We start from the raw sequence: 57,671 nt of genomic DNA, 5'->3' as shown, positions 1-57,671 counted from the left end.
CGATCCCCACTTGACTTGCTTCTTTACAGATTTCTTCAATCGTTTCAGCGGGTGTGTTCATCACAGCGACCATTTTCCCAATACCTGCTGGCGCCGCACTTGCCATATACCGACCGCGCTTTTGCACCAATGCGACTGCTGTCTGGAAATCAAGCGCACCACTAGCGACTAAGGCTGTATATTCGCCTAAACTCAAGCCAGCAACAGCATCTGCTTTGATTCCTTGCGCATCCAAAAGTCGCCAAAAAGCCGTACTTACCGTTAAGATGGCAGGCTGCGTATATTCCGTCTGGTTTAAACGTTCGTTTTCAGTAAAGCATAGCTCGGCCATATCATATCCTAGAATGGTGCTGGCTTGTTCAAACGTCTCACGAACGATTGCTTCTTGGTGATAGAGCTCTTCTCCCATATGGGGGTACTGTGCGCCTTGACCGCTAAATAAAAAGGCTGTCTTCATCTTGCACTCCTTCATTACTTTGATCGTTGTCGTTGGAGAACATGGCTTCTTGCAGTTCGTCTATGAATCAGCAAAAACACGTTCTTAAAAAGGAAAGGCTAGGCTGTCTGCCTAGCCTTTGTTTTATGCTTGTTGTTTTTCTACATATTTAACTAGATCTTCAACGGTTGTGATACCATCTTCTGTTTCGATCTTCACATCGAATTCATCTTCGATCTCGTTAATGATTTGGAAAAGATCCAAGCTGTCTGCTTCTAAATCTTCTTGGATGTTTGTGTTCAATTTGATTTCTTCTTTTTCTTTTCCTAATTCTTCTGCTACGATTTCTTGAATTTTTTCGAATACCATGTGTATATTCCTCCAATGTGTTTTTCAATAGTAATTTTGTTTCGTGAACAAGTTATAAGGTGGCTAACATAGTTCCCCATGTCAATCCGCCGCCAAAACCTGAGAACACCACTTTTTGACCACTGCCAAGTGACAGTGTACCTCGTTTGATTTCTTCATCTAGCAATAACGGAATCGAGGCTGCCGAAGTATTGCCATAATCTTGCATATTTTGCAAAAATTTCTCACGGGGCTGCTTCAGCTTGCGAGCAACTTTGTCTAAAATACGTGAATTTGCTTGGTGAAGCAAAAAATAATCGATTGCTTCATCTTGTGTCAGATCATTGATCGAGGCGACCACATCACGCGTCGCAAAATCAAAGATTTCTCGTCCAATCATTTGCATACAAGCACTATACGCCGGAGCGTTTTGTGAAAAAGGATTCTCATTCGTTCGAAAACCAGATGTTAAGGACATGCCTCGCGTCCCATCTGCTTTTAAAGACTCTTTGAGCAAATGCTGCTCTGAAGATGCTTCCAGCAATAGACCGCCGGCACCATCTCCGAATAAAACAGCCGTCGAACGGTCGTTCCAATCCAAGACTTTTGAAAGTACTTCTCCACCGATGACCACTCCTTTTTTAGCGCCCGTTCGAATCAGTTTTTCAGCCATAGACAATGCATACACGAAACCAGCACATGCTGCACTGATATCAAAAGCAAAGGCATTGACTGCCCCAATCGCCCCTTGGACTTGGCAAGCAACCGCCGGTGTATTGAAATCCGGTGTGATCGTCGCTACCAAGATAAAATCTAGACTTTCTGCTGAAAGCTGAGCATCTTGCAAGAGCGTTTGAGCGACGCGAATACAAAGGTCTGAAGTGTTTTCGCCAACAGCGACTCTTCTTCGTTTGATTCCCGTGCGAGAATGGATCCATTCATCTGAAGTATCCATCAAATTTGATAGATCATCATTTGTTACGATTTTTTCTGGAACATAACTTGCAGTCGCGGTAATTTTTCCAAACATATTCATCCATTATTCTCACTTATAATCTTGTAAAAAGTCATGCAGATTTTTCAGTGCTTTCAACAGTGCCTGTTCCTCTTCAGGAGACATCTGACTCAAGACACCCTTCACCATCTCACGATGAAAATGCTGATGAACACGATAAAGGAGTTTTCCTTTTTTCGTCAAACCTAGTTTGACGACTCGCCGATCATCTTCACTGCGAATCCGTTCTACATATTCTTTTTTCACCAAACGATTGATCGCGATGGTCAAAGTCCCAACAGTGATCGAAAGCTCTTTGGCAACTTCAGTCGTGGTCTTTTTTTTGTACATCCCGATGGCTTCGATGGTATGCATTTCGGTAATTGAAAGGTCTTTGAATTGAGATTTTTTCAATTCAGATTCTTCAATCACTAAGATGTCATTAAAGACGCTGACTAAGTAGTCATTAACTGTTTCTAAATTGGGTTCCATAACCTTCACCATCCGAATACTTTGATAATCAAATCATTTGATAGTCAAACTATATCGGAAGTTATTGAGAAATGCAAGAATTTTTTCGAACTTTTTTTATTTTTAAGCGCATTTTTATTTAAGAATTGATTTTCTAAGATTTTAAAAGCTGCGAGTTGACAAAATAATCCGTTTCCGTTATAGAGAAATTTCCTTTGAATGTCAAAGTTTATCATTGCGTTGCCTCACTCTATTTCTAATTTTTTCTTGTCAATGGCCAGCAAACGTTGCTCTCTTACGCTTCATCTGCTACTCTTTGAAGGAAGGAGAGGAACGATCGATGAATCTGAACAAAGAGTTTCTAAAAAACAAAGCAAATGCACTGCCTGAAAAGCCTGGTGTTTATTTAATGAAAGATCAGCACAACGAAGTCTTGTATGTAGGAAAAGCCAAATCATTGAAACAGCGTGTCGTTTCTTACTTCCGAAAAAATCAGCAGCATGCCAATAAGGTGCTTCGACTTGTTTATAATGTCGTTGATTTTGAAACCATCGAAACAGATACAGAATTGGATGCACTATTACTTGAATGTCGTTTGATCCAAGCTTTTCATCCTATCTACAACCGACAAATGAACCATTCAGCCAACTATTGCTTTGTTGACTTGACGAATCATACCTTCACGATCACTCAAACACCACAAATTGGCAGTTATGGTCCCTTTCGGCAAACAAAAAAATTGCCAGCATTGTTTCAAGTATTGTCAGAAACCTTTCAATTGCCGACTGTCAACGAACTGACGCTATTGACCTTGCGTAAGCAACTCCCTCAAATGGATGCGTATCCCTTGGAACAGAAGTGGCGAGAAATCGGCTGTTTTTTTGCAGGAAAGAAGACCGACTGTTTTTCACTCCTTAAAAAACGCTTAGCATATCTGATTGATCACTTATTGTTTGAGCAAGCTAGTGTACTGCAGCGCGAGATCCATTTAGCAAAAAGCTTTTACCAAGAAATCGTGAGGGTCAATCAGTTTATTCAAGAACCAGAAGTGATTTTTTCTATTCCCCTTGACTTAGAGGAGCCAGGATCACAGACGACTCAAATCAAATACTATCAAGTTAGCTTTGGCAAGTTGATCCAAACAAAAGTTCTTTCTCCCGAGGAAACATTCCAGCCACTCCCGCCAGCAAGCGCTGCGCTTCCTTTAGCCCCGGAAGATCTCGATCCATTAGGGATCATCCTTAATCACTTGTATCGCCAAGAAAAAGCAGCAGATAAATAAAAAACAGCAAGCCCAAGTAGGCTTGCTGTATAGAAATGAGAAAGCGACGACGAACGTCCCACTCATTCTTATTGGATCAAATCATAGATTTCCATGGCTACAATATCAACATTATCAAATTGATAAGATTGACTTGATTCTGCTTCCGTTAATTCAAACGTTTCTGTCGAATTGTCATAAGTAACGGTACATTTTTCGACGCCTTCTTTTTCAAAACGACGTACTTGAACTTCATTGTCTTGCGCTTCGACCATCGCTTCTAAACGTTTGATGATAGCGACTAATTGCGAACTTTTCATTCGTAAGCCTCCTTTTTCTGTCCGTTATATTGTATCAAAACATCCTCTATCTTGCATTGATTTTTCGTATTTTTTTTGTCATTTTAAGATTTTTTTCCATCTTGCCACCAAAGTTTAATCAGCGCCTGCGTTCCGTCATTTTCGAAGCCTTTTTCGGCCAACTGATCATACAATTTTTTAGCTAAAGTGGTGCTCGGCAAATCCAATCCCATCTTCTTAGCCTCATCCAAAGCAATCCCCAAATCTTTGATGAAATGTTTGACAAAAAAGCCTGGTGAATAATTCTCTTTTAGGATACGAGGACTGTAATTCGTCATGGACCAATTGGCTGCCCCACCACCAGAAAGGGTTTCAATCACTCGTGGTAAATCAAGACCCGCTTGGTTCGCATAGACCAGCATTTCTGTCATCCCCGTCATGGTTCCGGCAATCATGATCTGATTGGCCATTTTCGTATGCTGACCCTTCCCTGCCCCTCCTTGAAGTTGAAACGTCTTTCCTAATACTTCAAAAAGTGGTTTTACTTGTTGGTAAGCTTCTTCATCGCCACCAACCATAATCGTTAGCGTGGCGTTTCTCGCACCAAGATCCCCACCAGAAACTGGCGCATCAATACTCGCTGCTCCTTTTTCCTTCGCTGTCTGGTAGATTCGTTCTGCCAAATCAGGCGTACTGGTGGTAAAATCCACCAATGTTTTGCCAGTCACAGCCGTTTGAAAAATCCCTTGAGGCCCATAGTAAACCTCTTCAACGTCGGATGGATAACCAACCATTGTAAAGATGATTTCACTTTCTGATGCAACTTCTGTTGGGGTGTCACACCAAATTGCTCCATTCGCAACGAGTTCATCTGTTTTCGCTTTCGTCCGATTGTAAACATTCACTGTATGTCCTGCAGCTAAGAGATGACCAACCATCGCTTGACCCATGACACCAGTACCGATAAATCCTAATTCCATGCAGATCCCTCCAAAATAAAAAAGTTCATGTCTTTAGTATACGCTAAAAACATGAACTTGCGAAAATTTTCTGTTTAATCGATCGTTCGGCGAAAGGCCTTTAATTTTACTTTGAATTTTTCTAACGTCTGCTCGGTTTCTTTTTCGATGCGTTCTGTTTCATAATAAGCGACCATGTCATGGTAGAAAGATAGCATCGACTCACCGAAGCGCAATGCCGAGATCTCGTACATTTTTCTAGCAAGAACTTCGGGATCAGCAGGAATCTTTCGTTCATAATAATCAATAAATGCTTTTGCGAAATCCCGATCACTCTCATAGGTGACGCCTAAAGACGGATCGTCGATCAAGGTATTTAAGTAGTCATTACCTTCAACGACTAACGGTGTTCCAGCAGCCATTGCTTCCGTGTAAGTCAGTCCTTGTGTTTCTGATGTGGACGCACTAACGAAGTAATCCGCAGCGTGGTAATAGATCGCCACTTTATCATTTGCCACTTCGCCGACAAATTGAACATGGTCAGATAGAGCCATATCCACCACTTTTTCTTCTAATTTTTCTTTATGCGGACCTTTCCCAACGATCACTAATTGCGCATCAGGAATCTTCGTTAAAATTTCTGGCATGCCGTCGATGATTGCTTGGATATTTTTTTCATAAGAAATACGACTGAGGGAAAGCAGCATGGGTTGATTCTCAGTGATGCCCAATTTCTCCCGCAATTCTTTTTTCATGTCAGTTGTAATGTCCGGTCGGCGAAACTTCTCAACTTCGATCCCTGTGGGGATGATCCGCATCGGTGAAACCACACCATACCCTCTCAGCGTATCAATGACCCGTTCACTTGGACAAACAACACCTGTCGAGTGGTTGGCAAAGAGCCGTGAAAGATATTTCACGTGAGATGGCCGCAAGACCTTCCCGTTGGCGATGTAGTGCAAGTAGTCTTCATACATCGTATGGTAGGTATGGATCACAGGAATCTGCAATTTGCGCCCCACCATTTTCCCCAACATCCCAGAGCCAAACTCGGTATGGGTATGGATCAATTCCAACTCTAATTCTTTGGCGATCAAATAGGCATACAACATGCCGCGAACCACGATTCGCCGATCTTTGAAGGACACAAACGGGACACTTGGCATGCGAATGATATCTTCTTCGTCCAGATCAGCATTGGGATCGGTCGTAGTAAAGATATACACTTTATGGCCTTTTTTCTCAAGCTCTTCTTTCAATGTCTTGATCGATGTCGCCACACCACTTACCTGGGGGAAGTAGGTGTCTGTAAAAAATCCGATTTTCAAAACGGTACCTCCAAACTTTACATTAGTTTCTTCATTTCGTATTCATCACTTTTGTATAAACTTCTTTTAGCTCATATCCGATTTCATCAATACTCTTTTGCTTAGCCGTTTCATAACCCGCTTCACTTAACTGTGGTAACGTGCCTTCCACGATTCCTTTGATTTTCTCAATAAATCCTTCATTGTTTTTTTCCATGTATGCATTGCGCCCATTACTTAGCCACCCTTTGTAAACAGGAATATCCCGAACGAGCACATTTTGGCGGCTGGCTAACGCCTCAAGGACGACGATCCCTTCTGTTTCTTCATAAGATGGAAAGAAGAATAAATCGGCAGCGGAATATGCGCCTTCGATAATGTCTCCTTTGATATAGCCGGGAAACAACACATTTTCTGGATGGTCTTCATTGACGAGGTCGCGGATCTGTTTAGGAATCGTCATCATTGGTGTATGACCAAACCAGATAAACGTATACTCGGGCAACTGTCTAGCTATCTCTACAAAATCAAGAATGCCTTTTCGTTCAAAAAATAAACCGACGGATATAATGACTTTTTGATCTGGTATGAGATTGAAATACTCACGAAAGGCTTTTTCTTTCTCTTGATCCGGCTGATATTTGGCTAGATCGATGCCGTTTGAGATTGCCTTGATCGGTACTTGGATACCATACCCTTCCAAAAGTTCTTTCGAATAAGGAGTCGGGGTGATCAACTGATCGGCTCTAGAATAAAGATTGATCAAATATTTTTTATATAATGGCGAAAGCTGGTTTGAGCCGATAAATGAATTCCGAAAATCCTCTTCTGTAGAATGGGCATGGTAAATCACTTTTTTCCCTTGTCTTTTGGCTTTGTTGACCATGTGCATACTATTGATCCCATACGTGTTGATGTGAAGAATGTCATAATCCTCATCATTTTTATCAAGAGTAAAAGGAATCCCGACAGATGTCAGCGCTCGTTGCTGATGGGCCAACGCGCGACCGATACCTGATTTAGCTAATAATTTTTCTCCTTCAAAATAAAGAAGTACTTTCAAAGATGATTCCTCCTTGGAAATGCTTATATCTGATATTAGTATACCATAGGCGATCGGAGACATACTCCTACCATGGTCCTAGATTTTGTTCCCCATTTAATCATGATACGTGAAAAACCTACGAATTCATAGCTTTATACCAAGATATGACAAAACTGTTCGTTTTCTGAAAAAACGAGGAGGCTGTTGCAAGTCAAATCGAACAAGAAGGCTTCTTAAAACAAAAAAAAGGCAACAAGCAAAATTGCTTGTTGCCTAGAAATGATTAGTTTACATACTGTTCGATTAGCTCAACAACTTCTTCCATTGTATCGCAATCTTCTAAAGCACGTTTTGCTAATTCTTGCATGTCAGTCGTTGACAAGCGTTTCATTAAGCTACGTGTTTTCAAAACAGATGTTGCACTCATTGAGAACTCATCTAAGCCCATACCTACAAGAAGTGGCACAGCAGTTTGATCGCCCGCCATTTCTCCACACATACCAGCCCATTTGCCTTCAGCATGCGCTGAGTCGATCACGTTTTTGATCAAACGTAAAATTGATGGGTTGTATGGTTGGTACAAGTAAGACACCCGCTCGTTCATGCGGTCTGCAGCCATGGTGTATTGGATCAAGTCATTGGTACCAATACTGAAGAAGTCAACTTCCTTCGCAAACTTGTCTGCTAAGACAGCAGCTGCTGGAATTTCGATCATGATTCCGACTTGGATCTCGTTAGAAACCTCAACGCCTTCGTCAATCAATTTTTGACGCTCTTCTTCATACATTTTCTTCGCAGTACGGAACTCTTTCAATGTTGCCACCATTGGGAACATAATACGTAAGTTTCCGTGAGCAGAAGCACGTAACAACGCACGAAGTTGGGTACGGAACATGTCATCCCCAAGTTCAGATAAGCTGATACGCAATGCACGATAGCCTAAGAAAGGATTCATTTCATGAGGCAATTTTAGGTAAGGAAGTTCTTTATCGCCACCGATATCCATTGTACGGACAACCACTGGTTTGCCAGCCATTCCTTCTAAAACTGCTTTGTATGCTTTGTATTGGTCTTCTTCTGTTGGGAAATCAGGAGAATCCATGTACAAGAATTCAGTACGGTATAAACCGACTGCTTCTGCACCATTGTTGTGGACACCTTCCAAATCTTTTGGCGTTCCAATGTTCGCAGCTAATTCAAAGTGCTTGCCATCAGCGGTAACTGTTTCAGCATCTTTCAATTTTTCCCATTCTGCTTTTTGTTCTGCGTAGGCTTTCCCAGCTTCAACAAATTCAGCTGCTTGGTCATCTGTCGGGTTGACGATAACGTCACCGATAATACCGTTAACAGCTAAGATGTCGCCCGCTTTCACTTTTGCAGTGATCTCCATTGTTCCAACGATTGCTGGGATTTCAAGAGAACGTGCCATGATAGCGGAATGAGAAGTACGTCCACCGATATCTGTTACAAAAGCTTTTACAAAGTTGCGGTCTAATTGTGCAGTATCACTTGGTGTCAAGTCATGCGCAACAACGACTACTTCTTCGTTGATCATTGAAGGATTAGGCAAAGTCACATTCAGCAAATGCGCCAAGATACGTTTTGCGACATCTTTAATGTCAGCTGCCCGTTCTTGCATGTAAGCATTGTCATCCATTGCTTCAAACATACCAATATACATGTCAGTAACTTCTTTCAACGCAGCTTCTGCATTGACTTTGTTATCTGTCACGTTTTGTTTGATTTGACCAATCATCTCAGGATCTGAAAGAACCATTAAATGAGCATCAAATACTTGTGCTTCTGCTTCACCTAAAGTTTGCGCTGCTTTGTCGCGGATTTGTTGTAATTCCGCTGTTGACTTCGCTAACGCATCATCTAAGCGTGCTTCCTCTGCTGCAGTATCTTCAACTGATACTTTTGAAAAAGATAAATCAGGTTGTACTAACAGGTAGGCTTTCGCAACGGCTACACCATCACTAGCAGCAATTCCTTTTAGCATCTCAACCATTATTCAGACAAACCTTCTTTTTTCATTGTTTCTACGATTGCAGCGATTGCATCTGCTTCGTCAGCACCTTCAGCAGTGATAGTTACATCAGAACCTTGGCCAACGCCTAATGACATTACGCCCATGATTGATTTAAGGTTTACTGATTTACCTTTGTACTCTAAGTTGATATCAGAGTTGAATTTGCTTGCTGTTTGAACCAATAATGTAGCTGGACGTGCGTGAATCCCTGTCTCAGCAACTACGTGAAAATCTTTCTTTTCCATATTGATCAATCTCCTTTATGATACGTTTTTTTGTGTGAAGGCAAAATTTCCATGCATGCAATGACACCCGAAAAAAATCGCCCTTTCAACTGTTAAGATTACCATTTTTTTCCTCGATAGACAACCGTTTTCTCTTAAATAAACGATTGAAATAAATGTCCTATTTATTTTCTTGCACATAACGGTAGATGATCTTCCCATTTAAGCCCGCTTCTCCGACAAAAGAAGACCGATCTTCCAACTGGAGCCAGACATCTCTAAACGCCAGGAATTCTGGCTGTTGGACAATCAATTCTTGGATCTCTCCATTGCGCAAACGCGTTATTTCTGAAGCAAAATCTCTGTTCTCCATCCTCAATTCTCACCTCTTTCTTTCTATTATAATGGAATTACTTTTTATTTAAAAGACGCTTCTGCTAATGAAAGAGCGGCAAAAATTTTTACGAGTAAAATTCTTGCAGTCTGACAAAAAGTTAGTATAATAGAATTATGGTCAGTAAAGGTCAATAACACATTACCTCGAAGATGACCGTTTCTATGCACACAGCCCCTTTTCTTTTACAAGTGTAAAAAAGCGCCGTAAAATAAGGGTGTTGGAACAAATATGAAAGGTCGTGAATCTATGCTTTGTCAAAATTGCGGCAAAAATGAAGCGTCTATTCATTTATATGCCAGTGTCAATGGTCAAAGAAAACAACTCGATTATTGTCAAAGTTGTTACCAAAAATTAAAAGCTCAATCTGGGAATGCTGCAGCTGCAATGGCGCAAGATCCTTTTGGATTCGGCAATATTGATGATCTATTTCGTCAAATGTCTCGCCAGATGCAGCAAGGAAATACCCCTTATGAACAAACCCCTCCGACGCAAACCGGCGGTAACGGTTTTGTCGGCGGTCAGCCTCCACGCAATAACCAAGCACCTGCAGGTCTGTTAGGAGAATACGGTATCAATATTACCCAAATGGCTCGTGATGGCGAAGTCGATCCAGTCGTTGGTCGTGATTCAGAGATCAAACGAGTGATTGAGATCCTTAATCGTCGAACAAAAAACAACCCTGTGCTTATTGGTGAACCTGGGGTTGGGAAAACTGCCGTCGTTGAAGGGTTAGCCCAAAAAATCGTAGATGGCGATGTGCCACAAAAACTGATGGACAAAGAAGTCATTCGTTTGGACGTTGCGTCTCTTGTTCAAGGCACAGGTATTCGTGGACAATTTGAAGAACGCATCCAAAAATTGATTGAAGAAATCAAGCAAGCAGAAAACGTGATTTTGTTCATTGATGAAGTCCATGAAATCGTTGGCGCTGGTGCAGCTGGCGACGGAAATATGGATGCTGGAAACATCTTAAAACCAGCTCTTGCTCGTGGAGAACTACAAATGGTCGGAGCAACGACGTTAAATGAATACCGCATCATCGAAAAAGACGCTGCTTTAGAACGCCGTTTGCAACCAGTACGTGTGGATGAACCTTCTGTGGAAGAAACGATTCGCATCTTAAAAGGTTTGCAACCACGTTATGAAGATTATCATCATGTGAAATATACTGATGAAGCGATCGCAGCTGCCGCTACCCTTTCTAACCGATACATCCAAGACCGATTCTTGCCTGATAAAGCAATCGATCTACTAGATGAAACAGGTTCTAAGAAAAACTTAACGATCCAAATCGTTGATCCAAAAACGATCGAAAAGAAATTACAAGAAGCAGAAGAGCAAAAACAAGCTGCCTCTCGAGAAGAAGATTTCGAAAAAGCTGCTTACTATCGCGATCAAATCAATAAATTGCAAAAAATGAAGGAACGCCAAATCAGCGAAGAAGAAACGCCAGTCATTACCGAAAAAGACATGGAACAAATCGTTGAAGAACGGACAAATATTCCAGTTGGTGAATTGAAAGAAAAAGAACAAACGCAATTGAAAAATCTTGCGGATGACTTGAAAGCTAAAGTTATCGGACAAGATGAAGCGATCGATAAAGTAGCCAAAGCGATCCGCAGAAATCGGGTCGGTTTAGGCAAACAAAATCGTCCGATCGGCTCTTTCTTATTCGTCGGTCCAACCGGTGTCGGGAAAACCGAATTAGCAAAACAATTAGCCTATGAGATGTTTGGTTCTGAAGAATCGATGATTCGTTTCGATATGTCAGAATACATGGAAAAACACAGTGTATCCAAACTGATTGGCTCTCCTCCTGGTTACGTTGGCTATGAAGAAGCGGGTCAATTGACTGAAAAAGTTCGTCGGAATCCATATAGCCTGATTTTATTAGACGAAGTGGAAAAAGCCCATCCTGATGTATTGCATATGTTCTTGCAAATTCTCGATGATGGTCGTTTGACGGATGCCCAAGGACGTACAGTCAGCTTTAAAGATACCTTGATCATCATGACAAGTAATGCTGGAACTGGCAAAGTTGAAGCCAACGTCGGCTTTGGCGCAGCGCGTGAAGGCATCACTCGTTCCGTGTTAAATCAATTGAACAATTACTTTACGCCAGAATTTCTCAATCGCTTTGACGGGATCATTGAATTCAAGGCACTTAGCAAGGACAACTTGTTATCGATCGTGTCCCTTATGCTGCATGATGTCAATCAAACACTTAGTCATCAAAAATTGCATATCGATGTTCCACAAGACGTGCAAGAAAAACTGGTCGATCTAGGTTACAGCGCAACGATGGGTGCTCGCCCATTGCGCAGGACCATCCAAGATCAAATCGAAGACGGGATTGCTGAATATTATCTTGAGCATCCTCAAGTCCGTCAGTTAAAAGCACAATTGGAGGATTCCGATAAAATCGTTGTAACTTCAGCTGAATCCTCTGCACTTCCTGAAGAAACACCTTCTGCTGAAGACGAAAAACCATCGGAAACAGATGAACAATAACGTGTCAAAACGGTGACCAAACCGTTCGTTTTGCCAGACAACCATGTTTTGCCAAAAAATTGGGTAATTCCGAGTTGTCTGGCTTTTCTTTTGAAAAAAAACGACCTATAATGTTATTAATAAATACATAGAATGTGAGGTGAGTCTGGTGAAATTAATCAACGTTACAAACAGCCATTCTCGACTAGTATTGAATCAACTTGAAAATACCGACGCAGAACTTGTAAAGGTTTACACTGCCGGAGACACGACCGTGATCTTTACCTCAGCGCCGAACCACAATGAAATTTTGCTGATCAATAAAAAACGGAATATTCGCCCGACGGAAGTGGAAGAAATCAAAAATTACTTCTTGAAAAAATTACCTGATGGCTCCTATGATCCTGCTACGATCTCTGTGATCCAAATGCCCGAAGTGGTAGAAATCTCCATCAAAAAAACGTTGTCTTCCTCACGTTAGCTTTGCCTAATCACGTGTTTAAAAAATATCTATAAAAGGTGACTGTCGCAGCCCTCTTTTATAGATATCTTTTTTTGTCTTCTCTCCTCCTTCTTTCGCCTAGTACTTCGACCAACGCTACCTGATAGTCAAGCAAAAAAAGAGAGCGTTACGCTCTCTTTTTCAAGTATATTTATTAGAAATCATCGACTGGATCATCACATGTAGATTGTGCCAATCCTTGGTACTATGAACATTGCCAAAAAATGTAAATTTCTGCGACTCATTATGGATCAGCACGCCATCAGAAACCAGTATGTCTGAGTCTCCTAAGTTCGAACTAAAGTGAATCACATTTTCATTGTAAATTTTCAATAGTTTGTTCTTAATGACCGGAATATATTCAGGGTGGTTCAAAAGAGAAATACCAATGCGAATCGGTTCCTCTTTTTGGATAGGTAAATAAGATGCTGTAATCTGAGCGATTTTCCTTAAGAAAAGGGCTTCTTTTTCTATTACAAACGAATGGCGCTGCAAGACGGTCGCAATCAGCTCCTCCACCTCTAATACGCGTTCGTTCGTAGAGGACAAATCTTCAGTAGACACAAAACTATCCAAAAAGAGATGAAGACAGCCCCATGTATTCATCACTAATTCATAGGTAAGAAACGCTTCGATCGCTTTGGAAAGATCATACTTTTGCGACAAAACAGCCACAACATCGGCAGAAAATTCGACCAATGGATTCCCCGAGAGGTTTCGCAGCTGTTTCCCCAAAAGAAGTTTCTCTTGATCCGAGATCGTTTCAGGTATGAAGAGAAAAACCCAGAAATGATAAAAAATCTGTTCTTTCTCGATATCTTGCTGACTTCTGATCGGCAGCAGCTTGATCACTTGCTTTTCCCCATTGAGTTGCTTGATTTGCTCATAAATAGCGATGGAAGCTTCGTCTAATTCATTGACGATATAGCCCCTCAACACCGCATTCTCAATGATTGAAAACATAATGTCGTGCTTCACTTTTGTAGTTTTCAACGGCTCATATTCTTTCGCAGCTAATTCAACGCTTGCACGGGTGCGCTGATTGATGTAAACATTGCAAGCCATGATCTCAACTAAATAATGGTACATCCGCACACAAGGCTCTGCCCCTGTCAGATCAATGGAATCTGTGTTGTTATTGATAGTAATCGGGACATTTTGGATAACCAGCATTTTTTTCAGATAGCTGATCAATTTATAACAATAAGAAATACTAAAAATCAATTCTTCTGAGATGTCCACCATACGGGTCTTTCTTTTTCTTAACAAATAGGATAATAGACGATAATAAGGAGATTCTAAGAAATACTTCTTCTTTAGATTCACAAAAATATGCAGGCTTTGTTCTTCGTTTAATTCTCGTGACAAATAAACGGTTCTCTTTTTCAACAAAAAAATAGACTCGTCAAAGGTCGTAAACTCTCTCATATCTTCGGCGATTTCATTGATCAATATTTTCACCTGATACAAGGATTTGTTTATCGTTTCACATATTTTATCAAGAGACAGCTGCTTCTCCAAAATGATATTTCTAATAATAGTTAATTTATCTACCTGTTTTTTGGTTAAATAAAACCTATACAACTTTTCTATATACTCCAAAATTTTTTACCCGCCTTATTTAAAAAGTATCCTAGTTTCCAATTATAGTAAAATAAACTTAAATTTGAGCCTCATTTTTCATTAAACGGACAATTTTAATAAAAACTTCAGAAAAATCCCCTCTTCTTTAAAACAGTACGGGTGAGAAAAACTTGTAAAACGATTCTTACCTTTTATAACAAAAAATGTTGGAAACCATAAAAAGATCCTATGAATTAGCTGTTTCCATAAACTTAGAAAAATTTCGTATTCTTTCATTGATTGGTAAGTGACTTGGAGAGTAAATTCATTTTCTAGCTGGACAAACTTCTTTGAGGAATCAAGTTCATTTCAAAGAGCTTGTAATAAAATATCTTTTCTTTTTAGCCAACAATCTTTGTATTCATAAATGTTGATGATCGACAATTCATCACTCATCTCATTAATTGACCGCATAATTTCTTCATCATCCGAATCAACATTGCCAATGACATGCAAATCATAATGAATACCAGATTTATCCACGCACTCAACAATATAACTGATGACATCTCCCCAAAAATGTTCCAAGCGATGCGTGCCGCCTGCTTTTTCTAGCCTTGAACGTTCAGCGATACACAAAACGTTTTTCGAAGAGTATTGCAAGATATTGATTTCCCCTAGTGATTCGGCTAAGTAGTCAAGAACCGATTGACGATCATCGTCTTGATCCACAATTAAATTTCTCTCTATAATCGTGTTCGTTTTGTTGCTGAAAAAGCGCACAGCCAACATGGTAGCATTCTTTTGCCCTCTGAAATTTATTCTGGTTTGCAGCATTTTGATTCACTCCTTAAAAGAACTTTGATCCTCTGCTATTAAGAATATAGTAAGAGCAAGCTGATTTTTATCATCTTTTTTTCAAAAAAACTACAAATAAAATAATCATCGCCACTCTTTTTCTTTCTACTGACTAAAAGACCTGACGATTAGAAACGAGGGGCAACTTCACATAATCTAGAACGACAAAAAAACGCTTTCAAAGGCTTCTTCAAAGAGTCTGATTGTGTATTCCTAAAAAATTATGCTTCCTATTAAAATCCAGGGTTCATGAGATAGCCATCCCAAACAGTTAGTTTTTTGAGATATCTTAATAATGAAACAAACATGAACGTTTATTAAAACAGGAGTAACCCTTGATGTCTCTGTCGCGTGAAGCTAGAAGATTTGTAGGTGCAGATTACAAATTGAATAAAAACGTTAATTGATATTTTTTAAATAAGTAACTTTGATATACCTATCCAATAGGAACGCATAAATAGAATCATACTTTTCAATCCCCACCCTACTTAACTGTTCATGCGCGTAAAGCTACTTCCAAAATAGTATCTTAAAAACGATAGAAAGTTGGTTTCTATTGAATTGCAGGTGTTCACTAAAGAAATATTAAACATGAATTTTCAGAACTGGTTTCTCTGACAGCGACTGATTCAGAGCAAATTCTCAGAGACTACGAATAACATTTTTTTTCGTTTTTCAGGTCCAATCCTAGTTGGAACGACAATTCCTTCAACTCTGAGAAGGCTTTGACTTAAAATAAAAGCCAAAATATAACTCTGCAGCAAATGTACTTTCATAGTGATTATTAACGAATTGATAATTGGTAGACAGAAAGATAGGTCGACTTGATAATCAACATTATTTGACCACTAGAAGATTTAATTAAATTATTTTATAAAAAATTCAGATTATTAAAATACTTTCTACTTTTTCATTAAAAATAGCGCAAAAACGGATAATAACTTAATACACCATCATTGTATACTTTATTTAAGCAGTAAATCATCTGCAAAAATTAAAGTGAGGTTTTATTATGAAAAAAGTTATTTTGGGTACTACATTGGCAACATCTTTACTACTAGTAGGAGGAATCACTGCGTCAGCAGATGTTACTATGCCAGATGTCCCCTCTGTTCCATTTGCTGTTACTATAACAGAAGGAACATCTAGTTTTGCATTTAACGATATGAATTTAAACGGAACGTTCGAAATAAGTCCAGCATTATTTGCCAACGGAACAATGACAGGAACTATTGAAAACGTTGGGGGAACAATAACAAACTTAACTCGTTCAGTTAATAGAGTTACAATTACAGTTTCTTCTGATTCTGAAGGTATCGTAATCACCGAAAATGATGTTGTTGCCGTTGAAGCAGAAGCTATTTCCCAACCAGTAGCTACCAGCGTAAATACAACTTTCACATTCAATCGTCAAACTGCTTTGCTAGATGAAGGTGCGCCAACTATCACAGTAACTGCATCAGATACTACTGACTCAGGCAATGGCCAAGACCTTTAATTCTTAAAAAGGATAGCATATGGATAAAATATCAAAACACAGAGACTCTTTTCAAAGAGTTTCTGTGTTCTTCCTCATATTGACAATAATCGCAAATATAAATATAAGTATTGCAACAGCGAATGAGACGACGAATACTTTAAAACTATCACTTAGTGATACCGAATATGAAACATCAAGAAATACTCTTACTCTTCCTTCTGATGTTGATAAAAAGTATACATTTGAAATCAAACTGGAAAACATTGGAGTTGATGATTCATCAATAGTGGTTACTCCCTTTGCTTCAACTGCTATTTCAAGAGAATCCTCTATTTTGTACACTTCGAATACGGAGAATCTTCTCGATGATAAATACGACTTTTCAAATTATGTTACTATCGCTTCAGATGCTATAGACGAAGAGAATCAAATAGAAATTGCCCCTAATGAATCTGTTGGTGTCAGCATTACCATAAATGTTCCAGACGACATAGAGCTTGAAGGGACTGTAATGGGTGGAATTAATTTTAAGCAAATATTAGGTGTTCAAACAGCTGAAGATTCTATTAGTATTGCGTCTGCCTACGAGTCTATCATTTTTATCAACTTAATTTTTAGCGAATATGATGATATTCAAGATATTATTTATCAAGATTTCTCATTTGTTGCTCTTCAGGACACGGTAAACCTACAATTTTATGCCCTCAATTATAATCCTATTTTAGGCAACTTAAACAATGCGCTCTACGAACTAATAAACCCCAATGGAGAAACAATTGCCTCTGGGGAGTTAGCAGATTCCGTTCTTTTAACGCCGTTAACCAAATCAATAATGCAGATTCCTTTAATAGACAATAGTGAACTTATTGAAGACGAATACCGTTTAACTATAGAAACAACTAGAAAAGCGATCACGACTACTTTTTCTTATGAGAAAGAAGACTTGGATAACTTCAAAAAAGAGAACCGTCCAACGAACACTGCCGATGTTCAGACAAATAATCAAATCCTTATTTGGATTATCTTTGTTCTCGTTGTAGCGTTGGCAGCTGCAGTCATCTATATTTTTAAATCAAAAAGAAAAAGAGAGGGCTAGTGTTGTGACCCCAAAAGTTAGCTTTTACGACTAACTTTTGGAGGTCGCTTCAAAGCTCCTTTTTTTAGTACCACCAATTAGTCACAAACTTATTCAGCAAAAGCACTTTTCACCTAGTATTAGAAAAAGATGTGCAAAAAAACCGCTCCTATTCAGCTAAGCGGTTTTTCCTACACTAGTTTTAAACATATCTTTTATCAAAAATCACTTCTTTTATAAAAATTGTCGCTATCTCGTACTGGCACTCTTCCTCTAAACGATCCTCATGGACAGTATCATCATTGATATACTCAAGTGATTCTTCTTGGCTGAATGAATCATTCTCTAATGAGTCTTCTTCCTCTGGGCGTTCAGATTCATCTTCAATGCCGTCGTCTTCTTGCTTTTCATCCTCTTGGTCTTCATCTGTCAAGTTTTCATCCGATGTCTCTTCTTTTTCCTCATCCGACTGATTCATTTTTATATCTTTCGTAAAGGTCTCTGAATCATCAATTGCTGTAAAAGTGACTGATAGGTAGTACTCAGAGTTAGAATCAAGATATTCCTTTATGTTCAATGTTGCAGCTACGTTAAGAATCATTGATGCTTCATCAGCATCCTCAATCTGAATGATCATCTCTTCCGAACCGTTCACGCTGTTTAGTTCTGCTGAAAATCCTTCTCCGACAGCCGTGATCGTTACGTCAAAAGCACCTTCACTGCCGTTGCTATTGACAGACAGCTGAAGATCTTGTGTGGTTTTCAACAAATAATAGTGTTCGTCCTTAAAGTCAATCGTGTTCAAATCAAAAATCAAAGTTTCGGAAACCTCATCAGCTGCAGCCTCTATTGTTGGAAAGAAAAATATCGCCGAAAATATGAATAACAAACTTTTTAGCACTACCTGATCCCCTTTCTTCTTTCAGAAATCACTTTTATTTAACAAATAATCATTCGCTTTAGCAAAATCGATAGATAGATAACTGTAAACTAGCAATAAGACTAATTCATTTTTTGAGTCGCGAAGCCATGGTACACCAACTGAAAACTTAAACCATCTGTTAGAAGTGCTTCAAATGAAGTTTCAAGGGCAATCACCGATTCATGCTCAGATAAAGAAAGCTTAGGCTTCACTAATAGCATCTGACAAAAAGAACATGTCCCTCGATCAAATGAATAAACGACCTCTATCACTGGCAATCTATTCTGTGCTTTCCCCCTACTTTCAAACAAGGAGAAAATTTCCTGAACCATCAAATGTGCCTATGATATTTTTCTATTCATTTCAAGTGTATTTCCTTGTGGTCACCTTTAATACTACGCTCTTTTTCCGACTCATTTTTATCTTCTTTTAAAAGAATGGTTATAAATTAGGATAATTGTCTAATCATTGGACGATTGCCCCCAATCATGCAACCTTCCTTCTGTATCAAAAGCACGTTTTCAGCAAAAAAAAGCCCCTTCTTATCCATTTGGATAAGAAAGGACTTTCTACGATCGTTCAATTAAAAAGATCAGCCTTACGTACAAAGTTGCGCATACCTAGACAGTCTCGCGGGAAACAGCTCTTACATCAAGCTCTTCAATTCGACATCTGGGTACTTGTCAGCGAACCAACGCATTGCAAATTGATTTTCAAATAAGAACAATGGTTGATCGAAACGATCTTTCGCTAAAATATTACGGCTTGAGCTCATGCGCTCATCTAAGTCTTTCGGATCGATCCAGCGAGCGATCTTGTGGCCCATTGGGGTCATAATGACTTCGGCATTGTACTCATTCATCATGCGATATTGGAAAACTTCAAATTGCAGTTGCCCGACAGCACCGATGATATACTCATCACTCAGATACGTCTTGTACAACTGGATAGCCCCTTCTTGGACCAACTGATAGATTCCTTTGTGGAAAGATTTTTGTTTCATCACATTTTTTGCAGTGACTTTCATAAAGAGTTCCGGAGTAAACGATGGTAGCTCTTCGTAAGCAACTTTTAGTTTTCCTTCATAGATCGTATCGCCAATTTGATAATTTCCCGTGTCATAGACACCAATGATATCTCCAGCGACTGCTTCTTCAATATTTTCACGGGTATCTGCCATAAATTGTGTCACATTGCTGAGTTTCATTTTTTTGCCAGTACGTTCTAAAGTAACGTCCATGCCTCGTTCAAAGGTTCCTGAACAAATGCGGACAAAGGCGATCCGGTCACGATGGGCAGGGTTCATATTTGCTTGGATCTTGAACACAAACCCGGACATTTCTGGTTCATAAGGACTGACTTCATCACCAGCCAAAGTTTTGTGACCATAAGGTGCTGGTGCAAAGGACAAGAAGGTTTCCAAAAAGGTCTGTACACCGAAATTCGTAAGGGCGGAACCAAAGAACACGGGTGTTTGATCGCCTCGCGCGATTTTTTCTGTATCAAAGGCATCGCCAGCATCTTGCAGTAATTCTACTTCTTCTAAAACTTGTTGGAACAGCCCATCTTCGGCAAATGGATGATCTGCAGGAAATTGACCATTTTCATCTAGGGCAACTAAACGTTCCCCACCGTGATTGTCTGGACGATAAAATTCGACCCGTTGGTTATGGATATCATACAGTCCTTCTAAGCCTTTCCCCATGCCGATCGGCCAATTCATTGGAAATGATTCGATCTCTAAAAGATCTTCTAGTTCTTCTAATAATTCTAATGGTTCGCGGCCATCACGGTCGAGTTTATTGATAAAGGTAAAAATCGGAATACCGCGTTTTTTAACGACCTGGAAGAGTTTTTTCGTTTGCGCTTCGATCCCTTTTGCGCTATCGATCACCATGACCGCGCTATCCACCGCCATCAAGGTACGGTAGGTATCTTCAGAAAAGTCCTCATGCCCAGGGGTATCTAAAATATTGACCCGTTTGCCTTGGTAATCAAACTGCATAACAGAACTGGTAACGGAGATCCCCCGTTGTTTTTCAATTTCCATCCAGTCGGACTTTGCGAAATTCCCAGTCTTTTTCCCTTTGACCGTACCAGCTTGGCGAATCGCGCCACCGAATAATAATAATTGTTCTGTGATGGTTGTTTTCCCCGCATCCGGGTGGGAAATAATCGCAAAGGTACGGCGACTATCTACTTGTTGTTTTAATTTTGGATTATCCATTGATTCTATTGCTCCATTTCTTGTATTTACAATGCGAACAGTGTCTATTTTAACCTGTCGCTAGTTTTCTGACCAAATCAGTATATCATGGATAAGGGTGATAAAAAAGCAAAAAAAGACAAGAACCCCCTTCGACTACTCTCTTTTACAGAGTTAGGCAAAGGGCGTTCTTTCCATTTGATAGAAATAAATTAAAATGCTGGCAATAAGGTATCGCTATGGTCGTTTTCTAAAAATTCGCGAACTTTATCGCTAGTCATGGTACGGCGCAAGACGGCGATTTTTTCAGAATCTTGATTGTCTTCTCGAGCAACCAATGAGATAGCAAAGCGATCATCAATCGTTTTTTCTAAGAAAAGTGCATCAGCTGGTTTCAAACCGATTTTCGCAATATAGGTTGGGTAGTTGTATACCAAGGATACATTCGGCTCATCATAGGCTTCCGCAAGATTCAGTAAATCAACAGATAACCATTCAAAATTTTTCGGATTTTCGGTAACGTCTTTAAGTGTTCCATTGACACCAACGCCTTCTTTAAGAGTGATCAACCCTTCTTCTGCTAAAATCGCTAACGCTCGACCTTCATTGGACACATCATTCGGCAATGCGACTTTCGTTCCTTCTGGAATATCATTGATATCCGTATACTCTTTGGAATAAAAACCGACTTTTGCATTGTAGATTTTATCTAATGCCACTAGGTTTGCATCTTTTTCTTCATTATACATTTGCATATATGGTTCATGTTGCGCAAAGTTGGCATCGACCTCGTCATTATTCAGCAGCTCATTGTACTGGATATTGTCATTGACTTGGACCAACTGGATTTCCCAGCCATCTTCCACTGCTTCCGCTGCAACCTTTACGACATCGGTCATTGGTGTCGTTTGCGAAGCGACCTTGATGATTTTCTCTTCGCTCGCCTCATCCGAACTCGTACCGCAAGCCCCCAATACACCTAATGCCAATACACTCAATCCTAAAACAAATCTTTTTTTCACTTTCATTCCTCCTATTTTCGTTTATCAAGTTTTCTTGCTGCTTGATTGCCAATCCCTTGCAGGATAAAGACCAAAAGAATCATGATGATAATTGCAAAATACATGACGCCATATTCGTAGCGTTGATAGCCATAGCGGATCGCAAAATCGCCGATACCGCCGCCGCCAACGATCCCCATCACCGTCGAATAAGAAACCATACTGACTGCCGTCGTCGTTAAAGATAAAATCAAGCCGCTTCTAGCTTCCACCAGTAAAAACGACCAAACGTATTGCCATTGACTGACGCCAAGGGATTTCGCCAAGTAAGAAACTTCTTCTGGGACATCCAGCAGTACTTGCTCCGTCAAACGAGCAAAAATACTCATAGCAACGATGCTCAAAGGGAAACTGGCGGGAATTGGTCCAAATGAGCTACCTAAAAGCATTCGCGTCAGTGGAATCAAGGCTACGACAAATAATAGAAACGGAAACGAGCGGATAATCGTCACAACGAGATTCAAACCCTCATAAAGAAATGAGATTTTTTTCCCACGACTGCGGCTAAGAAAGAGCCAGACACCTAGCGGTAGTCCTAAGACAATGGCTGCGAGCATCGAAATCCCCATCATGATCGCTGTTTCTTTCAAAGACTGAAGTAATTCAGGTAAATAATACAAAATACTCTCACTGATCGTCATGCAGCAAACTCCTCTCCACTTTGTCCACATAAGAGCTTTCTTTGCGGACAATTGGCTGCGGATGATTGACAAATTCCGCTGCAAAGACGGCATCTTCCAATACAAACACACGTTGACAAATTTGTCTGACTGCGGTTAGCTCATGACTAACGAAAATGACTGCTGGCTGAAACGTCTGTTGAACTTTTTGCAGTAAAGCAAGTACATCGGCTTTCGTATCTTCATCCAGCGCACTAGTGGGTTCGTCACACAGCAAGATTTTCGGCTCACGGATCAACGCCCGTGCGATAGCTACTCGTTGTTTCTCCCCACCGCTCAACTTGGCTGGATAAATGTCGACTTTGTCTTCCATCCCAACAAATGAAAGCATCTCCAACACCTTCTCCGATGATTTCCCTATTAACTTCAAGGGCAAATAGACATTTTCAAAAACGGTTCGATTGTGTAACAGATTGTAATTTTGAAAAATCATGCCGATTTCCTGCTGCGCATGTAGCAGTTGCTTTTTGTTTAAGGGATCGATTCGTTTCCCGTCAAAGAGCAGCTCCCCACTGTCAGGTGTCTCAATTAAGTTCAAAAGCCGAAGCAACGTTGATTTCCCCGAGCCGCTTTTACCGACGACCCCAACAATTTCCCCCGGCTGAACAGCAAAAGAGAGACCATCTAGGACGCTTCGATCGTAACGCTTTGTAATGTTGATGGCTTCTAGCATCTTTTTTCCTCCTAATCAAACAGCAACGCAAGAAATTCAGCGTTAGTCATCTGATGGATAAATTGCTCGATGGCAATATCCTTTAGCAAGCGGCTAATGGTGTTTTGTTCAAAATCAATACCTCGTAGCATCGCTTCAAGTTCACTGATCTCTTTTTGTCCAAAAAAATCACCGGTAATTTGAATCGCTGCAATCTTGCCTTTGTTGACAGTAAAATCGACTTCAACGATCCCAACCTGCGCAAACCGCTTTCTTTTTTGCCATTCAAAAGCAGGCGCTTCATTAAAAATCCACTCATTGTTCGCGTAACGTTCTTCAAACAACGTTTGGATCGCTTGGCGATCCGCATCCGTCAAGACGATCTCTTGCTCACTGATTTCATCAATCGATTCTACTTCATAGATTCGGCAAAGGAGTGTATCTCGAAATTCCTTGGTATCCATTGATTGGTATTGCTCTGCCAAAAAGGGCTTGATATTCGTCACACTTTTCCGAACTGATTTCGTTGCTTTAGAAGCAATTTTTTCTTGGGCAACATGTAGAACTTTCGTCAATTCTTCTAGATCCACATCATACATCAATGTGCCATGGGAATACGTCCGGCCTTTTTTTGTATACATCGCATTGCCAGAAAACTTTTTCCCATCAATGAACAGATCATTACGGCCATGTACTTCAACATCCTTGGCTCCCATTGCCGCTAAGCCTTTCATGATAGGTTGTGTTGCACTTTGATAGTCACCAAAGCTCGTGGCATCTTTTTTGGTGACAAAACTAAAACTCATATTGCCTAGATCGTCATAAACCGCTCCACCACCAGACGTTCTGCGAGTCAACACGATATTGCGACTCCTTAAATAGTCAAAATCAATCTCTTGATACGCATTTTGATTTCTGCCGATTATAACACATGGTTTTTGTATGTATAACAGAAGACAAGGTTCTGAAACATCTACGTTATTCATTAAATACTCTTCAGTTGCCAAATTGTAACGGATATCATCACTAAGCATACGGTAAAATTTCATTTCAAGCCCCTCGTTCTTATTAGATTTCTATGGATATTCTCGCTTTTCTTACGGAAAATTGCAATCAAAGTGCTTAACGATAAGATACACGTGTTTTTTTATCTGTTTTTAAACTGTATTATTGATTAGATTTATCGTAACCGTTTCTTACAAACAAATCAAGGGGAATAAGTAAAAAAAAAGGAACAAAAAAGACCAAAGCAGTTGCCTTGGTCTTTCTTATTCCATTCATGCGGAACTTTAACGGCGAGGTTCATCTTCCTCAAAATCTTTGCGGAAATAGCGGCGTTCTTCTTCTGGTTCCACTTCGCCTTCTTCTGGATCATGGAAGATTACACGGATCTTCAAGACACGTGATCCTTCCATTTCTTCAGAAATCAATTTCACGTTATCGACTTCAAAGGAAAGTTTTTCTCCTTCATCTGGAATCATTCCTAAAGCAGTGATCAAGTAGCCTGCCATCGTATCGACGTCGCTCATATGCAAGCTCATATTGAAAGCTTCATTGAAATCATCGATCAGCATCCGACCTTGGATCACATATTCTTTATCAGAGATTTTTTCATAAAGCTCTTCGACCTCATCGGATTCATCATCGATCTCACCGACGATTTCTTCAAGCAAGTCTTCTAACGTAACTAACCCAACGACTCCGCCGTATTCATCAAGCAAGATCGCCATTTGGTTTTGGGTTTTCTTTAATTCATAAAGCAAATCATCGATAAAGACTGTTTCTGGAACAAACAATGGTTCTTGCAAGATCTGCTTGATGTCCATTGTTTCAAAGCCGTATTTGTAGGCACATTTCAAGAGATTTTTGGTATGCAAAATCCCAACGACTTTGTCTTTATCTTCATTATATACAGGAATACGAGAATAATTTTCTGCTAAAATTTCAGTCAAAATTTCTTCTACTGAGTCATTGATATCCACCATAAAGGCAGAGGTTCGGGGAACCATGACTTCACGGGCGACTTTCGTATCTAATGAAAAGATCCCTTGCAGCATCTCTAATTCATCTTCTTCAAAGACCCCTTCTGTTTCCAACATATACCGCATTTCATCACGGGTCATCTTTGTGTCTTCATCGTCAAATTCCATTGGAGTGATCCGCGCCAATAAGCTTGTTGAAGCAGATAAGAACCAGACGAAGGGCTTTGCAATAATCCCGATCGTTCGAATCACACCAGAAGTGAACTGGGCAACTTCTTCTGATTTGTTCATGGCGATACGTTTTGGATACAACTCACCGAAAACGATCGACACATAGGTCAAAATCGCTAAAACGATAATGTTCGCTAAGCTTTTAGCCGCCGTTCCTCCACCTAATAAAGGTGCCAGACGGGTCGATAAGGTATCTGCCAGAGATGCCCCAGATAAGATATTCACCAAGGTAATCCCAACTTGGATCGTTGACAAGAAATTTGTTGGATTATCAATGATTTTCAATAATTTTTGTGATTTGACATTTCCTTCTTCCGCTTTTTGCTCCACACGGTTTTTGTTGACTGAGACGACTGCGATCTCAGAGGCCGCTAGAAAAGCGTTGATCAATGTCAAAACGATCAATAATAAAATTTGCGCTAGAAGCGACTGACTCTCGGGGTCAGCATTCATAATAGCATTCTCTCCTTATTTTTTCATATTCTAAAAAAAATCGTGGGCTTAGCCCACGATAAAATCCTATCACAAAGTTTTTTTCTTTGCAATAAAAAACACCAGTCATTGATTACTCGATCAACCGTTCTTGATTTTTCTTGATTTTGTCATCTTTGATCAGACGAACAATAAAGACCACGATCGTCCGACAAATTGCGTAAAACGGTACTCCTAAGAAAATTCCCAGCAAACCTGCCAGATTTCCAGCGACCAATAAAACCAAGATAATCGTTAATGGATGGATCGCTAATGATTTTCCGATCACATTCGGGTAGATAACATTTCCATCTAATTGTTGGACGACTAGTACCACGACACAGCACAGCAATGCGCGGAATGGTTCATCAAACACCGTCACTAAGACCGCTGGAATCAAGCCAAGATACGGACCTAAATAAGGAATCAAGTTTGTGACCCCTGCGATCACCCCAAAAAGAAAGGCATAGTTGACGCCGATCATCCAGTACCCAATAAACGTGAAGGTAGCGACAAAAATACATTCGATCGCTTGCCCACTGATGTAATTGGATAGTGTCTTGTTTAAGTCACCTAGCAACCCAACAATCTGATCTCGTCTTCTTTCTGGAAAGACTGTTTTCAGATTAGGAACTAGCTTTTCTCCATCCTTCAACATGTAGAAAAGGATGAATGGAACTGTAACGATGATCATCGTCGCGGAAGCAATCGTACTGACGATCGATCCTAAGCTAGTGGATAATCCACTAAGAAACTGCTGCAGCAAAGAACCATAAGAAAGATTTAGGTTTTCTAACTGCTGCGCGATATCGATTTGTTTGAAAAATGGATCATCTGCGATTCTTGAGATCCAGCTTTCCATATTTTTGGCAAATGTTGGAATATTTTCCGCCAATGAAGTAATCTGACTCACCAGATTAGGAATAACGCTGACGAAAATCAAGATGATTGCTGCTACTAATAACAATAGAACCAATATGACAGCAAACAGTCGTTTTATTTTTGTGGTTTTCATCAAAAATAGGACGATTGGATTTAGCAGGTAATACAGAAAGCCAGCAATCAATACTGGTGCAAATAAAGTAGAAAAAAACGTGCCGATCGGTGCAAATAGAAAATTGACTTTACTTAACACAAACACGAGTGTCACTAAAACCAATGCTTCCAATGACCAAAAGAACAGTTTTGATTGTTTGAATTTGTCGAACAAAAGATTCCCTCCCTTTTTTATAACATTATAGTTGATTTTTTTAAAAAAAGCTTGCGACTTTAGCCGCAAAAAAAAGAAATTTGTAAAAAAAGTGGTATACTAATAAAAATAACGGAGAAATCATAGCTGAGGTGAGTTTTTTTATGCATATCGCACAAACAAAAGATACGCTAAGTGAGATCTATTTGGCGTCATTGAAAATACGAAATCAAGTGTTCGTAAAAGAGCAAGGGGTTCCATTAGCATTAGAAGTAGATGAAAATGAGGCATTGGCTGTTCATTTCGTCTTATATGACGATGACAATGAAGCAGTCGCAACCTTACGTTTTTTACCGATCTCTGATCATGAGGTGAAATTACAGCGAATGGCGGTGCCAGCTGCTCATCGAGGTTCAGGCTACGGCAGACAGTTGATCGAGGGAGCGGAAGCTTTCATTCAAAAACAAGGAATCAAAAAAGTCACGTTAGGGGCACAGTTAACTGCCAAAGAATTTTACTTGAAGTTAGGTTATCAGCCTGAAGGCGATGTCTTTTTAGACGCGGATATGCCCCATATCAAAATGAGCAAAACCTTGTAACGAGCAGTGATTACTTAAAACAGCGACCACAAAACAGATCCTTTCTCTGTTTTGTGGTCGCTGCTTTTTATTCCTCTGCTTCAACGATCTCTTCAATCGCTGTCAGCAACGCTTGCGCCACCCTTTGAGCATACCCTTCACTTGTAATCACTGCCAGATCAGTGTCACTGTTCAGATAGCCTAACTCCAACAAAACTGCTGGAATATATTGCTCTCGTAAAACATAATAGTTACCAAAACGAGTGCCGTTGGAACTCAATGCCACTGAATTACTCAAACTGGAAGTGATCGTTTCTGCCATCTCTTTTGCCCCAGTATAGTAATAGTAAGTTGTCAGTCCTTGATTGCTGTTTGGTAGCTCTGAATTGTCGAAATGAATGCTGATAAATAGATCTGGTTCCTCCGAGAGTGAAGCTGCAGTAATTTCAGACAGCGCTAAATAGCGATCTTCGGTGCGTGTATATCTGACTTGAATTCCCGCTTGGGTCAGTACTTCGCCGATCGTTTGGACGGTGGCTAACGTCAAATCTTTTTCCATGATCGTTTGATCCGTTGACAGTGCCCCAGAATCTTCGCCGCCGTGCCCCGCATCAAGAACGACTCTAAAGTCTGACAATTTTTTTGAAGTCTCCGAAAGTGGAACTTCTTGGATGGATGCAGAATGCTTTTCAATGTAACCCGTTATTCCATCGTCAGTTTGGATTTCAACCATCTCTTCTGTTTGACTAAGTACGGTTGCCCAACTTCCACGGTGGATCTTCCCGATGACGGTTTCTTGACTTGTTGTCTGATAAATCGATACATAATCGTTCTCACTTTCAATCGCTGCATCGTATTCTGAGGGATCCACGTAAATTTGGACCATGCTTGCCGTTTGTGCGACCTCTTCTGCTTGAGCGTCCGACTCGGTTTGAGCCGTGCTTTCTTGGGTCTCTTCTTGAACAAAATGATCATTTCTCAACACAGCAAAACCTGCCGCAAAAAGTAGAATCATGGTAGTACCGATAACAAGCTTCCCTTTTTTCTTCATTTGCTTCCCCCACTTTTTTCTTGGTCTTTCTATCATGGGACTAGCAGCTTAAACAGAACTTAAAGGCAACTGCTAGAAGCAACCCTCTCACAGCACAAAAAAACTTCAACCGAAATGGTTGAAGTTTCTCGGGAAAAATGAGCGATCCGACCCATTTCACTTATTTTTGAGACAACTGCTTGTAGCGATCATACCAAATGTCCACATACCCTTGCGAAAAGGGTCCTTTGCCATTATTGATCCAATCTACTAAAATTTTGACATTTTCTTTCAAGATAAAATCAATGTCTTGCGGATATTGCATAATCTTACTGTGCAATTCATACTCATCCACATCTAGTAAACGTTTCTCGCCATCAGGAAATACTTTGATATCAAGGTCATAATCGATATATTTCAATGCCTCTTCATCAAGTAAATACGGTGAAGCAAGATTACAATAATAGGAAACCCCCTTTTCTCGAATCATTGCAATAACATTAAACCAGTATTTTTTATGAAAATATACAATTGCTGGTTCACGGGTAACCCAGCGTCTTCCATCTGATTCGGTCACTAATGTATGATCGTTGACCCCTATCACTGAGAATTCACTGGTCTTTAAGACCATCGTATCCCGCCACGTTCGATGCAAATTGCCGTCATGTTTGTAGCTTTGAATGCTGACAAACTCTCCTTCTTTTGGAACTCGCATAGCAACCCTTCCCTCAGCAAGAAAACTTGCGTTTTGTTTGGGTGTTCATTACACCGACATCGTTAATATTATAGCAATAAAAGAAAGCTTTGCCTAGAAATCTTTATCGAGTTTCTGATATTTCTTCAATTGATCCACCAATTTCTGCTGGGGTTTTGGGAAAACATAGTTTTGAAAGGATTCTTTTGCTGCCCATTCGCTGTCTTGTAACGTGAGCTCTCCACGTTTTCTGCCGTAAAATAAAAGGACGTGCCATTTCAAATGACTAAAGATATGAGTGATCTCGCCAAAATGTCGTTTTTGCCAAACGACAGGCAGATCAGGAAAAATTTCGAGCGCATCATCTTCGGCAATCAAATCCAACTGCAGCTGCTCCTCTTTTGCCCATGTTCGCTGCAGAGCCTCGTACTGTTCTTTCGTCACTTCTACCAAAGGAAAATGCCACATAGAAGCCAATAAGCCTGTTTCAGGTCGCTGCACGAGTAAAAACGAGCCTTGATCTTCGATGGCGCCTGCGATGTAATAGACATCTTTTGGCTTTGCTTTTTTCGATTTCACTGGAAAGTCTGTTTGTCGATTCTCCGCATAAGCAAGACAATACTGACTGATGGGACACTCTTCACATTTCGGTGTAGTGGGTGTACAGATTCGTGAGCCAAGATCCATCAAGGCTTGATTAAACTCACCAGGTTCATCGGGGGAAATGATTGTTCTCATCGCCTCGTCAAATGGTCTTCGGCTGCTGGCTTTCGCAATATCTGCTTCGATACAAAATAACCGACTGACGACCCGCATCACATTTCCATCGATTGCCGGTTCTGGCAAGCCAAAAGCAATACTGCCAATGGCTCCAGCTGTGTAGGGACCAATTCCTTTTAATGAGCGAATCTCTTCAATTGATTGGGGCATTTCTCCGTCGAATTCGGCAACGATTTGCTGGGCGGCAGCCTTAAGGTTACGGGCACGAGAGTAATAACCTAAACCTTCCCAAACCTTTAAAAGCTTTTGTTCTTCGGCTGCCGCCAAGTCTTGGATCGTCGGGAATTGTTCCATAAAACGATAGAAATAGCCAATCACTGTCTCCACTCGTGTTTGTTGAAGCATGATCTCTGAGATCCAGATTGCATACGGATCGTTGGTCGCCCGCCAAGGGAGATTGCGTTTTTCTTTATGATACCAAGTTAAAAATGTTTCTTGGAACGTCTTGATTTTTTCTTCATCCCAAGTTTCCCACTGCTTACTCATCCATTACTTCCTCATCTAAGAATCGTTGTATATCATCGATGGCAAACCCTTTTTGATAAAGGCCTTGCTTGATTTTCATTTTTCGTTTCATCAACGGTAACCGCTGATGCCGCCGCATAAGTCGGGCCCCTTCTCTTTGGAGCGCTTCATTTTCTTGGTCCTCATCTTTTTCCATCGGTAATTCATCCAAAATCATCTGAATGACTCCTTGATGAAAACCTTTTTGCATCAAATGCATTTTTATCTTTTGGATCATTTCTTTATGGCTTTTGTTGTGAAAACGACGCATCGCTTTTTCAGCCGTATGATAACCGACTTCAAACTGCATTTCCTCGGTATACAAAGGCAATACTTCCTGAATCACGGAATCTTTTAATCCTTTTTTTCTCAATTGCTGACTGATGACCACGGGTCCTTTATCACTCATGCGGACTTGGGTGCGAATGTAGCTTTCTCCGTAGTTTTTGTCATCGATCAAATTCAACTCTTTCAGACGTTCAACGACTAAGTCTCGGTCTTGTTTTTCGATTTCTTTGTCTTTCAAATAGGTACGGACTTCCATTTCAGAACGCAGCTGATAGCTGATATAGTTCATTGCTTGCTGCAATCCTAAATCAAACCCCGCACTTTTTTTGATTTCTTTTAATTCTTCTTCACTCAGTTCCTTGCCTTTTAATAGCCGAAAACGGACCAAAAGATCTTCTGAGACCCGCAGCGTTTCACCTTCTGATGTCGCCACTTCATAAAATGGTCCTTTTCCTTTATTGATACGAATAATTGTATTCATCTTCTTCACCTCGCGAACGTACATTCTATTTTACCACAACTACGATGAAATTCCTTCTAATCAAGCTGAAAAAATGTGGTAAAATGAACTGACTATTTTATTTAAGGAGTTCACATGGCAAATACACAAGTCCAGCTTGGACAAAAACTACAACTAACGATCAAACGCTTGGGGATCAACGGAGAAGGCATCGGGTATTACAAAAAGCTGATCATCTTTGTTCCCCGTGTTCTACCGGGGGAACAGGTCATTGCCGAAGTCACCAAAGCATCTCCCCGCTTTGCTGAAGCTAAGATGACCAAAATCATCAAGCCAAGCAGCGATCGCATCCAACCACCCTGCAAGTTTTACGACCGGTGCGGCGGCTGCCAATTGCAGCACTTAGTCTACGACAAACAATTAGACTTCAAAAAAGACCTATTGAAACAAGCACTTGAAAAATTTAAGCCAAAAGGCTACCAACAGTTTGAACTAAGGGATACTTTAGGCATGGATGTTCCTTGGCATTACCGCAACAAAGCACAATTTCAATTGCGTTACAACAGTCAAACCAAACGAATCGAAGCGGGTTTATACGAAATGGAGTCTCATCGCTTAGTCGCCATTGATGATTGCCTCGTACAAGAACAAGATACGCAAAAAGTGATCAACGGTATCGTCCAATTGTTGAATAAATACCAGATCCCGATTTACGATGAACGCAAGAACAGCGGGATTCTACGGACATTGATGGTTCGTATCGGGATCGCGACTGGCGAAGTTCAAGTCGTGTTTATTACCAACTCTGTCAAACTGCCGCAAAAAAATGCGCTGATTCGCGAGATCAATCAGCGCTTGCCGCAAGTCGTTTCCATCATGCAAAATGTGCAAAACAAAAAAACGTCCGTCGTCATGGGAGAGGAAACGATTCATCTTTGGGGCAAAGAAGCGATCGAAGAACGGTTGAATGAACTGACCTTCGACTTGTCCGCCCGCGCATTCTTCCAGCTGAATCCACAGCAAACCAGCATCTTGTATCAAGAAGGGTTAAAAGCCCTTGACTTGAGCAAAAATGAAACAGTCGTTGATGCCTATTGCGGTGTGGGAACGATTGGGTTGAGCGTGGCTCCTTATGCCAAAGAAGTCCGCGGCATGGACATTATTCATCAAGCAATTGAAAATGCCCAAGAAAATGCACGCCGCATTGGTGCCCAAAATACCCATTATGAAACGGGAACTGCTGAGGAGCTCTTACCAAAATGGTTCAATGAAGGCTTCAAACCTGATAGCATCATTGTTGATCCGCCAAGGACAGGCTTGGATGAACGATTATTGCAAGCTTTGCTGAAACAACCACCGAAGAAGATGGTCTATATATCTTGTAATGTTTCTACTTTAGCAAGAGACTTGGTCCAATTAGCCAAAGTGTTTCACGTAGAATATCTGCAATCAGTAGATATGTTTCCACAAACCGCACGCTGCGAAGTAGTGGTAAAATTGACTCGCAAATAATCATTCGCCTGACAAATCATCTTGTGATTTGTCAGGCGAATATTGTTTTCGTTGTCTTTTAAGCATCACGATTAATTGATTTGTAAGACGAGGACTTTCGTGGCAATAAAGGTGTCACCTACTCGCTGCCCATAAAGACTTACCGATCGTTCAAGCTGCAGATCCGCACGTGACCCCTCCACGATTCGAGAATTATGCGATTGTGCATCATATAGAATTACTTTTATCTCAGTCTCGCTAGTAATCGTAAAGGATAATCTTTCCTCAGATGCGATCGCCATATCAAAGACTTCGCCGTCTTCCCCTGTTCCTTGAGAAATGTTCGTCAACTCCATCTCAAAACGATCACCATCAATAAAAATGAGTGTGCCCGTTTCATCTGCTTGTGCCAATTCCTCATTCGCTCGCTCTGCATCTGTCTGAGTCACTTGTTGCGCTTTTGTCTGATCGGTTTGATCAATTTGATCGTGATTATTTTGGGTCTTGTCTCCACTTTGACTTGTTTGCGTTTGCGCTTGTGGCGTATTGATTTGGTTGTTGATGGGTACGTTGTCGTTGTTTGTCTGTGGGTCATTCGCAGCAACACCACAACCACTAAGTAATGCCACAAACAAGATAATTGCTGTTTGACTTTTTTTCATAAAAAACACCTTCCTTTTATTCATAGCGTAATGCTTCGATCGGTTTTAATTTCGACGCTTTATAAGCGGGTAAGTAACCAAAAATAGTACCGATCAGCATTGAAAATGACACACTGATCAAAATGGATAACAATGAGATCGTCATCGGATACTCTAACAGACGCAAAGCGATCAGACTGATCAACAGACCGACGATGATGCCAATCAGCCCGCCGATCACCGATAAAACGATTGCTTCTGTCAAAAATTGCTGCAAAATCACTTTACGTTTGGCACCCAATGCTTTCTTCAAACCGATCTCTCTGGTACGCTCTGTCACACTGACCAGCATCGTATTCATTACACCGATCCCACCGACGAGTAAGGAAATGCTAGCAATTCCCCCCAGTAAAATCATATTCGATCGATTGATATCATCGGTCATTTTCTGCACTTCATCATAGTTGCGGATGGAAAAAACAAAATCTGAAGGCGGAATACTCTTGGTCAATTCATGGCTGGCTTGAACGACTGCTGATTCTAAGACGTCCGCATTCGTTGCCTGAAACAGCACTGTTGGCCTTTGGTTGAGCTTTCCTTCGACGAAACTTTGGCTGCCTCGAGGGATGAAGACATATTTCCCTGACAGTTGCTCCGTGTCAGAAACAGATACGCCAACGATGCGAAAGGGCGTCCCATTGATTTCGATCAGTTGATTGATAGGATCACGATAGGAGAAAAAAATTTCCGCCAAATCTTTCGTAATCACCGCAACTTGCTTTTGTGTCTGCAATTCGGTTTCAGTCATTTCTCTGCCAGCAAGGATCGTATAGGGCAAAATTTCAAAGAACCCGGGATCCATGCCTAGCACTATCGTATCGGTTTGCTGGTCTCTTTGGAAAACTGTCAGATTGGCTTCATAGAACAAGCTAACGTTCTTGGCGTGATCAATAGTCAACAGCTTTTGCAGCTCTCCTTCTGATAGTTGCGGGGCGTAATCAGGCAAACGATCATTTCTGCCGCTTTCGCCCGCTAAAAAAGCACTTCTAGCGTCATATTCGATCCGCATCGAGTTAGTATCACCACCAATCAGCTGCTTTTTCATGTTCTCAGTATTTCCGTTGATGATACTCACAATGGAAATGATGGAGGCAATCCCGACAATGATTCCTAGCATCGTCAACAAGGAACGCAAACGATGCTGGTAGATTGCTTGAATGGCTAAGCGAATATTTTCGGTCATCTTGTGCCCTCCTCAACAACTTCACCATCTTTAATGACGATTTGCCGCTTTGCATAGTCCGCGACTTCTTGTTCGTGGGTAATCAAAACCACTGTTTTTCCTAGATGATTCAGCTTAGTAAATAACGCCATGATCTCATGACTATTAGCGGTATCTAAAGAACCTGTCGGCTCATCTGCTAAAATCACATTTGCTTCTCCTGCTAATGCCCGAGCGATCGCTACTCGTTGTTTTTGCCCCCCTGACAACTGATTGATCCTAAAATCGATCCGATCCCTCAATCCGACACTTTCTAAGGCGTGAATTGCTCGAGTCGTTCGTTCTTCCTGATTGACACCAGCATACAAGAGCGGTAAGGCAGCATTTTGTAAAACGGATAGTTTGGGCAACAGTTCAAAATTTTGAAACACGAAGCCGATTTTTTGATTGCGGATTTCGGACAGTTCATCTTCACTCATTTGACTGGTATTTTTACCATCAAGTAGATAGCTGCCCGTTGTTGGCGTGTCTAAACAGCCAATAATATTCATCAAGGTCGACTTGCCTGATCCTGATCGGCCCATGATGGAAACAAACTCGCCAGCATTGATTGTTAAGTTGATTTTTTTCAAAACGTGAATCTCGCTAGTGCCCTGTGGGAACGTTTTGCAGACATCAATCAGTTGGATCATTTGGTTTCACATCCATTCCTTCTTGGATCCGAACTGTTGGGAAGACGAGCACCACTTGCATATCCAGTTCACTTTCTAACAGATACATGGCTTCATCCGTTTCATCTTCCATGATTTCCACGGATAGTTTACTGATTTTATGGTCCTCAACGACGTAGATGAAGGGCCTATCTTCTTCATAAAACACGAAAGATTTGGGCAGCTTGATCGCGGTTTGCTCTTCCTCAATGCGTTCTACAAAACAATGGATGCCAATACTAGGTGGCTCTTCACTTTCATCTAAAACGACCTCAAAACTAAATTGCGACAAATTGGGGTTTGCGCCTTGTTCTTCAACCACTACCGAAGGCTCTTTCATATCCCCAACTCGGGTGATCTTTCCAGTCCATCGCTGACTGCCGCCATTACGGTCTCTAAGTTCAACCTTTTGACCAGGCTCAAGTTGATTGCGGCGAAATTCATCCACAGTCCCTTTTAAAAAGAGCCGACTGGTATCAACGATCGTCATAAAAGGATTCTCTGGAGCCGCTTCACTTGCGCTTCGATTCATTTGTCGTTCGTCCACATCTTTAACGATTCCATCAATTTCGGCTTCCACGACGTCTGAGCCATGCTGCTCTTTGACTGAACGTAGTTCTAATTCTGCCCGTTCCAGCTCTAATTCGGCATCGCCAATGCTGCTTTCCAAGTTTTGCGCTTCTAGTAGTAATTGACTTTGCTGCATTTCCAAATCGGTTTTACGATCTTCCAGCCCTTCTTTGTCCTCTTCTTCCGCACTGGCAATTTTTTGTTTCGTCTCCTCCAACTGATTCGTGACCTTATTGTATTGTTCCCATTTTTGATTCGTTTGCCGTCTTGCTTGTTCCACAGCTCTCGAGCGATTTGCCGTCGCCTGTTCTGCTTCTTTAATGGCCAAAGCCCCCTCAGGGTTAGAGTAAACAAAAAGAGCTTGCCCTGCTTTGACTTGATCCCCTGCCTCTACTTTTTTCTCAACAACTGATCCTCTTGAGCTATCCACCTTGACTTCAACCGTTCTTGCTGGTTCAACGACTCCTACTAAGTAAAAATCTGCTCTCGGTTGCAGATCTTGCAAAGTTATTTGAGTGATGGAAGGTTCTTCACGACGAGCAATCCCCCAGGCACTCGTCCAGCCTAAACTGCCGATGATCAGTAAACTACTGATGATCATGAAACTCTTTTTTGATTTGTTCATATGCTTTCTCAAACATCTCACCTTCCTGATTGGTTAATCGAATGACCACCTTTATTTAACCATTGAATCAATTTCTGTTTTGAACGTTTCTCTTAATATCTGCTGAAGATTTCTTAAGAAAATAGAATTTTTCCATTCTTTTTTTATTAATATGAAGAATTCTTAAGAAGAATTAGCTATTCGCTCTTACTCCTCTTTGCTATAATCAAGAAAGAATCAAGAACGAGTTAGAAAGGACTGTTTCATGCGTACGAAAACCTCTTTATTAATTTTTTCATTGTTTGGTCTTTGTTTATTGGTAGGTGCCTTATGGCTATTAAAGGAAACGAGACTCATTCAAATGGTGCTAGATAATTTTTTGTCAAACCTTGTTACAGATGGCGTTGTGGAAACAAGTGATGGCGAAGGCGGGATGATCGTTGGTACCTTTGTCGACTGGCGCCCTATTAAACAATTGTTCTTGGCATTCTCCTTCTTTCTCGTTTTTGCCGTTACCTTGATTTGCTATTTTAGTTATCGTTATGTTTCAAGAAAAAAAATTGCAAGGATCGCCGAAGGAATTAAGCTCTTTTTCTCTCAATCGGAAGCAAGTTCCACGGGCAGCCTAGCGATCGATCATGAATTATTAAAAATAAAAGATACGATGAACCGCAATGAGGCTCTTTTAAAGGAAGAAACACAGCGCACCAAGGACTTGATCACCTATTTGGCGCATGACTTAAAGACTCCCTTAGCTTCAGTGATCGGCTATCTCAACCTATTGTTGGATACGAAAAACTTGACCAATGAACAAATGACGCAATCCTTGACGATTGCTTTAGAAAAGTCTGAGCGTTTGGAAACGCTGATGAATGAATTTTTCGACATCACCCGTTTTAATCTGCAAGACATCCAATTGTATCAACGGGAACTTGATTTCGTCTTCTTACTGAAGCAAATCCAAGAAGAATTCTATCCGCTGCTAAAAGAAAAAGAACAAACCATCTGCTACTCTGGACCAGAGAGCTTGAAATTAAAAGCCGATAGTGAACAGTTGGCGCGAGTGTTAAACAATCTGTTAAAAAATGCCATTGCCTATGCGCCTGATCAAACCACGATCATAATGCAGCTAACCGTGGACGAACAAGCAGCAACTTTTATCCTAGCGAATCAAAGTGAGCCGATCGAACAAGAACAATTGGAGGCATTATTTGAAAAATTTTATCGTCTGGATCAAGCTCGTTCAACCAAGACAGGTGGAGCAGGTCTCGGATTGGCGATCGCCAAAGAAATTATTTTGGCGCATCAGGGAACGATCCGAGCTGCTAGCAAGAACAATGAGATTCAAATGATCGTCACATTGCCTTTAGCGACAAACCAACACGAAAAAACGAGAAAGTCAGTTAACTGAAAAGGAAGGTCAATACGAGTGGAAAAGATACTTTTAGTTGAAGATGAAAAAGAAATTTCAGATTTGATTGCCTTTTATTTACGAAACGAAAATTTTTCTGTCATCACTTGTGCAGATGGGAATGAAGCTCAGGTACAGATCGAGCAAAACAGCTTTTCTTTGGCGATTCTTGATGTCATGCTGCCAGATATCACAGGCTTTGACCTGTGTAAAATCATCCGCAAAAAGCATCATTACCCAATTATTATGTTGACAGCTAAATCTGAGGAAATCGATAAGATCACTGGTTTGACAATTGGTGCCGATGATTACATCACCAAGCCCTTTCGTCCGTTGGAAGTGATCGCTCGGGTGAAAGCTCAGATACGCCGCTCGACCCAATACAACGACTCAGATCAAAACAAATTGATCGTGAGGGAGTTGGAATTAGATGTCAATAAGCGAAAATGTTTCTTGCAAGAAGAAGAACTTTCCCTGACGCCCATCGAATTTTCCATTTTAAAATTATTGATGGAGCGAAAAGGCCAAGTGGTAAGCTCTGAGGAAATGTTTCAAGAGGTTTGGGGCGAAAAATATTACACGTCTTCCAATAATACCATCATGGTCCACGTTCGAAACCTTCGGGAAAAAATGCACGATACCCACAAGAAGTCCTCTTATATCAAAACCGTTTGGGGGATCGGCTATAAAATTTAACACCAAAAACCGTCCTTTCATTGCACGAAAAGGACGGTTTTCTTGGGACTGAACACAAGTAAATCGAGAAACATAGAAAAAGGGGGCGTGACATAAGTTAATTAGTTACGCTCTCCAAAATATAAGGAGCACTCGAAAATCATGTGATTTTTCGAGTGCTCCTTGTTTTTTTTATTCATTTTGGGTAGTTCAAGTACCTATTTTTGTCAATTTCATCATATTGATTGCCGTAATGAGTAAACCCGTCTGTTTTCTGACTTTTTCTAAGCCCCGAACCGTGTATCGAGTGAAACCCAAACAAGCCTTCATAAATCCGAAGACTGTTTCCACGTCGATCTTTCTCCGACCATATATTTTTTGAATTTCAGGCGTTGATAAGCGCTCTTTTTGTTTTTCTTTATGGTATTCCCAAGACGGATTTACAGTGATCTTTCTGCGATTCCCCTTTGGGGTTAAGGCTTCAGGAATGAGCGCTTGGTTCGCATCCGTTTTTTCTGCTTGGTATTCTTTAAAATCTCGGACAAAGCCATCCGCATCTGTTCGTTGACGGTAAGCATGAAAATTGAATCGTACCCCTTTGGGGTCGATGTAAAAGTCCTCCTTAGGCTCATAATCCCAATTCATTACTTTCCGATCATCTGTCTGCCATTTCTTGCTTTGTTCTTTAAACATCGTTCCATAAGGAATCAGTGCAGTATGCTGGGGAAGTTCATCTTCTATATAGCGGTAATTGCTTTCTGAACCATAGCCTGCATCGGCGACCAAATAATGAGGGGACTTTTGTGCAATCTTCATCTTTTCCAGTAATGGTTTCAGCGTCTTAGTGTCTGTTGGGTTTTGAAAGACATCGTAGCCGAGTACAAATTGATTACAAGTAGCGATCTGCAGGTTATACGCAGGCTTAAGTTGGCCATTTTTCATAGGGTCTTCTTTTACGCGCATGAATGTCGCATCATGATCAGTTTTTGAATAACTGTTTCTTGTCCCATAAGTAGAAAACTGCGTTTGATGTTCCAGAAGTTTTTCTCGTTTTGTATTTAATTTGCGTACTTGGCTTTTCAACGTTCGCCGTTGTTGTTTCGCTGGATTTGGCGAAAGACGTTTCGTTGCCTCAACTTCTTTTTCTAGTTCTTCCAGACGTAGTTCCATCCGTGTTAACAGTTCATCTATCATGTCTACTGTCAAGGTCGTCCCTTCGGGAATCTGTTTCAGGGCATACGCTTCTCTTAGTTCCGTCATCATAGTAAGCAGTTTTTCGCGATTCATTTGATCGAATCGGATCGTGTTTTTCTTCCAGACAAAGCTGTACTTATTCGCATCTGCCAAGATTTTTGTACCGTCAATAAACAACGCATCATCAATCAGATTCCGTGCACGCAGATACTCTGTCAACTGATCTAAGCCTTTATTGGTCAACTCCTGCACATCGTTAGATACACAAAAACGGGCGATCGTTCGATAAGTTGGAACCCGTTCTTGCGTCAACCAGCGAGCATATAGGTTTTCTTCAGCTAAGCGTTCAATCTTGCGACTTGTAAAGGTTTCTCGCGTATACGCAAAAAGAACCAACTTCAACATGGCACCTAAATCATATTCTCTTGGTCGACCAAAAAGATAGGGGTCATTAATCTGAAGCGCTTCGACCAGTTCATGGATAAAAACGGCGACATGATTTTCTTTTGGAGAAAATGAAGTAGATAGATCCAAAGTGAGTTGATTCATGTTATAATTAGTATACATTTTGTTTAGTCCTTTCAGGATTAAATGATGGGGCATTGGCGGCAACCGGTGCTCCTTTTTATTTTACCCAAAAAACCGCAAGAAATGAACGATTTCTCGTCATTTCTTGCGGTTTTCTTCTATGGAATTATGTCACAGTTCCTTTTTTATTTAGAAACGTGCAACTGCAAGCTTCTTTTATTTCGTAATCAAAGCATCTAAACTAGCCACTGCCAGACTCATCTTCGCGATTTTATCCAACAAGGCAAAACGGTTGCGGCGAATCTGTTCATCTTCGACCATGACCATTGTTTGATCAAAATAAGCTTCGATCAATGGGCGCAGTGCCACTAAGCTTTGGTAGTTTTCTTCCATCGTTTGATGTGAGAACTTGTCCTCTACTGTTAAGACCGCTTCATACAAGGTAGTTTCAGAGTCGTTTTCAAACAAGGCAGGAGCAATTGCTGCTTGATCCAATTCGGCTTTTTTCGCTAAATTGATCACCCGTGTCAAAGCTTCCATCGATGGTTTGAAGTCGTTGTCCTGCAGATGTTCTCTTAACATTTGAGCCGTTTCAAACAACGTACTGATGTCTGCTTGACGTGCGCCTAAGACAGCTTCGATGACATCATGACGCGTATTTTTGCTGAGTAAGAATTGACGCAGACGACCTTTCACAAAATCGGTCACTTGTTCTTGACCAGCGGCAAGTTGAATCCCAAAAACTTCTGGTTGAGCATTAATGGCTTCACGAATTTCTTCTTGCAACTGAGCAAATGGGAAGTACCAGCGCTTTTCAGCTAAGATGCGGATAATCCCGTAGGTTTGACGGCGTAAAGCATAAGGATCGTTTGAACCGCTTGGAACCATATCAACAGCGAAGAAAGCAAGTAAGCTGTCTAATTTATCCGCAATCGCTAAAACAGCCCCGATTTTTGATTGTGGCAGCTCGCCTTCTGCTGAGATCGGCATGTAGTGTTCACGAATCGCTTGGGCAACTGCTGGTTTCTCTCCTTGGATCAGGGCATATTTTTCCCCCATGATCCCTTGCAACTCAGGGAATTCCCCTACCATATTGGTCACTAAATCAAATTTATAGATTTGAGCTGCCCGTTGAAGGTCGGTCAGTTCTTCTTGTGTTAAACCAACGGTCTTCCCGATGATTTGCGCTGCTAGTCCGACACGTTGCATTTTTTCATATAAGCTGCCGATTTTTTCGTGGAAGGTGACTTGCTTAAGTTTTTCTACGCAATGGTCAATGGTCAGCTTTTTGTCTTCATTGTAGAAAAACTCAGCATCTTCTAGACGAGCGGTCAGGACTTTTTGGTTTCCTTTGATGACATTATCGATCTTCACAGCATCCCCGTTGCGGGCAGAGATGAAGTGCGGCAGCAATTCTCCGTCAAGGGTGCGGACATCGAAGTAACGTTGATGTTCTTTCATAGAAGTAACTAATACTTCTTCAGGGACAGAAAGATATTTTTCTTCAAAGTCCCCTACAAAGGCTGTTGGGTATTCAACTAGATTTGTCACTTCTTCTAGTAAGTCTTCATCTAAATCGATCCGCCAGTTGTTTTCTTGAGCGATCGCATTGATTTGTGCGGTGATCATTTGTTGACGTTCGCTTGGATCAGCGATGACAAACTGATGCTTCATTTTTTCCAAATAGTCGTCCGCATGATCAAACGTGACTGCCTCACCTAAGAAACGATGACCTTTTGACTCGCGTCCGGTAACAATATCAAGGATTTGGAAAGGAATGACTTGCTCACCAAAGAGTGCTACGATCCAATGAATTGGTCGGATATATTCAAAATCGTAGTCTGCCCAGTGCATCGTTACTGGGAACGTCAAACTCGTGATTACTTCCTGCAATCCTTTCAATACCTCAACGGTTGGTTGACCTTGGGTATGTTTCGTTACATAGACATACTCAACACCTTTTAATTCACGGAAGGTGATGTCATCGGTTGTCAATCCTTGTCCACGAACAAACCCTTGAGCTGCTTTCGACCAATTGCCTGCATCATCTAACGCGATTTTTTTCGCTGGTCCTTTGACCTCTTCTTGCGTATCCGCTTGTTTTTCAGGAATACCGGTGACATAGACAGCCAAGCGGCGAGGTGTGGAATAGGCTTCGATCGTTGTATAAGGCAATGCATGAGCATCTAAGAAAGCTGCCGTTTTTTCTTGTAATTGTTTCATACTTGGGGTTACGACATGCGCAGGTAATTCCTCTAAGCCGATTTCTAATAATAGGTTTTGTGCCATCTTATTTTCCCTCCTCAATCAGTTTTTGCGCCACTTCTGGATCAAGCAATGGATAACCGAGATTTTCCCGTTCTGCTACAAATAGTTTTGCTACTTGACGTGCCATGTTACGGATACGTGCGAGGTACCCAGCACGTTCAGTGACGGAGACTGCACCACGTGCATCCAACAAATTGAAGGTATGGCTGCATTTTAAGATATAGTCGTAAGCTGGATGAACTAAGCGTTCATCGATACAGCGTTTTGCTTCTTTTTCAAAACGATCGAAGTTCCCTAAAAGCAAGTCTTGGTCACTGACTTCAAAGGAATATTTTGAATGTTCATACTCAGGTTGGCGGAAAATCTCACCATATTTGACACCTGCAGACCATTCAAGATCGTAGACACTTTCAACTTCTTGAATATAAGATGCTAGACGTTCTAAGCCGTAAGTGATCTCTGATGTCACTGGCTTACATGCTAAGCCGCCGACTTGTTGGAAGTAAGTAAACTGAGTGATCTCCATCCCGTCTAACCAAACTTCCCAACCAAGACCTGCACAACCCATCGAAGGATTTTCCCAGTTATCTTCGACAAAACGAATATCATGTTCTAATGGATCGATCCCTAAAAGACGAAGGCTTTCTAAATAAAGTTCTTGGATATTTTCAGGAGAAGGCTTCATCACGACTTGGAACTGGTGGTGCTGATACAAACGATTTGGGTTTTCCCCGTAGCGGCCATCAGCTGGACGGCGAGAAGGTTCTACGTAAGCGGCGTTCCATGGTTCTGGACCGATTGCACGTAAAAATGTATATGGGCTCATGGTTCCAGCCCCTTTTTCTGTATCATAGGCCTGCATCAGCATACAGCCGTTTTCGGACCAGAATTTTTGCAGGGTCAAAATCATCTCTTGCACAGTTAGTTTACTCATCTTTTTCTTCCTTTCTTATAACGCATTGACGACAGGATAAAATTCGACAACTGATCCAGGGATCAATTTCACTTCGACCACGACATCTGCTTCTAAAACATCCGATAAGTCGTAAAGCATTTGGTCTGGACTCGTTGTAAATTCATGGATAAGCTGTTCATCCTTTAAAAGGCGAACTTGCAGTGGAATACTTGCTAATACTTTGAGCTTTTTTTCGGTAAACGCACTTGCTGGAATCGTCATATCAAATAACATAAAAACCCTCCTTTGTTTTTGGCTATTCTTGGTGTGAAACATAAAAAAGTCCCTATATCTATACACTTTGTATAGATATAGGGACGATAAATTCGCGGTTCCACCCTACTTCCGACAAGTCGGCAGCTTCATTGATCATGCTCACGGACGCCTGCGAAATAAGGTTCCAACTTGGCTTTCACTCTCCCAAGTTCGCTTCATGGAATGGTCTTCTTTCTTTCTTCCGATCATAGCACAGATTCGATTACCCTTATGATAGTAGTTGAAGCTAGGGTTTGTCAATGATTAATTTGAACTTTTATGCTTCTGGGCCTAAATCCGCCTGATCATGAAAGACGATCTCATCAGCGATTTTCCCATCACTTTCAAAAACGATGATCTCATTCATTCCGATTTTTAAAAACGGTGCTGGGACGTACAAGCGCTGCTGCGGTCCTTTTTCCCAAAAACGGCCGATCGTATGACCATTGACTTGGACAAACCCTTTACCCCAGCCTGGCAATTCGATAAAGGTATCTGCACATTCATCAAAAACACATTCAAAGCGTGAGAAACTTGGTTGTCCTTTTTGCCATTTTCCTTGGAAATCAATGGCATGCAAATTATCCATCGGTAAGGGATAGATTTCCCAGTTGCTTTGGAAGGCGCCATTGATGATCACACCGTCTTTGATGCCTTTGTGCTGATGGTTCATTTTTACGGAATAATTGACCCGCCCCATATTCTCCACCAAGATCCCCAACTCGTTTTCTGATACTGATAAATCGAAACTGTAGGTTTGACCGATTTCTTGATCGTAATCGATGCGCAAAAGTTCCTGGTTGATAAACGTATGGGCACGATCCATCGTATTGATCAGACGGTAGTCGGCAATCTTCCGAGCAGGCCCAATCAGTGAGCGATAATAGATATAACCCGTCGCTTGATTGCAGGCTTCCATCGATAACGGGTAATTACTTATGATCGGTTGACTGATCGTGTCGATCGTCGAAAACAAGGAGACTCGTTCTTTCACTGAGAATGTTCCATAAGCTTTTCGCTCAATTTCCATACTCAAGGGAAACTCAGGAATTTCCGCATAGTCAGCGATCACCTTTTTGAAGGCTTGGTATTTGGCAGTAGGTTCTCCCCATTCTGTCAACAAGGCATCGTAATCATAGCTAGTGACATCCGGCGCTAAGCGTTCATAATAGTTTGACCCGTTCATAAAGCCAAAGTTGGTCCCGCCATGAAACATATAGATATTGACAGAACCTAATGCTAAACAATCCTGCAATTCCTTTACTGCATCTTGTGTTGAGGTCGTATGGTGCTGGTCGTCACCCCAGGCATCAAACCAGCCGATCCAAAATTCCATGACCATCAGTGGCCGTTTTTCTCCGTGAAATCTTCGAAGTTTTTCAAAATTTTCCTTGATGTTGGAGCCACAGTTGATCGTAGGCAATGCCAAGTCTTTGATACTGCCGTTTTCTAGCATATCGTGCCAAGGTCCGTCAGAGGTCACTAACGGCGTTTCTACACCATGCTGCCGCATCGCAGCCACCATTTTCCGCAAATACTCTTTGTCATTGGCGTAGCTGCCGTATTCATTTTCTACTTGCATCATTATAATCGGACCGCCTTGGGTGATCTGCAGATCCTGCACTTGTGGAAACAAATGGGCGAAATAACGAGTGATTTTTTCCATAAATGGGGGATAATCAAACCGAAGCTTCATCATAGGATCTTGCAACAGCCAATAAGGCAGTCCCCCAAATTCCCACTCCGCACAAATATAAGGTGCTGGTCGCAAAATGACATAAAGCCCTACTTCTTGTGCCGTTTGGATAAATCGCCGCAAATCAAGGATCCCATCAAATTGATAGACACCTTCCTGTGCTTCATGAAGATTCCAAGGAACATAGGTTTCGACGGTATTGCAGCCCATCAAGCGTAGTTTCTCTAAGCGATCTTGCCAATATTCAGGAACGACACGAAAATAATGGATCGCTCCAGAGATCACTTTAAAAGGCTTGTTGTCTAAATAAAAGTCATCTTCAATAGCAAAAGTTCGCATCAGTTACGCCCCTCTTTGACGATATAGGTGGTGTATTGCGTCAGCATCATTTCTGAAGAAAGAACCTTACCCGTCAGAAGATCCGTTTTTCCAACAAACATTTCTGGCAGCGGTTGTGCTTCTTCGTGGAAATTGATGATGACGAAAAATTTCGCCTCTTCATTTTCACGACAGGCAATTTCTAGTTTTGTTACCTCCTCGATCACTGGGGTAATATCGGTCTCTTTGACGATCGTTTTGAAAAGCTGATCTTGCAGCTGATCTTCCAACTGTCCACCAAAGTAATAGACGGTTCCATCGCCAAATGTATTTTTGGTCACTGCCGGCATTCCTGCATAGAAATTGCTCGTGTAATGCGCTAGCGCTTCGGCGTTTTCTAAATGGATCAAATCGCTGACTAAATTACTTGTTCCTGTAAGTTCTTCATTAACTAACGAAACCCCGTTTGATTGTTCTGGCGCTAATGCATCGATTTCTTCCACCCAGAAGCCAGCTAACTCCCGCAAGGGGCCAGGGTAACCGCCTAAGTGAACATTGTCTGATTGATCAACGATGCCGCTCATATACGTTGTAAGTAAAGCACCGCCTTGCATAACGAAATCAGTTAGCCGCTCTTGCATCCCTTCTTTGATCATGTACAGAACCGGAGCTGCGACTAGCTTGTATTTTGATAAGTCAGCATCCACGGGAACCAAATCGACCGCAATATTTTGTTCGTAAAAATAGCGATAGTAGCGATGGATCTGTTCAACATATTTCAGATCAACGGTCGGACCACTCGTATATTCTAAAGCCCAATAATTGTCCCAATCGAAAATCACAGCAACCTGTGCTTGGGTTTGCGTGCCAATGATGTCTGAAAGCTGCGCTAATTCAGCCCCAAGAGCTGCTGTTTCTCGGAAAACCCGCGTGTCTTCATGACCGACATGTTCGATGACCGCACCATGGAATTTCTCACAAGCACCAATGGAACGTCGCAATTGGAAGTATTGGATCGTATCTGCCCCATGAGCAATCGTTTGATAGCTTTGCGCCCGCATCTGTCCTGGTTTTTTTAATGAATTATAAGGCTGCCAGTTTTGTTGGGAAGGTGTTTGTTCCATCAGCATAAAGGGTTGCTGTTTTAACCCGCGCATCAAATCATGGGTCATGGCTACTAAGCTCCATGGCGTATTGTACGATGGATAATTATCCCACGAAACAAGGTCCATTTCCTTTGCCCACTTGAAATAATCCAGTCCTTTAAAGGTTCCCATCAAATTCGTTGTAATCGGTGTTGTGGGATCGATTTTCCGAATAGCGTCCCGCTCCATCATGTAGTTTTTTAAAAGACTATCCGAGTTGAACCGTCGGTAGTCAATAGAAATTCCTGCAAATGCCGTCTTGTCATAGCCGATTCCTTCTGACAGCGCATTTGGCAGCACGATTTCATCCCATTCATACACGGTATGACCCCAAAATTCCATATTCCAGGCTTTATTCAGTGCTTCGATCGTATGATATTTATCCTTTAACCAGACACGAAACGCTTTTTCACAGTTGTCGCAATAACATTCGCCGCCGTATTCATTATTGATGTGCCAACAAGTCACTTGTGGATTTTCGCCGTAACGTTCGGCTAATTTCGTTGCCAAGCGTTCTGCGTATTTTTGATAAACCAAACTGTTGGGACAGGCATTGTGCCGTTGCCCAAACTTATGATGGCGTCCATCATAATCGGTGCGAGCGACTTCTGGATACTTCTTAAACATCCAAGCTGGCAAAGCAGCTGTGGAAGTGGCTAAGACGATGTCGAAACCTTCCGTACTTAATTTTTCGATGATTTGATCCAATTCCTCAAAATCATAACAATTTTCAGAGGGTTGGATCTTTGCCCATGAAAAAACATTGACGGTCGCGCTATTGATACTTGCTTTTTTAAAGATCCGAATGTCTTCTTCCCAAATCTCTTTCGGCCACTGATTTGGATTATAATCGCCGCCAAATAGAATTCTATCAAAAAATTTTGTCATGTAAGTGAACGCTCCTTTAAAATAAAATGATTTCTACTCTCTTATTGTAAGGCTTTTCATTCTGTTGTAGTATAATACATGAAACACTATTTTATAACTTTTCGAAACACGGAGGTACACTATGCCTATCTACTTTTATCAAACCAATCAGCAGCTGCCTTTATCTCTGGAAAGCATCGGCAACGATTGGGCGCAAGATGACGTCGCTCGTCCTGATGGCTATCCCTACTTCCATTGGCTGCAAACCGAGCAAGGGGAAGGCCGAATCACATTTGGTCAGGAATCGTTTATCTTACGTCCGAATGAAGGCATTTTGATTTTTCCTTTTACGCCCCATCGCTATTATCCATTGACTGACTGGAAAACATCCTTCGCCACATTCCAAGGCCCTTTGGCAGCTGAGGTGTTAAAGCAGTACACGAATCAGCCCTATATATTAGCTGAAGAGTCAGAAACCTTTTCTTATGTCACCTGGATCAATCAACGGATCAAAGAAGACCAACAAATCAGTTGGGACCCGCTACGGGCTTCTAGCGAATGTTACCGCTTTTTATTGGCGATCATGCAAGAACGCTCAGGGAATCCAACAGAAAAACACCCGCTGTTCCAACAATATCTGGTTCCCGTTATACAAGAAATCGAAACGAATTACGATCAGGCGATCACGATCAAAGAACTAGCAGGGCTCGTCTATGTGTCACCACAGTATCTCTCACGTTTGTTCCAACGTTTTTTGGGGCAATCTACTGCACAATATTTATTGAACTACCGTATGACCCGAGCCAAAGAGCTTTTGGTGGCACAGCCAGATCTGCCCATTCAACAAGCTGCCTTCGCAGTGGGGTTTCAAGATGCAAGTCACTTTACAGCATTATTCAAAAAAAGAGTCGGCTTAACTCCATTAAAGTTTCGCCAACTCTATCATTGATTTTTCGGTTTTAAGACGTCTTGCCATTGCCCCATCTGATCGATAAACTTCTTACTTTTTAAATAAATGCCCACATATTCATCATATAATAAATCAATCACTCGTCGGATCGCGGCTTTCGTTTCTGGCTTTAATTTGATTGAAGCAATCTGCTCGTAGGATATTTGCGAAAATAAGCGAATAAAATGGATCGCCCGAGAATCAGCATGATAACGACGTTCGTCCATCCCCCAGTGCTGTTCACATAAAATACCGCTATATTTTGAGGAATAGTCAAACCGACCGTCGGTTTTTCCGCAGATCGCACAATGGGTCCAATTCGGGGTGATCCCGAAACGGTGCAAAATCTGGATCTCAAAAATATTGGTGATGATCTCTGCGTCGTTTTCTTGATCCATTAATTGCAAGGCCTCATGTAAAAATTGGTATAGATGTGGGTCATAGACTCGATCATCAATAGCAGAATCAGCCAAATTCAATAAGTAGGTTGCATAACCAGCAATAAAAATATCACTTTGGATCGTACGAAAAGGATGGATGTCTTTGGCATTGTTTAAAAAGGACAAGCCTTCCGTTTTGATGGTTCCCATGTAGGTGGCTTCAGTATAGGAGAGCAGCGCTGGTGCCAAGGGGTTATTTTTCCGATGGGCACCCTTGACATAAAACATTTGCTTCCCAGCAGATTCCGTAAAGATTTTGACTAGCTTGTCTTTTTCTTTATGGTCTTTTGAAAAAAGTAAGATTCCTTTTGTTTCAACAAGATTCATCGTCGCATCCCATTTCTTTAAAAAAACTGATCCAGTTCGCTAACTGCATCAGTTTTTCTTCATTAAAACAGATCATGTTTAATCTGCATGTCATCAATACTCATCTTTGCGATAGCCATAATCCGTTAAGAAGGTTTGCTTGTCGCGCCAATCTTTTTGCACTTTTACCCATAATTCCAAGAAGACTTTGTCATCTAACAAGTGTTCAATGTCTAAACGAGCTTTCGTACCGATCTGTTTCAGCATTTTTCCGCCTTTGCCGATGATAATGCCTTTTTGACTGTCACGTTCGACAATGATCGTCGCTTGAATATGCACCTTGTCATTGTGGTCTCGTTTCATGGAGTCAACCACGACCGCTACTGAGTGAGGCACTTCATCTCTGGTCAGTAGCAAGACTTTTTCCCGCACCAATTCGGAAACGATAAAGTATTCTGGATGATCCGTGATTTGATCCTCTGGGAAGTACTGAGGCCCTTCAGGCATTTCATCGATCAGTAGCTTCATTAACGTTTCGAAATTATTGCCTTCTGTTGCGGAAATCGGTACGATCTCAGCAAAGTCCATTTGTGAGGAATAGTCTTCAATAATTGCCAATAAGGCATCTGGATGGACTTTATCAATTTTATTGATCACGAGGAAAACCGGTGTCTGACTTTGGCGCAATCGTTCGATAATAAAATCATCGCCCTTGCCACGCTTTTGGTCCGCACTGATCATAAATAGCGTCACGTCAACTTCTCGCAGTGCACTATAGGCGGTTTCAACCATAAAATCGCCTAAACGGTGTTTGGGTTTGTGGATCCCTGGTGTATCGATAAAGATCAGCTGTGCGTCATCCGTCGTGTAGACCCCTTGGATTTTGTTACGGGTCGTTTGCGCTTTGTCACTCATGATCGCGATTTTTTGTCCTACGACTCGATTTAGTAGTGTTGATTTCCCAACATTTGGCCGCCCGACGATCGCAACGAAGCCTGATTTGTGTGTTGTCATTGTTGTTCCCCTTTATCTTGTGTTTTGGTGCGCATCAGAAGAGCTGCAGCAATTTTGGCAAGAAGATGATCGCTGCGACGACTAACGCAAAAACTGCGGTCATCAGCACGGCACCAGCTGCCATATCTTTGATTTTTTTTCCGATAGGATGGAAATGGAAATCTGTAAACATATCTACGACGTTTTCAAAGACGGTGTTAATGATCTCAACGATCCAGACTAAGAAAACAGCTAGCAGCAACCAGAGCCATTCCATTTGACTCAAACGGAAAATAAAACCCGCAATGATCGCAACGATTCCTAGTGCAACATGTTTACGCATATTGCGTTCCTCTTTAAAGACGGTTTTTATACCAGTGAAAGCAAATTCGATCGACGAAATAAATTGTTTGTTTTTCCCAATATTCTTATCTTTTGAGTCCATAGGCATCCAGTATTTCCTTTTGCAATCCAAACATTTCCTTTTCATCTTCAGGTGTCATATGATCATAGCCATTGATATGCAAGAAACCATGTAACGCCAAGAAACCCAGCTCCCGATCATAGGTATGCCCGTATTCAGCAGCTTGTTCTTTCGCTCGTTCAATGGAGATCATGATATCTCCAAGATCACGCGGCAGCTCTTCAAGGGCTTCGTCAAAAATGATCGACAGCTCTTCGTCTGTTTCTTCTTCAAAGGCAAAACTAATGACATCCGTTGGCATATCTTTGCCGCGGTACTCCCGATTGATTTCTTGGATCGCCGCATTGTCCATAAATGTGACGGACATTTCTGTATCCTCTGGAAGTTCTAAATGTCCTGCAGCAAATTGCAGCAGTCCTTCGATCTCTTTGATCTTGGTTTCCCCCACTGAATTTGTCTCATCTAAAAAGGTAATCTCCATTAGCGCTCTCTTCTTTCTTGTTCTTCTTTCATTTTCTCTGCTTCCGACTTCATTTTTGGATATTTGATCCGTGAATGGAAGGTACTGCAAAGTCCGTTGACCAGTGATTTTTCAATCATTCGGATTTCTTTCAAAGTCAGGCCTGTTTCATCCAGTTGACCGTCTAAGATCCGATCATTGATGAGATTTGCAACAAATTCTTGAATCTTTTGATTTGTTGGATTTTCCATCGCTCGAACAGCTGCTTCACAACTATCCGCGATACTCACAACGCCAGCTTCTCGTGTTTGCGGTTTTGGACCAGGATAACGGAAATCTTCTTCCGTTACCTCGGGATTACGCTCTTTGGCTTTCACGTAGAAATACCGCATCAAGGTCGTGCCATGGTGTTGACGACAAATGTCGATCACCATGCGGGGCATTTTGGCTTCTTCGAGAATTTCCGCCCCATCGATCACGTGACCGAAGATAATTTGTTTGCTGTCTTCAGGCAACAAGAAATTATGCGGGTTTTCGGCACCAGCAGGTAAATTTTCTACGAAGAAATTGGCATGTTTGACCTTGCCGATATCATGGTAATAACAAGCCACACGAGTCAGTAAGCTTTGCCCGCCGATTTCGGCAACGGCATTGGCACTAAGATTGGCAACCATCATACTGTGATGATATGTTCCTGGCGCTTCTTCCAGCAACTGTTTTAATAATGGATGATTCGGGTTACTCAATTCATTTAACACGATCATACTCTCATCCGTCACCAACAATTCGATGTAAGGATGTAGTCCCATCGTTAGCAAATAGCTTAAGAGAGAGCCTGCTAAACCACAAATGATCGTGGTCCAAGTGTTCCCGCGAGCAAAATCCATTCCTTGGAAAATCACCAGCACAAAACTCAGTAAGAGCGGAAAGACGATCACCCACGCTACTGCCGTTTTCCCTTGACTAGCGATGCGGGCGCGCTTGATCATCGTTCCCATCAAGCCAGAGAACAAATAGGTGACTAAGACGGTCGTCAACAAGTTGGTTCCGCTAGAATCAAAGTAAATAAAGAGTGCACTGATTACTTGGAAAATCGCAGACAAAATCCCCAAACGACGGCTAGAGAAAATACTCAGGATCAACGGTGTAAACGCAGCTGGGAAAAACAGCGGGATAAAGGTCACTAATTCAGATTGGAAAAGTTGGAAAAACTTCATGATCAAAATACTGAATGCCATTGCCAAAATATAAAACGTGACCGCATTCATCCGTTTTTCCACGTCTTTCGTCTGTTTCGTGTAATAAAACACCATCAGCATCTGTAAGACTGTTGCTAACACTAAAGCGATCAATGGAAAAACAGAAAAGGTCTGATTAGTCATTCCTAAAAGCTGCAGCTTCTCTAGGGCATTGGCATCGATCTGCGAGCCCTCACGGACAATGATCTCTCCTTGATAAATCATCACTGGAGGAACAGCATCCATGGCGGTTTGCCGTGCTTCTTCTGTCCGTTTTTCATTTGGGATATCGTTCACGACGATTCCTTGATTGACTAAGAAACGTAAGACAGAAGCCATATCTGAGCTAACATCTAAGAACTGGATCTTATCTTCCGCCTCAGAACGGAACGTACTTAATTCCGTTTGGCGGATCTGTTTCGCCATTTGTTCATCTATTAATTGTAGCGCATAGGTACGCACTGTATTTAATTCATCATCACTTAATGAGAACATCGTCGTCAAAAAATTATTGGTAAATGACTGATAAAAATCTAGTTCATCATCACTCATTTTTTCAAATTCTTGTTTTAAGGCTGCGATATATTCATCTGTACTAGGTTTAGGGATATTTTCATCCTCATCGGCTTCAGCCACTTTTTTTTCATGAGCTTCATCCACTGATTTTTTGACTGAAGCAACTAAGTCAAATAAATGATCGATACGATCATGCTGCGTTTGCGCCAGTGTATCCTGATACGTGTACTCTGGTGGTACAGCTTCGGCAGCCAGTTTACGTTTTTGTTCCGTCGCAGCGGTATTTTCGATCGTTTTATTGGCACGGATATTTTCTTCCGCCACTTGACCTTCGCTATAATCGACATTGTTTTGTTTGACGCTGGTGTACATGATACCAATCGAAAAAAGAAAGAAAAGGAACATCAAAACTGGTAGATAGAATTTCCCAAGTCTTTCTCTAAATTTCCGTAGTGGTTGAATGATCATAGTTCTCCTCCTAAAAGACGATCAGCGCTTGTCTTTAAGATCTGCTTCTTCATATGCGCGAATGATCTCGGCAACAACTGGATGCCGCACGACATCTCCTGCTTCAAAATTAGCAAAAGCAATTTTAGGGATCTCTTGTAACGTCCGTTCGGCGTGGATCAGGCCGCTTAAAGTCCCTTTTGGCAAATCGATCTGGCTGGTATCGCCATTGACGATCATTTTAGAGTTGAATCCTAAACGGGTCAAAAACATTTTCATTTGAGCGATCGTCGTATTTTGCGCTTCATCTAAAATGACAAAGGCATCTTCTAGCGTACGTCCACGCATATATGCCAAGGGTGCGATCTCAATGACGCCTCGTTCCATGAGACGGTTCGTATGATCCATCCCAAAAATTTGATACAACGCATCATAAACGGGGCGTAAGTAAGGATCGACTTTTTCTTTCAAGTCTCCTGGTAGGAAACCAAGATTTTCTCCTGCTTCAACGGCGGGACGTGTCAAAATGATTTTTTGCACTTGGCCTTTCTTTAGAGCTGCAATTGCCATTACGACTGCTAAGAAGGTCTTTCCGGTTCCAGCGGGGCCGACACCAAACACTACATCATGTTTACGGACGGCTTCGATATATTTTTTTTGCCCAGCATTTTTCGCTCGGACCGGTTTGCCGTTACGGTCTTTGATGATCTCTTCTTCATACATATCTTTGAAATAATCAAGACTGCCCTTATTCACCATATTCAACGCAGTGATCACATCAGGGGTACTGATATTGATGCCTCGTTTGATCAACTCTTGCAAAGCCCGAATCACGGATTGTGCCTTTTCAGCGGCTTCAGTTTCTCCTACGATTTGGATCAGCTCACCACGAGTGTGAATGACCGTTCCTGTGGAGTCTTCAATAATTTTGATGTTCTTATCGTGGGCACCTAATAATAAACGAACGTCATCGTTTTCACTAAGTGTTATCTCGATCGTTATTGTTTTGTCTGTCAAATATGTTACAGCTCCTTTTTTGGCGTTCTTATTAATAATAACATAAGATGGAAAAAAGAAAAATTACTTATCAAGCACAACAGTCGTTTCCCCTTGTCCTTATGCTTTTTTTAAGTTTTCGAAATCAGAAAAAAAAGCCGCAAGCATGTCATCCATACTTGCGGCGTGAGCTTACATTTGATCCAATAATTCTTTAACGATCGCATTGACTTGATTACCGTCTGCTTTGCCTTTAACTTGTGGCATTACAGCACCCATCACTTTTCCAAATTCTTTGGAAGAAGAAGCACCAGTCTTTTCAATCGCTCCAGCGACGATTTGGCGGATTTCCGCTTCATCGAGTTGTGCTGGCAAATATTTTTCAACAACTGCAATTTCAACTTTGACTTTCTCTGCTAGATCATTTCGGTCAGCTTTCTCAAACTCATTTAAAGAATCACGACGCTGTTTCATCTCACGAGACAAAACGGTCAACTCTTCTTCTTCATTCAAGTCAGAACCTTTTTTGATCTGCTCATTTTGAATTGATGCTTTCAACATGCGGATCACCTGCAAGGTTTCCTTGTCTTTGGCTTTCATCGCTGTCTTCATGTCATCATTCAGTGTACTTAGTAGTGTCACACTACCAGCTCCAATTCTCAAAACAGTAGAAAATTAGAATTTTTTGCGTTTTCTAGCTGCTTCAGATTTTTTCTTACGCTTTACGCTAGGTTTTTCGTAAAATTCACGTTTACGAGATTCCTGTAAAGTACCCGCTTTTGACACGGAACGTTTGAAGCGACGAAGAGCATCGTCAAGTGATTCGTTTTTGCGAACGACTGTTTTTGACATGTAAATTCCCTCCCTCCGAGCTTAAAAAGTAACCGTAGTTGTTATTGAAATAAAATCCCAAAAAACACGACTGTCCTTTAAAAATTATAGCTAACCCCTGAAAAAGTGTCAAGGCATTCTGTTAAAAAAGTCTTCGATCCCATCAAGTTTGTTTGGGTTTTCATTGACATTCTTCACAACGGCCCAAAATCTCGAAGCGATGTCCCTCGATCAAGCAGCCAGGAAGCTGTTCTTGGAAGAAGTCCATCGGGCAAATATGCAGTTCTTTTGTTTTGCCACAAACCGTGCAAATAAAGTGATGGTGATGATGGTCCTCTAATTCTGCACAGCAGTTATAGCGAAACTTCATCTCCCCGTTCAGCTCTGTTTCTTCTAAAATACCGATCTCAGAAAAATCATGCAGATTACGGTAGATCGTATCATAGCTCAAGCCAGGATACTTTTCTGACATGTATTCATGAATTTCCTTGGCTGGCAAATAGCGATTGCGTTTCACTAAATAGGTGATGATCGCTTCTCTTTTTTTGGTGTATTTAAAGCCATTTTCTTTCAATGTAGTCATGGCATGCTCAATAAGTGTTTGATTTTTCATCGTAGGCCCTCCTGATAAATCAAAATCATTCCGATTCTATCGATCTTAAGTATGGTATAATGAAATCAATAAAAAAGCAAGAGAGGATTTTTCTTATGAAGCCAACTGAACCTGAACAACCAGACTTGCAAGAAAAATTGCAAACCAGTGCCGCAGTGACGATGTTCGTGTTGTCGGACTCTGCCGGCGAAACGGCATCGAAGCTAGCACAAGCGACAATGGCCCAATACCCCAGCGTCGAATTTAACCTTTTTAGACGCACGTTTATCCACACAAAAGAGCATTTGATCAAAGCTTTGTCTGATGCAAAAAAACACAACGCCATTATTCTTCATACCTTGATCAAAGAAGAACTTGTGGATTTGACGAATCATTTTTGTGAAGAAGCTGACCTTTATCATTTCGACGTATTGACCCCTCCAGTAAGTGAAGTAGAACGACGAACTGGCGTAGCACCTTCACGAGAGCCAGGGGCTTTGCACCACTTAAACGAAAATTATTTCAAACGCATCAAAGCCATGGAATTTGCGGTTATGTACGATGATGGGAAAGACCCTCGTGGCTTCTTGGAAGCAGATGTCGTGTTACTAGGGGTTTCTCGGACGTCAAAAACGCCTTTGAGTCTATTTCTAGCAAACAAAAATTTAAAAGTTGCTAACCTGCCTTTAGTACCGCAAGCCCACATCCCAAAACAGCTCTGGGAAATCGATCCGAAAAAAATCGTCGGGCTAACAAACGATCCGAATGTGTTAAACAGTATTCGCAAAGAACGGATGCGCTCCTACGGCTTGAACCCAGATTCTGCGTATTCCGATATAGAAAAAATCAAAGCGGAGCTGACGTTTGCCAATGATCTTTACGAGAAACTAGGCTGTGTCGTGATCAATGTCGCTTCTCTTTCCATCGAAGAAACCGCCTCTATGATTTTAAATGCATTAAACTTAGAAGATCATAGTTATTACACGTCAGAAACGAAAGACTAACCTCGATGAAGCAATGAAAAACGGCTCTTTGTCAATAAGGACTGATGAGTTGTGCAAAATCAAATCTGGGTCAGAATGAACCACATTCTGGCTCAGATTTTTTGTTATCTTACATTGATTAATTTATTGATCAAAAAGATTCTAATTCTCATGTTCTCGAATGATTTAAATCCGTAGGATACTCGTTTCATTGTCTTTATGTGGGTATTCTTCGCTTCTATTTTTCCATTGGAATAAGGATAGATCATTGCGTTGGTGATGCCTTCTTCATAGGTCAGAAGGTTTTGAAGCTTCTCCCGAAAGCCGTCATCTAACGTTTTGGGAAGTTCTGCCAATATGCAGAAAAATAAGTCAGGGTCTTTGTCTCGAAAGGCTTCAACTAATTCATGAAAAAAGGGATACGCCTCCTTCAGGGGCGTAGAAAACTCAAGCAATCGATCAATCATCATTGCTTCA

General features: G+C 41.2%; 56 protein-coding genes (1 of these 56 running past the window's edge). 11 read left to right on the top strand and 45 right to left on the bottom strand.

The window, feature by feature from the left end:
* The 4 genes from fabD to A5878_RS07380 form a co-directional block, all read right to left on the bottom strand.
* A protein-coding gene (fabD, locus tag A5878_RS07395; protein WP_086295190.1) for an ACP S-malonyltransferase crosses the window boundary here: on the bottom strand, window positions 1-457 show its beginning. 467 nt of this gene lie to the left of the window's left edge; the window shows 457 of its 924 coding nt (coding positions 1-457); its start codon is at window positions 455-457; its stop codon lies beyond the left edge, outside the window.
* Between the two features lie 123 nt (window positions 458-580).
* The gene (locus A5878_RS07390) at window positions 581-805 is read right to left on the bottom strand and encodes an acyl carrier protein (RefSeq protein ID WP_005225890.1); all 225 of its coding nucleotides are present in this window, start codon (window positions 803-805) and stop codon (window positions 581-583) included.
* A gap of 52 nt (window positions 806-857) precedes the next feature.
* On the bottom strand, window positions 858-1,820 hold the full coding sequence (locus A5878_RS07385; RefSeq protein ID WP_086295188.1) for a beta-ketoacyl-ACP synthase III: 963 nt from the start codon (window positions 1,818-1,820) through the stop codon (window positions 858-860).
* Between the two features lie 9 nt (window positions 1,821-1,829).
* Window positions 1,830-2,270 (bottom strand): MarR family winged helix-turn-helix transcriptional regulator, encoded by a 441-nt coding sequence (locus A5878_RS07380; protein ID WP_008378199.1) that lies wholly within the window; start codon window positions 2,268-2,270, stop codon window positions 1,830-1,832.
* A 319-nt stretch (window positions 2,271-2,589) separates the two neighbouring features.
* Between A5878_RS07380 and A5878_RS07375 the strand changes: the two genes are divergently transcribed.
* Window positions 2,590-3,531 (top strand): GIY-YIG nuclease family protein, encoded by a 942-nt coding sequence (locus A5878_RS07375; protein ID WP_086295186.1) that lies wholly within the window; start codon window positions 2,590-2,592, stop codon window positions 3,529-3,531.
* A 68-nt stretch (window positions 3,532-3,599) separates the two neighbouring features.
* On the opposite strand, the gene A5878_RS07370 is transcribed toward A5878_RS07375, so the two are convergent.
* The 7 genes from A5878_RS07370 to A5878_RS07335 all read right to left on the bottom strand — a co-directional run bounded on the left by A5878_RS07370 (window position 3,600) and on the right by A5878_RS07335 (window position 9,749).
* Window positions 3,600-3,830: a YkuJ family protein gene (locus tag A5878_RS07370; RefSeq protein ID WP_005225886.1), complete on the bottom strand. Its 231-nt coding sequence runs from the start codon at window positions 3,828-3,830 to the stop codon at window positions 3,600-3,602.
* Between the two features lie 83 nt (window positions 3,831-3,913).
* Window positions 3,914-4,789 carry an NAD(P)-dependent oxidoreductase gene (locus A5878_RS07365; RefSeq protein ID WP_086295184.1) on the bottom strand — a complete coding sequence of 292 codons (876 nt, stop codon included), beginning with the start codon at window positions 4,787-4,789 and terminating at the stop codon, window positions 3,914-3,916.
* 74 nt (window positions 4,790-4,863) lie between these two features.
* Entirely contained in the window at window positions 4,864-6,096 is a 1,233-nt protein-coding gene (locus A5878_RS07360; RefSeq protein WP_005225884.1) for a glycosyltransferase family 4 protein, read from the bottom strand.
* Between the two features lie 31 nt (window positions 6,097-6,127).
* Window positions 6,128-7,138 (bottom strand): glycosyltransferase, encoded by a 1,011-nt coding sequence (locus tag A5878_RS07355; protein ID WP_086295182.1) that lies wholly within the window; start codon window positions 7,136-7,138, stop codon window positions 6,128-6,130.
* A 265-nt stretch (window positions 7,139-7,403) separates the two neighbouring features.
* A complete protein-coding gene (ptsP, locus tag A5878_RS07350; RefSeq protein ID WP_005225882.1) occupies window positions 7,404-9,131 on the bottom strand; it encodes a phosphoenolpyruvate--protein phosphotransferase in 1,728 nt (575 codons plus the stop codon).
* Window positions 9,131-9,397, bottom strand: coding sequence for a phosphocarrier protein HPr (locus tag A5878_RS07345; RefSeq protein WP_003126335.1), 267 nt, complete (start codon window positions 9,395-9,397; stop codon window positions 9,131-9,133). Before A5878_RS07345 ends, ptsP begins: the two co-directional genes overlap by 1 nt.
* Window positions 9,398-9,557: 160 nt before the next feature.
* A complete protein-coding gene (locus tag A5878_RS07335; protein WP_005225880.1) occupies window positions 9,558-9,749 on the bottom strand; it encodes a hypothetical protein in 192 nt (63 codons plus the stop codon).
* Between the two features lie 270 nt (window positions 9,750-10,019).
* Between A5878_RS07335 and A5878_RS07330 the strand changes: the two genes are divergently transcribed.
* Window positions 10,020-12,284 (top strand): ATP-dependent Clp protease ATP-binding subunit, encoded by a 2,265-nt coding sequence (locus A5878_RS07330; RefSeq protein ID WP_179190657.1) that lies wholly within the window; start codon window positions 10,020-10,022, stop codon window positions 12,282-12,284.
* 148 nt (window positions 12,285-12,432) lie between these two features.
* Complete coding sequence (locus A5878_RS07325; protein ID WP_005225878.1) at window positions 12,433-12,744, top strand: DUF1827 family protein; 312 nt, start codon at window positions 12,433-12,435, stop codon at window positions 12,742-12,744.
* Window positions 12,745-12,906: 162 nt separating this feature from the next.
* Here A5878_RS07325 and A5878_RS07320 read toward each other — a convergent pair whose 3' ends face one another.
* Both A5878_RS07320 and A5878_RS07315 read right to left on the bottom strand, forming a co-directional pair.
* Window positions 12,907-14,226, bottom strand: a complete 1,320-nt coding sequence (locus A5878_RS07320; RefSeq protein ID WP_225582179.1) for a helix-turn-helix domain-containing protein — start codon at window positions 14,224-14,226, stop codon at window positions 12,907-12,909.
* Window positions 14,227-14,697: 471 nt separating this feature from the next.
* Window positions 14,698-15,165, bottom strand: a complete 468-nt coding sequence (locus tag A5878_RS07315) for a hypothetical protein (RefSeq protein ID WP_086295177.1) — start codon at window positions 15,163-15,165, stop codon at window positions 14,698-14,700.
* Between the two features lie 1,033 nt (window positions 15,166-16,198).
* Between A5878_RS07315 and A5878_RS07310 the strand changes: the two genes are divergently transcribed.
* Entirely contained in the window at window positions 16,199-16,684 is a 486-nt protein-coding gene (locus tag A5878_RS07310) for a hypothetical protein (protein ID WP_086295175.1), read from the top strand.
* Window positions 16,685-16,703: 19 nt separating this feature from the next.
* Window positions 16,704-17,762, top strand: coding sequence for a WxL protein peptidoglycan domain-containing protein (locus A5878_RS07305; protein ID WP_086295173.1), 1,059 nt, complete (start codon window positions 16,704-16,706; stop codon window positions 17,760-17,762).
* 181 nt (window positions 17,763-17,943) lie between these two features.
* On the opposite strand, the gene A5878_RS07300 is transcribed toward A5878_RS07305, so the two are convergent.
* The 8 genes from A5878_RS07300 to A5878_RS07260 all read right to left on the bottom strand — a co-directional run bounded on the left by A5878_RS07300 (window position 17,944) and on the right by A5878_RS07260 (window position 27,156).
* On the bottom strand, window positions 17,944-18,642 hold the full coding sequence (locus A5878_RS07300) for a hypothetical protein (RefSeq protein ID WP_086295171.1): 699 nt from the start codon (window positions 18,640-18,642) through the stop codon (window positions 17,944-17,946).
* A gap of 667 nt (window positions 18,643-19,309) precedes the next feature.
* Window positions 19,310-20,890, bottom strand: coding sequence for a peptide chain release factor 3 (locus A5878_RS07290; protein WP_086295167.1), 1,581 nt, complete (start codon window positions 20,888-20,890; stop codon window positions 19,310-19,312).
* A 191-nt stretch (window positions 20,891-21,081) separates the two neighbouring features.
* Window positions 21,082-21,897, bottom strand: coding sequence for a MetQ/NlpA family ABC transporter substrate-binding protein (locus tag A5878_RS07285; protein WP_086295165.1), 816 nt, complete (start codon window positions 21,895-21,897; stop codon window positions 21,082-21,084).
* A 5-nt stretch (window positions 21,898-21,902) separates the two neighbouring features.
* Window positions 21,903-22,571, bottom strand: coding sequence for a methionine ABC transporter permease (locus A5878_RS07280; RefSeq protein WP_010748069.1), 669 nt, complete (start codon window positions 22,569-22,571; stop codon window positions 21,903-21,905).
* Window positions 22,558-23,283, bottom strand: a complete 726-nt coding sequence (locus A5878_RS07275; RefSeq protein WP_086295162.1) for an ATP-binding cassette domain-containing protein — start codon at window positions 23,281-23,283, stop codon at window positions 22,558-22,560. Before A5878_RS07275 ends, A5878_RS07280 begins: the two co-directional genes overlap by 14 nt.
* 11 nt (window positions 23,284-23,294) lie before the next feature.
* Window positions 23,295-24,311: a lipoate--protein ligase gene (locus A5878_RS07270; RefSeq protein WP_086295160.1), complete on the bottom strand. Its 1,017-nt coding sequence runs from the start codon at window positions 24,309-24,311 to the stop codon at window positions 23,295-23,297.
* Between the two features lie 240 nt (window positions 24,312-24,551).
* Complete coding sequence (locus A5878_RS07265; protein WP_005225867.1) at window positions 24,552-25,928, bottom strand: hemolysin family protein; 1,377 nt, start codon at window positions 25,926-25,928, stop codon at window positions 24,552-24,554.
* A 112-nt stretch (window positions 25,929-26,040) separates the two neighbouring features.
* Window positions 26,041-27,156: an AI-2E family transporter gene (locus tag A5878_RS07260; RefSeq protein ID WP_010748066.1), complete on the bottom strand. Its 1,116-nt coding sequence runs from the start codon at window positions 27,154-27,156 to the stop codon at window positions 26,041-26,043.
* Window positions 27,157-27,299: 143 nt separating this feature from the next.
* Here A5878_RS07260 and A5878_RS07255 point away from each other — a divergent pair, with 143 nt between their 5' ends.
* Window positions 27,300-27,734 carry a GNAT family N-acetyltransferase gene (locus A5878_RS07255; protein WP_086295158.1) on the top strand — a complete coding sequence of 145 codons (435 nt, stop codon included), beginning with the start codon at window positions 27,300-27,302 and terminating at the stop codon, window positions 27,732-27,734.
* Window positions 27,735-27,801: 67 nt separating this feature from the next.
* On the opposite strand, the gene A5878_RS07250 is transcribed toward A5878_RS07255, so the two are convergent.
* The 4 genes from A5878_RS07250 to recX all read right to left on the bottom strand — a co-directional run bounded on the left by A5878_RS07250 (window position 27,802) and on the right by recX (window position 31,490).
* Window positions 27,802-28,764, bottom strand: coding sequence for an N-acetylmuramoyl-L-alanine amidase (locus tag A5878_RS07250; RefSeq protein WP_086295156.1), 963 nt, complete (start codon window positions 28,762-28,764; stop codon window positions 27,802-27,804).
* Window positions 28,765-28,924: 160 nt separating this feature from the next.
* Entirely contained in the window at window positions 28,925-29,458 is a 534-nt protein-coding gene (locus A5878_RS07245; RefSeq protein WP_005225863.1) for a DUF402 domain-containing protein, read from the bottom strand.
* 93 nt (window positions 29,459-29,551) lie between these two features.
* Window positions 29,552-30,703, bottom strand: a complete 1,152-nt coding sequence (gene mutY / locus A5878_RS07240; protein ID WP_016610228.1) for an A/G-specific adenine glycosylase — start codon at window positions 30,701-30,703, stop codon at window positions 29,552-29,554.
* Window positions 30,696-31,490 (bottom strand): recombination regulator RecX, encoded by a 795-nt coding sequence (gene recX / locus A5878_RS07235; RefSeq protein WP_034858009.1) that lies wholly within the window; start codon window positions 31,488-31,490, stop codon window positions 30,696-30,698. The genes mutY and recX overlap by 8 nt, the downstream gene beginning before the upstream one ends.
* 114 nt (window positions 31,491-31,604) lie before the next feature.
* Here recX and rlmD point away from each other — a divergent pair, with 114 nt between their 5' ends.
* Window positions 31,605-32,981 carry a 23S rRNA (uracil(1939)-C(5))-methyltransferase RlmD gene (rlmD, locus tag A5878_RS07230; protein WP_086295154.1) on the top strand — a complete coding sequence of 459 codons (1,377 nt, stop codon included), beginning with the start codon at window positions 31,605-31,607 and terminating at the stop codon, window positions 32,979-32,981.
* Between the two features lie 71 nt (window positions 32,982-33,052).
* Here rlmD and A5878_RS07225 read toward each other — a convergent pair whose 3' ends face one another.
* From A5878_RS07225 to A5878_RS07210, 4 genes are read right to left on the bottom strand one after another with little or no spacing between them, the layout of a single operon-like run.
* Complete coding sequence (locus tag A5878_RS07225) at window positions 33,053-33,622, bottom strand: hypothetical protein (RefSeq protein ID WP_179190635.1); 570 nt, start codon at window positions 33,620-33,622, stop codon at window positions 33,053-33,055.
* A 16-nt stretch (window positions 33,623-33,638) separates the two neighbouring features.
* Window positions 33,639-34,844, bottom strand: a complete 1,206-nt coding sequence (locus A5878_RS07220; protein WP_086295150.1) for an ABC transporter permease — start codon at window positions 34,842-34,844, stop codon at window positions 33,639-33,641.
* Window positions 34,841-35,515: an ABC transporter ATP-binding protein gene (locus tag A5878_RS07215; RefSeq protein WP_086292217.1), complete on the bottom strand. Its 675-nt coding sequence runs from the start codon at window positions 35,513-35,515 to the stop codon at window positions 34,841-34,843. Before A5878_RS07215 ends, A5878_RS07220 begins: the two co-directional genes overlap by 4 nt.
* Window positions 35,499-36,728, bottom strand: coding sequence for an efflux RND transporter periplasmic adaptor subunit (locus A5878_RS07210; RefSeq protein ID WP_016610234.1), 1,230 nt, complete (start codon window positions 36,726-36,728; stop codon window positions 35,499-35,501). Before A5878_RS07210 ends, A5878_RS07215 begins: the two co-directional genes overlap by 17 nt.
* Before the next feature lie 244 nt (window positions 36,729-36,972).
* Here A5878_RS07210 and A5878_RS07205 point away from each other — a divergent pair, with 244 nt between their 5' ends.
* Together A5878_RS07205 and A5878_RS07200 are read left to right on the top strand one after the other, a co-directional pair.
* Window positions 36,973-38,118 (top strand): cell wall metabolism sensor histidine kinase WalK, encoded by a 1,146-nt coding sequence (locus A5878_RS07205; RefSeq protein ID WP_086295148.1) that lies wholly within the window; start codon window positions 36,973-36,975, stop codon window positions 38,116-38,118.
* An 18-nt stretch (window positions 38,119-38,136) separates the two neighbouring features.
* Window positions 38,137-38,814, top strand: a complete 678-nt coding sequence (locus A5878_RS07200; RefSeq protein WP_086295146.1) for a response regulator transcription factor — start codon at window positions 38,137-38,139, stop codon at window positions 38,812-38,814.
* A 189-nt stretch (window positions 38,815-39,003) separates the two neighbouring features.
* On the opposite strand, the gene A5878_RS07195 is transcribed toward A5878_RS07200, so the two are convergent.
* From A5878_RS07195 to A5878_RS07170, 6 genes are all read right to left on the bottom strand, one after another.
* The gene (locus A5878_RS07195; protein WP_074536951.1) at window positions 39,004-40,554 is read right to left on the bottom strand and encodes an IS1182 family transposase; all 1,551 of its coding nucleotides are present in this window, start codon (window positions 40,552-40,554) and stop codon (window positions 39,004-39,006) included.
* Between the two features lie 177 nt (window positions 40,555-40,731).
* Window positions 40,732-42,804, bottom strand: coding sequence for a glycine--tRNA ligase subunit beta (gene glyS / locus A5878_RS07190; RefSeq protein ID WP_086295144.1), 2,073 nt, complete (start codon window positions 42,802-42,804; stop codon window positions 40,732-40,734).
* A gap of 1 nt (window position 42,805) precedes the next feature.
* Window positions 42,806-43,717 carry a glycine--tRNA ligase subunit alpha gene (gene glyQ / locus A5878_RS07185; RefSeq protein ID WP_005225852.1) on the bottom strand — a complete coding sequence of 304 codons (912 nt, stop codon included), beginning with the start codon at window positions 43,715-43,717 and terminating at the stop codon, window positions 42,806-42,808.
* Window positions 43,718-43,732: 15 nt separating this feature from the next.
* Window positions 43,733-43,972: a hypothetical protein gene (locus A5878_RS07180; RefSeq protein ID WP_081118113.1), complete on the bottom strand. Its 240-nt coding sequence runs from the start codon at window positions 43,970-43,972 to the stop codon at window positions 43,733-43,735.
* Between the two features lie 298 nt (window positions 43,973-44,270).
* A complete protein-coding gene (locus A5878_RS07175) occupies window positions 44,271-46,028 on the bottom strand; it encodes a beta-galactosidase family protein (protein ID WP_086295142.1) in 1,758 nt (585 codons plus the stop codon).
* On the bottom strand, window positions 46,028-48,040 hold the full coding sequence (locus A5878_RS07170) for a beta-galactosidase (RefSeq protein ID WP_086295140.1): 2,013 nt from the start codon (window positions 48,038-48,040) through the stop codon (window positions 46,028-46,030). The genes A5878_RS07175 and A5878_RS07170 overlap by 1 nt, the downstream gene beginning before the upstream one ends.
* Window positions 48,041-48,161: 121 nt before the next feature.
* Between A5878_RS07170 and A5878_RS07165 the strand changes: the two genes are divergently transcribed.
* Complete coding sequence (locus A5878_RS07165; RefSeq protein WP_086295138.1) at window positions 48,162-48,968, top strand: AraC family transcriptional regulator; 807 nt, start codon at window positions 48,162-48,164, stop codon at window positions 48,966-48,968.
* Here A5878_RS07165 and recO read toward each other — a convergent pair.
* From recO to A5878_RS07120, 9 genes are all read right to left on the bottom strand, one after another.
* Complete coding sequence (gene recO, locus A5878_RS07160) at window positions 48,962-49,735, bottom strand: DNA repair protein RecO (RefSeq protein ID WP_074535734.1); 774 nt, start codon at window positions 49,733-49,735, stop codon at window positions 48,962-48,964. The two genes, A5878_RS07165 and recO, sit on opposite strands and share 7 nt — an antisense overlap.
* Before the next feature lie 93 nt (window positions 49,736-49,828).
* A complete protein-coding gene (gene era, locus A5878_RS07155; protein ID WP_005225846.1) occupies window positions 49,829-50,728 on the bottom strand; it encodes a GTPase Era in 900 nt (299 codons plus the stop codon).
* A 34-nt stretch (window positions 50,729-50,762) separates the two neighbouring features.
* Window positions 50,763-51,152 (bottom strand): diacylglycerol kinase family protein, encoded by a 390-nt coding sequence (locus A5878_RS07150; protein WP_016610244.1) that lies wholly within the window; start codon window positions 51,150-51,152, stop codon window positions 50,763-50,765.
* Complete coding sequence (gene ybeY, locus A5878_RS07145) at window positions 51,136-51,612, bottom strand: rRNA maturation RNase YbeY (RefSeq protein WP_005225844.1); 477 nt, start codon at window positions 51,610-51,612, stop codon at window positions 51,136-51,138. Before ybeY ends, A5878_RS07150 begins: the two co-directional genes overlap by 17 nt.
* Window positions 51,612-53,813, bottom strand: a complete 2,202-nt coding sequence (locus A5878_RS07140; RefSeq protein ID WP_005225843.1) for an HD family phosphohydrolase — start codon at window positions 53,811-53,813, stop codon at window positions 51,612-51,614. The genes ybeY and A5878_RS07140 overlap by 1 nt, the downstream gene beginning before the upstream one ends.
* A gap of 21 nt (window positions 53,814-53,834) precedes the next feature.
* Window positions 53,835-54,809: a PhoH family protein gene (locus A5878_RS07135; RefSeq protein WP_086295136.1), complete on the bottom strand. Its 975-nt coding sequence runs from the start codon at window positions 54,807-54,809 to the stop codon at window positions 53,835-53,837.
* A 171-nt stretch (window positions 54,810-54,980) separates the two neighbouring features.
* A complete protein-coding gene (locus tag A5878_RS07130) occupies window positions 54,981-55,430 on the bottom strand; it encodes a GatB/YqeY domain-containing protein (protein ID WP_005225841.1) in 450 nt (149 codons plus the stop codon).
* Between the two features lie 33 nt (window positions 55,431-55,463).
* The gene (gene rpsU, locus A5878_RS07125) at window positions 55,464-55,640 is read right to left on the bottom strand and encodes a 30S ribosomal protein S21 (protein WP_002356740.1); all 177 of its coding nucleotides are present in this window, start codon (window positions 55,638-55,640) and stop codon (window positions 55,464-55,466) included.
* Between the two features lie 160 nt (window positions 55,641-55,800).
* Window positions 55,801-56,232 (bottom strand): Fur family transcriptional regulator, encoded by a 432-nt coding sequence (locus tag A5878_RS07120; protein WP_005225833.1) that lies wholly within the window; start codon window positions 56,230-56,232, stop codon window positions 55,801-55,803.
* Between the two features lie 95 nt (window positions 56,233-56,327).
* Between A5878_RS07120 and A5878_RS07115 the strand changes: the two genes are divergently transcribed.
* The gene (locus A5878_RS07115) at window positions 56,328-57,215 is read left to right on the top strand and encodes a pyruvate, water dikinase regulatory protein (protein ID WP_010748043.1); all 888 of its coding nucleotides are present in this window, start codon (window positions 56,328-56,330) and stop codon (window positions 57,213-57,215) included.
* A gap of 104 nt (window positions 57,216-57,319) precedes the next feature.
* Here A5878_RS07115 and A5878_RS07110 read toward each other — a convergent pair.
* On the bottom strand, window positions 57,320-57,671 hold a 352-nt coding region (locus A5878_RS07110; protein WP_143353837.1), incomplete at its 5' end, for a transposase.

Source organism: Enterococcus sp. 3G6_DIV0642, assembly GCF_002140635.1.
In the GTDB taxonomy this organism is placed as follows: Bacteria; Bacillota; Bacilli; order Lactobacillales; family Enterococcaceae; genus Enterococcus_D; species Enterococcus_D casseliflavus.
This window is presented reverse-complemented; position numbering and strand designations above follow the sequence as displayed.

Coding starts and splice junctions, on each gene's coding strand:
- A5878_RS07390 (WP_005225890.1), bottom strand. CDS start 805: ATGGTATTCGAAAAAATTCAAGAAATCGTAGCAGAAGAATTAGGAAAA.
- A5878_RS07385 (WP_086295188.1), bottom strand. CDS start 1,820: ATGAATATGTTTGGAAAAATTACCGCGACTGCAAGTTATGTTCCAGAA.
- A5878_RS07380 (WP_008378199.1), bottom strand. CDS start 2,270: ATGGAACCCAATTTAGAAACAGTTAATGACTACTTAGTCAGCGTCTTT.
- A5878_RS07375 (WP_086295186.1), top strand. CDS start 2,590: ATGAATCTGAACAAAGAGTTTCTAAAAAACAAAGCAAATGCACTGCCT.
- A5878_RS07370 (WP_005225886.1), bottom strand. CDS start 3,830: ATGAAAAGTTCGCAATTAGTCGCTATCATCAAACGTTTAGAAGCGATG.
- A5878_RS07365 (WP_086295184.1), bottom strand. CDS start 4,789: ATGGAATTAGGATTTATCGGTACTGGTGTCATGGGTCAAGCGATGGTT.
- ptsP (WP_005225882.1), bottom strand. CDS start 9,131: ATGGTTGAGATGCTAAAAGGAATTGCTGCTAGTGATGGTGTAGCCGTT.
- A5878_RS07345 (WP_003126335.1), bottom strand. CDS start 9,397: ATGGAAAAGAAAGATTTTCACGTAGTTGCTGAGACAGGGATTCACGCA.
- A5878_RS07335 (WP_005225880.1), bottom strand. CDS start 9,749: ATGGAGAACAGAGATTTTGCTTCAGAAATAACGCGTTTGCGCAATGGA.
- A5878_RS07330 (WP_179190657.1), top strand. CDS start 10,020: ATGCTTTGTCAAAATTGCGGCAAAAATGAAGCGTCTATTCATTTATAT.
- A5878_RS07315 (WP_086295177.1), bottom strand. CDS start 15,165: ATGCTGCAAACCAGAATAAATTTCAGAGGGCAAAAGAATGCTACCATG.
- A5878_RS07310 (WP_086295175.1), top strand. CDS start 16,199: ATGAAAAAAGTTATTTTGGGTACTACATTGGCAACATCTTTACTACTA.
- A5878_RS07305 (WP_086295173.1), top strand. CDS start 16,704: ATGGATAAAATATCAAAACACAGAGACTCTTTTCAAAGAGTTTCTGTG.
- A5878_RS07290 (WP_086295167.1), bottom strand. CDS start 20,890: ATGGATAATCCAAAATTAAAACAACAAGTAGATAGTCGCCGTACCTTT.
- A5878_RS07285 (WP_086295165.1), bottom strand. CDS start 21,897: ATGAAAGTGAAAAAAAGATTTGTTTTAGGATTGAGTGTATTGGCATTA.
- A5878_RS07280 (WP_010748069.1), bottom strand. CDS start 22,571: ATGACGATCAGTGAGAGTATTTTGTATTATTTACCTGAATTACTTCAG.
- A5878_RS07275 (WP_086295162.1), bottom strand. CDS start 23,283: ATGCTAGAAGCCATCAACATTACAAAGCGTTACGATCGAAGCGTCCTA.
- A5878_RS07270 (WP_086295160.1), bottom strand. CDS start 24,311: ATGAAATTTTACCGTATGCTTAGTGATGATATCCGTTACAATTTGGCA.
- A5878_RS07265 (WP_005225867.1), bottom strand. CDS start 25,928: ATGAATGCTGACCCCGAGAGTCAGTCGCTTCTAGCGCAAATTTTATTA.
- A5878_RS07255 (WP_086295158.1), top strand. CDS start 27,300: ATGCATATCGCACAAACAAAAGATACGCTAAGTGAGATCTATTTGGCG.
- A5878_RS07250 (WP_086295156.1), bottom strand. CDS start 28,764: ATGAAGAAAAAAGGGAAGCTTGTTATCGGTACTACCATGATTCTACTT.
- A5878_RS07245 (WP_005225863.1), bottom strand. CDS start 29,458: ATGCGAGTTCCAAAAGAAGGAGAGTTTGTCAGCATTCAAAGCTACAAA.
- mutY (WP_016610228.1), bottom strand. CDS start 30,703: ATGAGTAAGCAGTGGGAAACTTGGGATGAAGAAAAAATCAAGACGTTC.
- recX (WP_034858009.1), bottom strand. CDS start 31,490: ATGAATACAATTATTCGTATCAATAAAGGAAAAGGACCATTTTATGAA.
- rlmD (WP_086295154.1), top strand. CDS start 31,605: ATGGCAAATACACAAGTCCAGCTTGGACAAAAACTACAACTAACGATC.
- A5878_RS07225 (WP_179190635.1), bottom strand. CDS start 33,622: ATGAAAAAAAGTCAAACAGCAATTATCTTGTTTGTGGCATTACTTAGT.
- A5878_RS07220 (WP_086295150.1), bottom strand. CDS start 34,844: ATGACCGAAAATATTCGCTTAGCCATTCAAGCAATCTACCAGCATCGT.
- A5878_RS07215 (WP_086292217.1), bottom strand. CDS start 35,515: ATGATCCAACTGATTGATGTCTGCAAAACGTTCCCACAGGGCACTAGC.
- A5878_RS07210 (WP_016610234.1), bottom strand. CDS start 36,728: ATGAACAAATCAAAAAAGAGTTTCATGATCATCAGTAGTTTACTGATC.
- A5878_RS07205 (WP_086295148.1), top strand. CDS start 36,973: ATGCGTACGAAAACCTCTTTATTAATTTTTTCATTGTTTGGTCTTTGT.
- A5878_RS07195 (WP_074536951.1), bottom strand. CDS start 40,554: ATGTATACTAATTATAACATGAATCAACTCACTTTGGATCTATCTACT.
- glyS (WP_086295144.1), bottom strand. CDS start 42,804: ATGGCACAAAACCTATTATTAGAAATCGGCTTAGAGGAATTACCTGCG.
- glyQ (WP_005225852.1), bottom strand. CDS start 43,717: ATGAGTAAACTAACTGTGCAAGAGATGATTTTGACCCTGCAAAAATTC.
- A5878_RS07180 (WP_081118113.1), bottom strand. CDS start 43,972: ATGTTATTTGATATGACGATTCCAGCAAGTGCGTTTACCGAAAAAAAG.
- A5878_RS07175 (WP_086295142.1), bottom strand. CDS start 46,028: ATGCGAACTTTTGCTATTGAAGATGACTTTTATTTAGACAACAAGCCT.
- A5878_RS07170 (WP_086295140.1), bottom strand. CDS start 48,040: ATGACAAAATTTTTTGATAGAATTCTATTTGGCGGCGATTATAATCCA.
- A5878_RS07165 (WP_086295138.1), top strand. CDS start 48,162: ATGCCTATCTACTTTTATCAAACCAATCAGCAGCTGCCTTTATCTCTG.
- recO (WP_074535734.1), bottom strand. CDS start 49,735: ATGAATCTTGTTGAAACAAAAGGAATCTTACTTTTTTCAAAAGACCAT.
- era (WP_005225846.1), bottom strand. CDS start 50,728: ATGACAACACACAAATCAGGCTTCGTTGCGATCGTCGGGCGGCCAAAT.
- A5878_RS07150 (WP_016610244.1), bottom strand. CDS start 51,152: ATGGACTCAAAAGATAAGAATATTGGGAAAAACAAACAATTTATTTCG.
- ybeY (WP_005225844.1), bottom strand. CDS start 51,612: ATGGAGATTACCTTTTTAGATGAGACAAATTCAGTGGGGGAAACCAAG.
- A5878_RS07140 (WP_005225843.1), bottom strand. CDS start 53,813: ATGATCATTCAACCACTACGGAAATTTAGAGAAAGACTTGGGAAATTC.
- rpsU (WP_002356740.1), bottom strand. CDS start 55,640: ATGTCAAAAACAGTCGTTCGCAAAAACGAATCACTTGACGATGCTCTT.
- A5878_RS07120 (WP_005225833.1), bottom strand. CDS start 56,232: ATGAAAAATCAAACACTTATTGAGCATGCCATGACTACATTGAAAGAA.
- A5878_RS07115 (WP_010748043.1), top strand. CDS start 56,328: ATGAAGCCAACTGAACCTGAACAACCAGACTTGCAAGAAAAATTGCAA.